Here is a 57,671-nt window from a genome sequence, read left to right on the forward strand (position 1 = left end):
AGGTGGCTTTCCACTTACTGCCCCTGCGCCAAGGAATTCTTCCGGGGTCAATTTTACAATTCCTTTTCCCGGATCTGCCAAAATAATTTGCTTGGATGTAATCTTATGTATTACTACATAATGGAGCAAGGCTCCATCCACCACCACATGGGCGATACAGGGCAGCGGAAACTTAGAGAAAAGTGCGTTCTTATCGCCTTTTACTCCTTTTGCGCTGAATCCGAGCTGTTCCGCTGCTTTGATAACGCCATAGGCATTGGTTCCCTGCCTGTCCGTTCCTGCCACTTCTCTTATTTTCGTAATAGATGTTTTAAATCCATACTGCTTTGAAATGGTTGCCAGGCATGCCGCACCACAGTCCGTCATATCATGTTGTTTAATGCAATAGTATTTGCGAAACATATATTCCTCTTTTGTTTATCGTTTAGATTCCTCGTCAAGTCGTTGTAATTGGTGCATGGCACCTTTAGTGTCATATGGCTCGAAGTGCATTCCATTCCTATAGTTCTTTAAGGGCGCTTTAGTATCTCTTTCATTTCTTGGCACACTACGGAAACAATATTTCTAAATATAGAGTCCCCTCCAACTGTTTTTTCTAATTCATTATCGTCCATGTCTTTCCATTGCTTTTCTGATAAAATATCCGTATTTTTATTTTTCATAATTCGCCTCCTTTTGATGAGTTGAATTTATCATTTTTTGGCACATAAAACAATAGCGATGTGCTATTTGGTAAAATAACGGTGCTATTTGGTATATATCTATGTTATTTTACGGCTAACCTTACTCAAATTTATTATAATTTTTATCGATTTGTGGTAATATAAGGATGTACATATCTTTTTAAATAATACAAATTCATATAAGAGGGGCCTTTATGAACAACCACTTTATCTCATTATGTATAGACATCACTTATAATTTATTAACTTTTCTTGTTTTTAATAAATACTGTGACTTTTTTCTAATACATAAAAATCAAGATAAGCTTTATGCGAAAAGATTATACTTTTATGTACCAATACAAATTCTTTTCAGTACACTATCAATGGATGCAACGATTTTTTTTATTATACTGGCATTAAGCTACCTTACCTATGTTAAAATATTTTATATCATCGCTATTAAGAAATGTTTTATCTTTACCTTTAAGTTTTTTATTCTCTTTTATGGTTTAATGTGGATAGCATTTATTATAATTACGGTAATTATGGATTTCCTGTCCGGTGCATTAAATTTACTCGATAATAATTTTTATCAGAATTTGAAAGGAATCTTGCTAAATTCAATCACTTACATAATATTTTGCTTCTTTCTTCACTACAAAAAGTTAAAAAAACAGCCCATTAATAATCCATACAAAGTATATGTCTACCTTATACTGGGACTTATTATCCTTGCATTAAGTGCTTTTATTATATATGTCTATACGCTGAATTCATCCCAAGAAACCCTTGAGAATATGGTCATGATTATCTTTTTGATTAATATTCTCTTAATTGTTTTAATTCTTTCCATTTATGAAAAAATCGTAGACTCTCTCCAGGAAGCTGCGCTTAAGCAATTGCAACAGCAAAAATATGAGCTTACTCAGAGCTATTATGATGAGCTGTCCGAAAAGTCAACGCAACTCATGTCCCTCCGCCATGACTTTAAGAATCATCTTGGTATAATTGCAGGCCGCTTAGAACAAAAAGACTACTCAGAGGCCCTTACTTATTTAGAGAAAATTACGGACGCAACGAAATCCGCCGGAGACCTTGTAATTACCAATAATGCAACCATTTCTGCTATCTTGCAGTCAAAAAAAGTGGAATGTGAAAGAAAAGGCATTCGCTTTACCTATACTGCTGCCTTTGAGAAGATTTATAAATTAACGGATATGGATTTTACGATTATGCTTGGCAATATACTGGATAATGCCATAGAAGCCCTGGAAGCCAAGATTGCAGACAAATACCTGACTGTTTCTATTGCACAAGCAGGTACCTATCTTGTTATACAATGTGAAAATCCCTATCTGGCAAAACCCTTAAAGAAAAACGGATATCTCGTTACATCAAAAAAGGATAAGGAATTTCACGGAATCGGACTTTTGAATGTTTCCGAAGTCTGTGAGAAGTATAACGGAGAATTTCATTATACTTACGATAATTCTATTTTTAAGGTTAAGATACTGCTGCCGAATTATTAAAGGGTTTACTGCTTCGTTTCAGCTCCAAACAAAACTATTTATCTTGTTTGTTATTTTTATTATTAAAATATCCTAATAAAAACAGGAATAATAAATTCAATCCGACGCCTGAAAAGATTGCTATTGCCTTTACCTGCTCTTTAAAAAGGGCAGACAAATTCACGGAATCGGGCTTATTAATATCTCCCCTCTGTGTTCACGGTAAAATTCTGCTGCTCAATTATTAAGAGGTCTGTTGCTGCAATTTTACATATATCCGGTTCATGAAACGTTCCTTTATACTCTTATAATATTTTCTGCTGATCGGTACTTCTATATAGTCTGCCAGCACTATCATGGTCTTTCCAACCTCCTGTATCATATCCAGATTCACGATATAACCCTGATGTACATAACAGAATTTATTCACATCAAGCCTGTCATGGAGCTGTGCTAAAGGTTCATAACAGGCGTATTCGTTATCCGAAGTATGTATAACACTGGCATTACGCTTCTTTTCTATATACTTTATTTTTGCTATCTCAACATGCACATCCGTATTCTTAACACGGACCTCCAGATACCTTTTCCTGGCACTGATTTGATCTCTTTTAAAGTCTACCGCGGCAGTGGCTATGGACATTACTTTTTTTAACTTCACATAATCTACCGGCTTTACAAGATAATTCAGGGCATTCACTTCAAAAGCCCCCAGCGCATAGTTATCAAAGCTGGTGGCAAATATGATGATAACATCTTCATCTATCTTTCGTATTTCCTTCGCTGTCTCCATACCAGACAGCCCTCCCATTTCAATATCCAGAATAAGAATATGGAAAATGGCTTCTTCATACTGCTCTAATAGTTTTTCTCCGCTGCTGAACCTGCATATGTCCAGTTTGTTTCCGCTTTCATTCTCGTAGGTCTTCAACAGGTTGCACAGCTCGTCCTGATAATAGATTTCATCATCACATGTGGCAATTCGGTAATGATTCAGCATATCTCTCTTCCTCTTTTAATTTTATTGGGATTTCTTTTATGCTCTAATTCTAATGGGAAACTTATTCCAAATCAATCCCTATGTGCTATTTGGTATAAAAACGGTGATATTTGGTATCGTTAAAAACATTTTGCAAAATTTAATTTTGTGCTATTGACATTATTACTAATTAGTAGTATATTAGAGCCATGGAAAACAAAACACTATTTGACACACAAACAGAAGTTAACATTCATACCCTTCGTGCACTGAACCGATGCAGCCAGCACGTCCATAGGAAGGAGCTAAGTATAATAAAGGACAGCGGCCTTACCGCCTCTCAATTTGAAGTTTTAGAAGTCCTCTATGACCTTGGTGATTTAAGAATCTGTGATATCATAGAGAAAATACTGGCTACCGGCGGTAACATGACCGTAGTAATCGACAATCTGGCAAAAGACGGACTGATCCAGCAATGCACGGACCCACAGGATAAGAGAGTGAAGCTTATTCGGATAACCGATAAAGGAAAATCTTTAATGGATGACCTGATTCCCCGCTATCTGGATAATATCAACTCCATTTTTAAAGAATTATCCGAATCAGAAAAACAGAGTCTAAGAGAAATACTAGTTAAACTTTCCGGTGTATCTTAATACACCTTCCTATTACCGTATATAGTACTAGTTAGTATTATTAGTGCCGGTATGAAAGGACATATTTTTAACCAAAATAATATTAAATCAAATTCAGGAGGATTTTACTATGAAGAGTTTTTTTGAAGCAATTAAAGACAGACGCACGGTATATGCTATCAGCAAAGAATCACCAGTATCCGATGAAAGAATTAAAGAAATCGTAGAAGAGGCCGTTAAGTATTCTCCCTCTGCTTTCAACTCCCAAAGCGGCAAGGTTGTATTATTATTTGGAAAGGAACACGATAAGCTATGGGATATCGCTCTGGAATCCTTAAGAAAAATCGTACCTGCAGAAAGCTTTGCTTCTACACAGGAAAAAATAGATTCCTTTAAAGCAGGTCACGGAACCGTACTTTTCTTTGATGACAACGGCATCGTAGAATATTTACAAAAAGAATATTCCCTGTATAAGGATAACTTCCCCGTATGGGCACAGCAATCAAATGGTATGTTACAGCTTGTAGTTTGGGCCGGACTGGAAACAGAAGGCCTTGGAGCCTCTCTCCAGCATTACAACGAGCTAATCGAAGAAGCCGTAAAGAAAGAGTGGGATATTCCCGCCTCCTATAAATTAATCGGCCAGATGCCTTTTGGAAAACCCACAGCCGCACCGGGCGAGAAATCTTTCGTACCTTTGGAAGAACGTCTTAAAGTATACGGAGCTTAAAGCTCAACCTCTATAACTCCCCTAAGAAAAAGGAGGCAGGGATGAAATCCTGCCTCCTTTTTCATTTATTTTGTTTGCTGTCAGTGCCGTTCTTTCTTTATTAATAAGCCTTGCCCCAGTAAACCATAGACTTTGCTTTCTTTCCGCAGCATATGCAGGTATCTGCTATTTCCTCCTGCTTAAAGGGCATACATCTGGAGGTAGCACCTGTCTCTTCCTTGATTTTATCCTCACAAGCCTGATCTCCGCACCACATGGCCTTTACAAAGCCGGGCTTTGTTGCAACAGCTTCCTTAAACTCCTCGAAATTCGTTGCCTGATAGGTATGGGCATCCCTGTGGATTCTTGCTCTTTCAAGCATTTCCCTTTGCATGGTATCGAGGATTTCTCCTACTTTCTCTGCCAGATTATCCAGGGATACTATAAGCTTTTCTCTGGTATCACGGCGTACAATGACTGCCTGGTTTTCTTCAATATCCTTCGGCCCAATCTCAATGCGGACAGGAATTCCTCTCATTTCCTGCTCGCTGAATTTCCAGCCGGGGCTCTTATCCGTATCATCTACCTTCACACGGAAGGCTCCCAGACGCTCTCTTAATTCTGCTGCCTTTTCAAGCACTCCCTCTTTATGCTGTGCAATAGGAACAATCATCACCTGGGTAGGTGCAATTCTCGGAGGAAGTACAAGCCCGCTGTTATCTCCATGTACCATAATGATAGCACCGATAAGTCTGGTGGTCATTCCCCAGGAAGTCTGATGTACATATTGGAGTTTGTTATCCTTATCCGTATACTGGATATCAAAGGCATGGGCGAAACCGTCGCCAAAATTATGGCTGGTGCCTGACTGAAGTGCCTTTCCGTCATGCATGAGTGCTTCTATGGTATAGGTGTCCTTTGCTCCTGCAAATTTCTCTTTATCCGTCTTCTTACCCCTTATCATAGGGATGGCAAGAACCTCTTCACAAAAATCCGCATAGAGATTTAACATCTGAATAGTCCTCTCTTCTGCTTCCTCTGCTGTTGCATGTGCCGTATGCCCCTCCTGCCACAAAAACTCTACGGAACGTAAGAAAGGTCTTGTGGTCTTCTCCCAGCGCACAACTGAGCACCACTGGTTATATACCTTGGGCAAATCTCTGTAGGACTGTATAATATTAGCGTAGTGGTCGCAGAAAAGGGTCTCGGAAGTAGGCCTTACGCACATTCTTTCCTGTAAAGGTTCCAGACCTCCGTGGGTTACCCAGGCAACCTCCGGCGCAAAGCCTTCTACATGGTCCTTTTCCTTCTGCAATAAGCTTTCCGGTATAAACATGGGCATATACACGTTCTCTACCCCTGTTTCCTTAAATCTTCTGTCTAATTCCTTCTGGATGTTTTCCCAGATGGAATATCCACCGGGCCTTAGGATCATACATCCTCTTACGCTGGAATAATCAATTAATTCCGCTTTTTTTACAACATCTGTGTACCATTGGGCAAAATCCTCTTCCATAGAGGTTATTGCTTCCACCAGTTTCTTTTCTTTTGCCATAGTGACTCTCCTTTCAGGACAATTATTTATAAACCTTACGTTTATACAGAGAAAGGCAATAAAAAAAGCCCTTCCTCCACAAGGGACCGAAAGACCTCGGCGGTACCACCCTAATTAACTGTCGCCAGTTCACTTTAACACCGTTAACGCCGGCTTTACGCTGCATTTTCATACAGTGCTCCAAGGCAGGTTCTATAAGGTCATCCTAAGAATCTCACACCAATCTATTCTCTCTCTGGGAGGATAACGTTTATATACTATTCCTTTTCTTCGCTTTGTATATTGATTTTATGCTACCTAAAAGGCTTTGTCAACCACTTTTTCTCATAAGATACCCGGCTTAAGCATCTCCTAACCGGCTTCTGGCTTCCTTTATAATCGTAACAATCAAAACCAGTCCTACCGGTCCGAGAAGGAAACCAAAAAAACCGAATAACTTAACTCCCACGTACATGGCCATCATGGTATAGACCGGCTTGATGCCTATACGGTTTCCAAAAAGCTTCGGCTCCACAGTCTGGCGTAAAAGCTGGCATCCGACATATGCCGTAAAAAGTATGGCAGCAGAATAAATATCCTTCTGGAACAGATTGATAACTGCCCAGGGAATCAAAATCATACCGCTCCCCAGTATCGGGAAAGCATCCACCACTCCAATTCCAATTCCCACCAGAAGGGCATATTTGTTGTGGATTAAAAACATTGATACGGTACATATGAGTGAAATCAGCAGCAGCATAATTCCCTGGGTCTTTAAATAAGCAATACCCATACCGGACAGCTTCGAAGTAACAAGATGGATATCTTTATAAAAAACCGAATTTCTTACTCCCTCCCTATACTGTTCATCATCCTTAATCAGCAGCAGGATACTTACCAGCATAATTAAAAGTATTCCGATAAAACCTAACATTCCAATCAGCAGATTGATGCTTCTTGTAGTAATAACAGGCATTATCTTATTCTTAATAATCACCAGCACTCCGTCAAAGTTCGTATAAATAAAATTCTGTACGGTACCAAGCTTAATCCCAAGACATTTGTCACACCCTTCGCAAAGCTTATCAATATATCCTGTCAGAACAGATAAGTAAATAGGGAAATTCTTAAGCAGCGCTACCACCTGATTTAACAACATATCACCTAGGTTATATAAAATAAAGCCAATTACTGCAATTAGTAAACTTAAAGATATAATCGCTCCTAAAAGCTTTGGGAGCCTTGTCGTACGGTTTAAGAACTTGACTACCGGTGATAAAGCCGCTGCTATTAAATAGGCTATAATAAAAGGAGCAAAAAGAGGCAGCATATATTCCAATCCAATATACACTCCAAATACTGTAAGCATGACGACACCCAACATCTTAACCTTATTATTATCCTTAAAAGTCATAGCTTCCTCCCTTCCGCTCCTGATGAAATCCCAAGAAAATCTTTAGATAAAAGTACCAGATATGAATCCTATAAAAAGAGAAAAACAGAGAGTATTTATTTAATAAATACTCTCTGTTTTTATTATCTTCCAAAAGGCCATTTGTATGTTAGGTGATTATTTCATCAATTTCAAAAGAATGGTTTTATTGAATATTTAAGGCTGTCAAAAGAAAGGGAACACCTGCTTCTTTTGCCGCTTTTACTTCCTCTAATGCGCTTAATACCTGATAACTGTCACCATCTTTCCAGGCTGCAATCTGAACATTCGGAAGCTCTTTTATTTTTTCGTATTCAGAAATCCTGCCTTTTAGAGCATTTCTTTCTTCTTTCGTGACTTCTTCCTTATACAGGGATTTGGGAGACAGTAATATTCTGGTCCTATCTACCATCTGTCCGTGGTTATCAGCTATCAAAGCATAATAATCCTTTGCTTCTTTCATAATAATAGAGGCAATAAGCTCCGGTGAGGAATAAGCACTTTCAATTACCAGGTTATAATTGGAAAAATTAAAATATTCCAAATTATAAATATCTTTATAACGCATATTTTCCGTCTGTGCTCTCTGGAATAATTTTTCCTTTGCTTCTTCGATAGAGGAATACTGCTCTTCCTTTCCCCTGTTATCCTTCATTACTCTTTCTGCTGCAATATCTAAGCCCACTGAAAGAAATACCTTAAAAGATTTCTCCACGAAATGCCAGGCCAATCTGGAATCAAAAATAATGTTCTTATCCGGATTCTCTCTGGATATCCTGGCTGTTGTGTCGTCTATCATGTTATCGTATTTATGGTCACTGCACATTAACTGGTTCATCTCAAGGGTCGTTATGTTCATCTGCCTCGCCAGTTCTCTCTGAACCTTCCCTGTAGAATAAATCTCAAAGCCGTACTTGTCCTCCAATATTTTGCAGATTGTAGATTTTCCGCTCCCTAGATTTCCTGTTATCGTGATATGCATAGTGTCCTCCTAATCGTTTACCAAAACTTTTCTTAAAGTTTAATGGTTAACATTATAACACGGTACATGGCACAAGTAAAGCCTGTCAGAGTAACGCATTACAATTTTAACTCTATTCCGCCTGGTTTGCTCCTGCTTTGGAATACACTGTCTTTACATTGATACCCTCCAGCATGCCAAGCTTCCCTGAAAGGGAGTTGATGGTGTTATTATCTGCTTCTACAACAATACTGATAATATTCATCTCCTGGTCTCTTATGGGAAGTCCCATTCTGCCTATAATAAACTGTCCGAAATCATGAAGGATATGATTAACCTCCTCCACCTTATCAAGATTTTCCACAATAATACCAACTAATGCAATTCTTGTCTCCATAACACTTCTTCTCCTTTTCTTATTTATACTTTAAAGTTTATACCTTAAAACGATAGCCCACTCCCCAGATTGTCTCAATATACTGGGGTTTTGAAGTATTAAATTCTATCTTTTCTCTGATTTTTTTGATATGCACCGTGACAGTAGCAATATCACCTATGGAATCCATGTCCCAGATTTTCTGGAAAAGTTCCTCCTTGGTATATACCCGGTTAGGGTTTTCTGCTAAGAAGGTAAGCAGGTCGAATTCCTTTGTGGTAAAGTTTCTCTCCTCATTATTAACGTATACTCTTCTGGCTGTCTTGTCAATCTTTAATCCTCTGATTTCTACGACTTCGTTTTCCTTTAGGCTGTCCCCGGTCAGGCGCTCATACCGGGCAAGGTGTGCCTTTACTCTTGCCACCAGCTCGCTTGGACTAAAGGGCTTTGTAATATAATCATCTGCTCCCATGCCAAGGCCTCTGATTTTATCAATATCCTCTTTTTTGGCGGATACCATGAGGATTGGAATGTTCTTCGCACTGCGGATACCCTTGCAGATTTCAAATCCGTCCATACCCGGAAGCATCAAATCCAATATTATCAAGTTAAACTCTTCCTTTAAGGCTCTCTCAAGGCCCTTATCTCCTGCGTTTTCTATCTCAACCTCAAAATCGCTAAGCTCAAGATAGTCCTTTTCCAATTCTGCGATTGCCATCTCATCTTCCACAATCAGTATCCTGCTCATTTTTGACATCCTCCTTACACTTTCTTAATGTAAAATATACCGTTGTCCCATTATCCTCTTCACTCTCCGCCCATATGGTCCCCATATGGTCTTCGATAATTTTCTTTACTATAGCAAGCCCAAGTCCAGTGCCTCCTCTGGTAGAATTTCTGGAGGCATCTGCCCTGTAAAACCTTTCAAATATAAAAGGAAGGTCTCTTGCAGAAATTCCAACACCGTTGTCCCCTATACTGACAACTACCTCCTCTGCCCTGTTAAATTCTGCACCATCCATAATACGGATATCAATATGCCCCTGCCTGTTTCCCATATATTTAACGGAATTCCCAACAATATTACTGATAACACGCTTTAGCTGCTCCGCATCTACATTCACTTTTGTATCGTTATCCGTATCGTTATGATATTCTACCTCAATATTCTTTACTTCCAGGTCAAGGGTAATCTCTCCCAAGCAGTCTTCAAAATAATCTCCCAAATTGATGCAGGAAAAGGTATAAGGCATGGTGTCACAGTCAATCTTTGAATAAAAGGACAGCTCATCCACCAGAACCGATAAGTCGTTTGCCTTGGTGTATATGGTCTTTATATATTTCTCCTGCTTCTCCTTTGTATCTGCCACACCGTCCATAATTCCCTCTGCATAGCCCTTAATTGCTGTTATGGGAGTCCTTAGGTCATGGGAGATATTACTGATTAATTCCTTCATCTCCTGCTCATAACGGAGCCTGACATCAATTAACTCCTTTAGCTGAATTCTCATTTCCTCAAAGTCCACACAGAGCTGCCCAATCTCATCCTCCGGATCTCCTTCAATTGAATAATCCAGATTTCCCTCTTTCATGGCATTGGTTGCAGCATGAAGAGTGTTTATTGGAATAATAATACTTCGGTAAATCCATATAATAAGTACCGAGGCCGTAAGAATAATAATAGATATCAGTGATAAAAGGAGCTGGATGGCAGATGCCTTTATCTGCGGAATCAATGTATCCAGTTCGGTTATAATAAATATGCTTCCCTCGGTCCCGTCACTGTAGTAAAAATCCTGCTGCTTTAACAAAAATGGGGAACTTCCGTCTACGTATAATCCACCCTCTGCATTTCCGGTGTGTTCACCAAAGGCTGGGATGTTTTCCTTTATTTCACTAAATCTTTTATCATTACCGGTATATATATAATCATTTCCTTTTCTTATAACAAGATAAGAATATTTCCCCTTCAACTCCTTCTCAAGATAGGCGATATACTCTTCCTCTTCGAATTTTGCCGGGGCCTTTGCTGCTGTTAAAACAATTTCATTATATACTCCTCTTGTAAGCCTGCTTAAAAGCTGTACAGGATTCGAAATTGCCGTAATAGAATTGGTTTTTACATCGTAGGTTTGCTTTATCTCATTGTTCTGATACCCAATAATAAGGCTCAAGGAAAGGCAGACCAGTAAAAGAGGTATCGTCGTTATAATAAGAAAGGCTGTCAGAAGCCTGCCTTTTAATTTCAAGGTTAATCCTCCTATCAGATTATTCCATAGTTTCTACCCGTATTATACCATAAGCCTGCCGGTTCTACACGGAAAATAACTATGAACTTTCCAAATATTTTATGAACTCCTCGTCAGCCGTATTATCGTTAAAAGCTGGTATACCCCCTGTTTCACAAAATAATCCATGTAAAGAATAATAAAAGAACAGGAGGTATCTGCCGGATATGGCAGAATACCTCCTGTTCTTATTTCATGTATTATTTCTTATACTTCTTAAGCAATTCTGCCTTATCTGTTTTCTCCCAGGGCAGATTAAGATCATTTCTGCCGAAATGTCCGTAAGCTGCTGTCTGTTTGTAGATAGGGCGTCTTAAATCCAGCATCTTGATAATTCCTGCCGGACGAAGGTCAAAATTCTCTCTGATAATCTCAACTAATTCCTCAGAGCTTAAACTGCTTGTCCCAAAAGTATCAACCATAATTGAGGTAGGCTGTGCAACGCCGATAGCATAGGAAAGCTGGATTTCACATTTATCTGCAAGCCCTGCCGCTACAACATTCTTTGCAACATAACGGGCAGCATAAGAAGCAGAACGGTCAACCTTGGTGCAGTCCTTACCGGAAAAGGCTCCGCCGCCGTGACGGGCATATCCGCCGTAGGTGTCAACGATAATCTTACGTCCGGTTAAACCGCTGTCTCCGTTAGGTCCGCCAATTACAAAGCGGCCCGTAGGATTGATAAAGAACTTTGTCTTCTCATCCACCAATTCCTTCGGAAGCACTTCATCAAATACATACTTCTTAATGTCTTTATGTATCTGTTCCTGGGTAACCTCCGGATTATGCTGGGTAGAAAGCACTACAGCATTCAAATGTACAGGTTTGCCTTCTTCATTGTATTCAACTGTTACCTGTGATTTTCCGTCCGGTCTTAGATAAGCAAGGGTACCGTCCTTACGAACCTTTGTCAGCTGCTTTGTCAGCTTATGGGCCAGGGAGATAGGATAAGGAAGATACTCCTCTGTTTCATTGCTGGCAAAGCCAAACATCATACCCTGATCGCCTGCTCCGATTGCTTCCAGTTCATCCTCTGACATGGTATGTTCCTTTGCTTCCAGTGCCTTATTAACTCCCATGGCAATATCCGGAGACTGCTCATCAAGTGCTACGATAACTCCGCAGGTATCAGCGTCAAATCCATAGTCGGATCTGTCATAGCCTATCTCACGGATTGTATCGCGTACTATCTTCTGAATATCCACATAACCCTTTGTTGTGATTTCTCCCATTACCAGTACTAAGCCTGTTGTAATGGCTGTTTCGCAGGCAACACGGCTCATAGGATCCTGTTCCAGCATAGCGTCTAATACCGCATCTGATACCTGGTCACAGATTTTATCGGGATGCCCCTCTGTTACTGATTCTGATGTAAATAATAATTTGTTCATTTTTCTCCTTTCGTAAATAGCAAACTTTGGTTTGTTATTCCTATAAACTAAAAAAAGCCCTGCTATAAGCGGACTTGAAAAAAAATCAAACCCTCTTATTGTTCGATTACTCGCTCAGGTTGGCACCTTCCGCAAAGGGGGTTGCCGTGACTTCATAGAGCCTTTACTCTCCGTCACTCTGAATAAGAGAAATATGTTATATAATATTATACTTGTAAGTGTAGAATATAGCATCCCCCCGCCTTTGTCAAGCATTTTTTTATTGACAATTCTCGCGCTTTTTTCTATACTAAGGCTATATATTGGAAATTGCAGATGGATTAAAAATCTGTAACCATATGCGCCAGATAAGACGCGGATAGGAGCGGAATAGAAGTGAGTAAACAAAGAATTTCCATAAGGCAGGCCCGGCCCGGTCTAATTGTGGCAGATGACATATACAACGCATCCAACCAGTTAGTAATATCCAAGGGAGTGGTTCTTACTGACAGAATTATCACACGTTTGAAATTTAATTCTATCACTGAATTTAATATTATTTTAGAAAGAAAAGAAACTCCAAAGCTAGCCCAAGATATGAGTTATTCCCAGAAAGTGCGCGAAAGCGCCGAGTTCAAGGAATTCCAATCTGCCTTCACCGAAAAAGTAACTGCTTTTAAGGGCGAATTAAACAAGCTGACAGATAAAAATGAGTCTATTAATATCAATGAATTGCTGGAGCACACCACCGACTTACTTCAAAAAACCCGCAATGGAATACATGTTTTTGACATGCTTCACTGTATGAGAGAATACGATGACATTACCTATGTACATTGCATGAATGTATCTCTTCTTAGCAATGTGTTTGGCCAATGGATGAAGCTTCCGGAAAAAGAGCTTGAGCTCCTTACTCTGGCCGGTCTTCTCCATGACATAGGAAAGCTCTCCCTGCCTAACGAATTAGTCAATAAGCAGGAGAAACTGACTCCTTCCGATTATGTAACTATTAAAACCCATACCATACAGGGATACAACATTTTAAGAAACAAGGGCCTTGATCCCAGAATTGCCGATGCTGCCCTGATGCATCATGAACGCTGTGATGGCAGCGGCTACCCATACAGGCTTAAGGGAGATAAGATTGAACCCTTTGCAAAAATTATCGGTATTCTTGATGTTTATGACGCCATGACTTCGGCAAGAGTATACCGTCCGGCCTTAAGTCCTTTTGAAGCTATCTCCGTCTTTGAATCAGAAGGTCTTCAAAAATATGATCCGGCTTACATACTGCTCTTTTTAGAAAAGATTGTACAGGCTTATGTCGGCAACCGCGTCCGCTTAAGCAATGGTGCGGAAGGAGAAATCCGCCTTATCAATCAGCATGCTTTATCAAAGCCAATAATCCAGCTTGGATCCTCTTTTATTGATTTATCAAAAGAAAGAGAATTATCCGTAGCAGCCATTCTGTAATTTGAATTTATTAAATAAAGAGAAGGGGCTGTCGCAAAATACGAAATATAAATTCTATTTTGCGACGGCCCCTTTTAAATTAGTTTTTTATCACGCCTACCGCTAAATCTGTCAATTGTTTTAAGTCTTTTTCCTTTAACTGATAGCTGGATGTGTCTTTGCGGGCAGGTTTTTGAGAGGATGATAATAAGTCGGCAATGTGCAGATCCAACAAGGCAATGGGTTCTGCTCCGGTTCTCTTTTTTAAATCGTCTTTTAATTTTGGATTGGTCCCGTCTGCGCCTCCGCTGATGGAAATAAAACCATACCTGTTCGGATGTTTTTTTAAATAGTGAAGGTACGGGCGAAGCGGCGATGCAATATGTCCCATCCAGACAGGAGCAAAAAACAAGACTCTGTCATAGGTTGTTATAATATCCGGGGAAGGCTCCACCTTTGGCATCCTGCCAAAGATCATATCCCAAATAATTGACTGCATCGTCCTTGCTTTACTCACAGAAATTTCAATGTGATCTGCTGATAATTCTTTGGCAACACTGCATGCCAAGGCTTTATTGTTGCCTGTGTACGAATACGATATTACAGCTGTTCTCATAGGTCATCCTCCTCTTCATTCAAGGTTCTGGCAGGGCAATCCAGAAGTCCCTTCATTGTGAACTCAGCCAGGTATTCTATCAGATGGGGAAAATACTGAATTCCAATCTCGTCCTTGTGTGTTTCGGCAACAATCAAGGCAGTAAACATCGCCATAATCAACTCCGCATCAATATCACTTCTCATCCTGCCAGCTGCTTGCCATTCCCTTACGATTTCGATAAAATTGCTGTAAAGAAAGTCTACATTCTTAAGTCCTTTTTCTTCACAAAAGCTCTTTTCTATTTTGTTAAATACATCTCTGTTGTACCATTCCCGCAATATTGGATTTGAGTTCATACCCTGATAATTTAAAAGCATCATTTGCTGCATGGTATGCATGGGGTCGGCATTTACATCTAAGGATTCCATGATGCTCTTTTTTAAAATAACGTTTTCTTCGTTGTAAATATCCAAAAACAGCGTTTCTTTTGATGGGTAGTAATTATAGAACGTACCTGCGGCCATTCCCGCCATTTTCATAATTTCAGCAACATTTGTATCCTTAAAACCTTTTAAACTAAACAAGTGCTTTCCACAACGGTATATTTCTGCTTTTTTATCCATTATTTCATATCTCCCTGCTTTCATGTATGTCCTTTTAGGCGGACATTTTTCTTCCTAAAAAATCAAAGAAGTGCCCAACAGCCTTTTTTACAGGCCCTAATGAAGTTTCATAATAATAATCAGACTTAAACCATCCCTTTTCCTGATAATAACGGAAATCCCGGTATGCTTCATCTATCATAACGCTCATACTTGTTCGTGAAAGCCGGAATAGCATCAGCCTGAAAATGGAAGGCGAAGGCGTTGTGCGCATCAGTTCTTTGTAAAAGGCTGATGCTGCCTTTTTTATTCTTCTGTCATTTTTCCTGCGCATGGCTTCCGTACCAGGCTCCAGTGTTGCTAAAACGCATCCTTTTGCCGCATGAAAACCGAGATTTTCCCCCATGGCATTCAGATACTTTACAATTTTGTTTCCGCCATAAATGCCCTGGGTGACAATAGCTGTACAAGCTTTCCCAAAAAAACGCGGTCTATGAAAGATAAAGGCCAGTCTGTCAAACATGTTTTTCATTCGCGCAGAAATATGAAACGAGTAATTGGGAGATGCAAATATGACGCCGTCCGAATGACTTATCTTATCAATCAGAATATCCCTGTCATCCTTTAAAGGACAATATTCTTCTCCTTTATCAAAGCACAACTTGCATCCTCTGCAATATTCAAGGTTGTAATCATGTAAAAAGATATATTCAAATTCAATTTCACCATAGGACTTTAAGTAATTCCCGAATTTAAGAACTGCATCATATGTCCCTCGCTTCTGCTGACTTCCTATTAACGCGATAACCTTTTTCATGATTGACCTCCAAAGATATAAGTTGACCCGATTTATGAATGAATACTTTTCTATTCATTCATAAATTTAATATTAGCATATTAAATTTGAGATGTCAATATTGAGTCATTTTATAGTTTGATAGCCAAAAGAGCGCGTAGCAAATGCGACGCGCTCTTTTTATCATAAAAATATTCTAGCTGACTTTCAGCTTAAACTTCTGAATGGCTTTTTCATCTTCTGCATCCAGTTTCGCCATAATAGCTCCAAGTCCCTGCATCTTTCTTTCAAAATTCTCATAGCCTCTTTCGATATATTCAACCTGCTCTACAAGAGTAAAGCCTGTTGCTGCAAGACCGGCTATTACAAGCGCTGCCCCGGCTCTTAAATCAGGAGCACTTACAATAGCTCCCGTAAGATTTTTAACACCTACAATAACAGCTGTGTTTCCCTCTACTTTAATGTTAGCCCCCATCCTGGAAAGCTCATCCACATAACGGAGCCTGTTCTCAAACAACGTCTCCGTTACAATACTTGTCCCTTCGGAGGTGACTAAAACAGCTGAAATCTGCGGCTGCATATCTGTTGGAAAGCCAGGATAAGGCAATGTCTTAACATGAGTATGTCCAAGAATACCCGTTGCACTTACTCTGATAGCATCATCATACTCCTCGACATGTGTTCCAATCTCAATCAGCTTAGCCGTTATTGCTTCCAAATGCTTTGGTATAACATTTTTAATCAGTACATCACCCTTTGTAGCTGCCGCAGCAAACATAAACGTTCCTGCTTCAATCTGGTCAGGGATAATGGTATATTCACTTCCATTTAACTTCTCTACACCCTTAATACGGATAACATCCGTTCCGGTGCCCTTGATATTCGCTCCCATGCTGTTTAAGAAGTTTGCGACATCAACTACATGAGGCTCCTTGGCAGAGTTCTCAATAATGGTGACTCCCTCTGAAAGACAGGCAGCAAGCATAATATTAATGGTGGCTCCCACGCTGGCACAATCCAGATAAATATGGTTTCCTTGCAGCTTATCGGCCTTGGCTTTTATCATTCCATGCTCAATTTTAACAACAGCACCTAATGCCTCCAGCCCTTTGATATGCTGGTCAATGGGACGGCTTCCGATATTACAGCCTCCCGGCAGTGCCACCTGAGCTTTTTTATACTTTCCTAAAAGTGCTCCCAGCAGATAGTAGGAAGCTCTGATTTTCCTGATAAAGTCATAATCAATTCCAATATCAGAATCAATGCTCTTCCCGTTAACCCTTACGGTATGCTCATCTATTCTCTCAACTTTGGCACCTATTTCTTCAATGGCCTGTAAAAGCACATGAATATCCCCGATATCCGGTAAGTTTCCTATCACGACCGGTTCATCTGTCATTATTGCCGCACATATAATACCAAGTGCAGCATTTTTAGCGCCACCGATAGTGACCTCTCCTTGCAAGGCCTTACCACCTTTTATAATATATTGCTCCATCGCACACCTCTTTACCAGCTTACTTAATAAATATTACATATGGCTTTTACGCAAAATTAAAACCTCTTTCGCTTATGCTTCATGCAAAGAGGCCGCCATATCATATTCTCTATATTCAGAATGTCTTTTGTATTCGCTTCATAAATCACCTTGATTATATCATAAAACTGCAGGTTGTAAATAATTTTTCTCTGATTTATGCTTTCTGTTATTCCTCTTTGTATAAATCAATCTCTTCTATAATCTTTTCCATAAGTTCTTCTGTGTTTAATTGTTCCCCACTCACTGTAATGTGAGCATATTTCTCATAAAGAGGGCATCTCTCGTCATAAAGCATCTTAAGATCCTGCCCCGTTCTTAGTACAACTCCTCTTTGCTTCATATTTCCCAGGCGTTCGGTTATTGTCTGAAGCGACAGCTTGATATAGACAATAATCCCATTCTCCCGCAGATGTTCCATCGCTTCCTTTCCGTAAATTACGCTTCCCCCTGTGGCAATTACTGTATTTACGGCATCTATTTCACTATTAATCTGATTTTCAATAGCCAGAAAACCATCTATTCCTCTTTTGTCAATGATATCCTTTAATAACTCTTTTTCCTGCTCCTGAATCAATAGGTCGGAATCAAGAAACTGATATCCTAAAACCTTAGCAAGGATGATTCCAATGGTACTCTTACCGGCTGAAGGCATTCCAACTAAAATAATATTTTTCATGGGCATGTCCTTTCGCACATAATGTAGTGATTATAACATCTTTATCACTCTTCGCCAAGTACTTTTTATTTTTTCCGGCAGAACGCCTTTTCATGCTATTTATTTTTTGACACTATAGCCAAATGTTCCCAGCAGCTCTCCCAGTCCATAATATTCGCCATGGGAATAAACAATCGGCTTCGCTTTATTCAAATCAAATTTTCCTTTTTCGTTCATATACTTACTGGCTGCATGGACTCCGAGCACTTCTGAAAGAAACATGTCATGAGAACCCAATGGGATAATTTCCTTTAACTTACATTCTATGTTAACAGGTGCTTCTGCAATACACGGAGCATCCACATTAATTCCTTTTACAGGCGTTAATTTCATTTCCTTGAATTTATCCACATTTCTTCCGGATTTGACCCCGCAGTAATCTGCCGCTCTTACAAGGTTTTCATCCGTGAGATTTATGGTAAATTCTCCTGTCTCTTTAATAATATCATAGGAATACCGCTCTTTTCTAAGAGAAATATATACCATTGGCGGATTGGTACAGACCGTCCCCGTCCATGCAACTGTGATGATATTATTTCTCCCTGCCTTATCCCTGCAGCCTACCATTACAGCAGGAAGAGGGTAGAGCATATTGCCGGGTTTCCAAAATTCTTTTTCCATTTTTACCTCTTTTCTAGCACTATCATTTTTCTTCATTTTATTGTATAATATAACTTATTAGAAATTGCTTTTCAAATTTCTGATAAAAGGCGGTTCTTTTGCCGCCGTGCATCCGATTATAGGAACATATTTTCGTTCCTATAATAGACTTAAGAAAAACAATATCCTACAATAAACTTCAATTAAGGAGGCATTAAATATGGCTGATAATCTGATTTTAATAGAATCTGTAACACAAAATGTTCAGGACAAAGTGAAACAGTCCCTTAAATTCCGCACCGGTAAATTCGTTTGGCGTGTCAAATTTACTGCCCCTCTTGATCCTGCAACTGTCAATAATAAGAATCTTTATGTGACTACGGTAAACCAAATGCCCTTAAAGACCTATATCCGTTATGATACCATCAACCAATACATAGAGATTGAGCCTCTTGAGGCTTATTCCCAAAACGAATCCTATATTTTAACCATAACAAGAAATGTGAAATCAAAAGGCGGCAAGAATCTAAAAACACCTGTAACCCTTCAATTTAAGATACAGGATTAGTTTTCCTGCAACGCCAGCATTAATGCGGGTATTACCTGTTTCTTCCTGGATACAACATTCTCAAGGTAAAATACTTTGTCATTTTTGTCAAAGTGGAAGGTATTAATTAGCATCTCCTTGGCTCCCGCACCCTGATATAGGAACTCTGTAGAACTGTCCATAATGCTGGTGAGCATAAAGAACAGCATTTCCACTCCATGCTCATGATAAGCTTTCTGCATATAGGGAACCAGGGATTCTTTTATTTTATCAAGCTCTTCCCTGCTCATGGAACTAATCTGCCCTACTCCAAAGGTAACCTCTCCGGCAGTAAATTTTTTGAAATCCTGATAAAAGATTTCTTCCGGACTCTTATTCGTTAAATCACTGCCTGCTGCAAACATTCTTCCGGCAAATTCCTCTGTCTGTATTCCTGCAATCAAAGCCAATGCCTGTGCAGCCTGTTTATCTGCTTCCGTACAGGTCGGTGAACGGTATACCAGCGTATCCGACAGTATAGCAGCACAAAGAAGCCCTGCTATCTTAGGCTCAATTTCTATCTGGTGCTCCTGATACATCTGATAGATAATGGTCGCCGTACATCCTAAAGGCTGGTTCCTGAAAAATACGGGATTGATAGTTTCCAGACTGCCAAGCCTGTGATGGTCTATGATTTCTAATATTTCTGCATCTTCTAGCCCGTCAACTGCCTGGGATTTCTCATTATGGTCTACCAGAATAATCTGCTTTCTTTTTGCTCCTAACAGATTTCTTCTTGATATCATTCCAAAATAATGTCCGTCTTTATCCAATATGGGAAAGTCTCTGTGCCGCTTTTGCGCCATGATGCCTTTAATATCTTCAATGTAATCCTCCTTGGTAAAAAAGAGGATATCCTTATCTGTCATAAAAAACTGAATCGGTATGCTTTGGTTAATAAGTCTGGCCGCAGTAAAGGTATCATAAGGTGTCTTTATAATAATACAGTTGTTGTTCTGTGCCATCCTGGTAATAGTCTTGGATACGCTTGCTCCGTCACATACAATGATACAGCCTGCATTCATCTCGATAGCACATAGCTGGGACTCATAGCGGTTTCCCAATATCACAACATCATCTTTTTCAATATAATTTTCCATAAGGTCAGGGTTGGCTGCTGCAATTAATACCTTGCCTTCACGGAACATTTCCTCTCCGCTTCCTACGAGTAATTCCCCTTCCAGGGTCTCCACCAGATTTCTGCAGGGCGTATGGGCTTTTGTGAGAATTCTGTTATCATAGACATCCATATAGGATTTCGTGATATCACCTACCGTTATAAGTCCTTCCAGATGATTTTCGGTATCCACTATAGGGAGGGTCACCACATTGTTTTTTCTCATATAGGACCACGCTTCTTTTAAAGAGATATTTTTTTCTACTCCTTTTGTCCTGCGGACTTCAATGTCTTTGACCTGCGTGCGGACATCCGGCAGATACGCCGGTGCACTTGCTTTAAAGGCTTCCAGAACAAATTTTGTCTCTGAATTGATATGTCCTGCCCTTTTCGGCACATAGTCTTCCCCTGTCAGCTTACTTTTCAAATTCGCATATGCGATAGCTGAACATATAGAATCCGTATCCGGATTGACATGCCCTATTACAAATATCTGGTTTCCCATCCTATTATATTTCCTCCGTTATAAGATCTTCTTTTATTATATATAATAAATCCTCTTCTGTCAGTTTCCCGCTGTTTAATATATCCCCTAACAGTGATTTATATCTTTTGTCGGCGGCTTTCTTTGCTTTTACAGCTAGTCTCATTGTCTCTCCATAGGCTTCCCTATCGCTGCACGCAGCCTGTGCTTCTTTTAAGATCTTTACAAATTCTTCTTTTGTCTCATCCTTTAGCTTATAATTGTTATTCTCAAGATATTGTTTTGCAAAGAAAACAAGCTGCTTTAGACTATATGGAGCAAGTGAGATTTCATAAGCAAAATATTCTTTTAAATACGGATAGTTGTCTAAAAAATCAGTAATCTCGTCTTTTGTCCCTTCCATTACCGCGAAAATATTATCCTGCGTTTCCTGAAAGAAAGCATAGAGCCTCTGTGCCGTTTCTGCCTGAATTTCTCCGGGATTTTCTATAATCAGGGAGCTTCCGTAGAGTTTCTCCTTTTGCTTTAGAATGTCAATTTTATTAAGCTTCTCCCCTGTTATTTTGGCAATCCTGTCTGTTTTTATCCAATTAAGGCAATACAGCACCTTACAGATCTTTAGAGCCAGAGAAGTCTTACCGCTTTCTTTTTCTCCGCTAATACATAAGAATTTCGTATTTGCAGAATCGGAAAGTATATTTTCAAGGCAATAACGAAACTGCTCTTTTATTTCCTCCGATTGCAGGAAGCCGCCCAATTCCCTCTGGTAATCAAAGGAAGCCTTCTCAAATAAAGAAAAGATGCTCTCTGCCGTTAGCGCATCGGGTTCTGTTCTATCCAGTTCTGTGCTTTGGGGTTCCATGTCATCCTGTTCTATCCTATCCGGTTCTGCACTTTGGGCTTCTATGCTGCTATGCTCTGTACTTTCAGGTTCTACAGCATCCTGTTCTATCCTTTCGGGTTCCGGATTTTCAAGTCCTGCGTTTTCTGTCTTTGCACTTTCCGGTTCTTCTTCCCCCTGCTTTTCTTCCGTGACAGGTTCCTCTTTTTTATCTGCTTTTATTATTACCGTTTCTTCCTCTTCACCTGTCTGGGTATCTTCAGGCTCCGCATAGCTGTCTTCGGTATCTTCCTCTTTTTCTTCTTCTGCAAGATACTCGTTTATCTGTTCTCTGATATTTCGATAATCCTTGGTCTTATCAAGTCCCAGCCTCTGCCTTGTTTCATTTTTATCCTTCGCCTTTAAAATGTGCACCGGATCAATCTCTCCGACATAATAGGCTTTTAAGAGCTTGGCCTTTTCTACATAGATACCGTCTCCAAACCAAAGGATAATATCGGAACATTCCCTGACACACTTGTCCTTCATCCCTGCCTTATGGTAAAGCTTGGCAAGTTCATAAGCCCAAACTTCAATATATTCGTATTCCTTTAGCTGCTCTAAAGAATCTATCAGAACATCTGCCGGCTCTCCCTTTAATTTATCTATATAATAGCGGAATATAAAACAATAGGAATCATCAGAGGCCGACCTTTTGTATTTCAGAAAGCACTCCTCTGCCTGATCCACATCTCCCCTTTTTATCGAAAGCTCTACCATCTGATAGAGAACACGCCTTGTTTTCGATTTCTCATAAATCCTGTAAAGGAGCTCCATGGCCTCATCATACCGCTCGGTTTCCGTTAACACATCGGCTAAAATGCTTAAATCGGTCAAAGACTTTATTCTGCGTAAATCCATGGTGTCAAGGATCTTGACAGCTTTCTGGTATTGTCCTTCATCTGTTAACTTGCGGATTTCTTCTATTTTTACAATGTTATCATACCGTTCCATCGCAGCCTCCTTTTCGCCACCAATACCTCAAATAGTTCTTTTATGGAATCTATCTTACCATTTTCACTGTATTTATACAAGTTCTTTCCCGCCCTTTGGAGGCGCAATTACCAATCCCTGATTTACATCTGCCGCAAAAAAGGGTGCCGCAATCCATAATTTAATTGCAGCACCCGCTTCGTTTGCACTTAGGCCTATTCATCATGTTTATCCTTTTCGTTCGCTCTTTTTATTACTGCAACAATCAGGGAAATGAATAACCCTGTTGCGGATACAATAAATAGTATTAATGCAGAATTATCATTTGAAGCTTCTGGAGCAGAAGAACCCGATAGGCTTTTGAATAACCAAAAAGCAGCTACCACCAGAACAACGGAAAAGATAACTGCTATAACAGAGGATATTACCGTCTTTTTGCTGTCAGTTCTTGGAGGCAGATAAGCATTTGCCCCTATTATTCTGATAAGATATATCCCCATACACGCCATGATAATCACCATAATATTGGAAGGATAGGGAAGCCAGCGGATTCCTCCCCCATAGAGTCCCGAATCCAGTAAAAGGGCGTAAAACATTAGCATAAACATCTGATTTCCAATGCTGTTACGTTTTTCTTTCTGCATTTCATCCAAGCGGTTTTCATTGATTTTCATATTCATCATCCTCCCAAAAAAGTTGGTCAAGAGTTTTTCCAAGGACCTTGCAAATTGCTATGCACAGATTTATTGAAGGGTTATAATCTCCTTTTTCGATAGCGTTCATTGTCTGGCGTGCAACTCCAACGGCATCTGCAAGGTCTTTTTGTGTCATGTCTTTTGCCGCTCTGGCAGCTTTTATTCTTAAATTTTTACCCATTGTTGCTACCTCCACCGTCATTGTATCATTAATACATCATTATGTCAAATATATATTACATTTATTTGTATATATATGACTCAATCCAAAATCGGGAAGGTCGCATGGTGGGTTGAAACACGACTTTCCCAGCCAGGGTATCATTTTTCTAAAATAATTGAGGCTCTAATTATAAAAATAAAATACCTCTTTCTATTCAAGATACAGCAAAGAAGGATTCAAAAAATAGCAGGCCGGCTTGAATCAGCCGGTCTGCCATTAGAAAGTATGATATGTATAAGAAAAAAACTATAGACTCTTATAGAAATCCAGGGTGTCCTTAAGCTCTTTGATTACTTCTCCCCCGTCTTTTTCCAGGGCACGGTATCTAAGTTCTGTATCCTTAATTTTCTTTATTGTGTTTCTTGCATGCCGCTCCATTGCTTCGGCAAACAAAGGCATCCCTTTTAGATGCTCACGGATTTCCTTTTTAAAAGGGCAGTAGGTAGCAAGAATTTCACGGGCTATCCTGTTTAATTTGACAGCTCCGGTAGCCTCTCCCTTTACCCAGCCTTCATAGTCAATTACAAAAATCTCTCTGTAATTATTTCTGCCCTTTTGTATCTGAGCCTTAATCTTTTCCCTCATTTCTTCTGAAATGTCTCTATTCTTACGGTAAAACTGTATGTAGTCGGCATATTCAGAGGTCAGGGACTTTTCCTTGATATTATTCCAGGCATTTCCCTGGATACTTCTGCAAAGCTCCCAGCGGAACTTTCCGCATACCTTAATCAGCATATCATTAAAATTGGCATCCGCAAACATAGGGAATATGAAACGCCCTTCTCTGCTCTTTTTCTTTCCTGTAATCTCCTGCCACATAACCCCATGGTAACCCATGACCGGCATCAGAATAATGTCAGGATAAACCGGCTGCATAAGGTATTCTTTTGCAATGCCCTTTGCCTGGTTTACATATAATATTTCCCTGTGAAAGATGGAGTAGTCAACCTCCAGCAAATTATTCACAGCGGAATTTATACGCTCAGGCGTTAACAGCATATTCTGAAAACTTTTTACGATACTCTCACCCCAGAGGAAAGGTACGAATGTGCTGAACTGTCCATTTACAACCTTGCTGTTATAGCGGAACATATTCTGCATTTCATATTTAACTTTTAAAATAGGATTTGTTAATGCTTCTTTTTCCCCTTCTTCTGTAATTTCCCCTCTCTTACGGTTGTTTCTTAACCAATCTACATATTCCTGGTCAAATTCGTTTTTGGAGGGTTCCTTTTCTCCTTTATAAATGCAGGTAAGCCAGGTCTTTATATCATAAACCTTGCAATGTCCTGTCTGCTTAAGCATCTCATCATCAAGAAAATACAATTCCCTTATCTGGTCAGTAGTTAAGAGCCTTTCGTCCAGAAAGCCGTACTTTAAGAATAAATCAATTATTTTGGGTGCATTTCCATCTCTGCATGCTTTTAGAAATACGCTCTCGTAAAGCTCGTAAAAATGCTGTGTCAGCTTTCTTCTAAGAATTCTTATTCTGTCATCTGTTGAGAACTTATCTCTCAAATTAATAAAATCCAACATTCCCTGTGCCATTTCATCCGCCTTTTCGGTATCATACAAGGCGTAAACACATATCTGCTGTAACGCTCCCTGAAGAGTCTCGGTAACTTCCTTTGCTTCATCTTCGGTATACTGAAAATTGTTCTCTACCTGTTCCTTGCGATTAGAGGATTTGGAGATAAGCATATAGTAGATTTCCTCCATACGCTTTCTGTCAACCTTGCATTTCCTCCCAAGCTTTTCCTCAAAGGTCTTTTCCAGATAGTTAATACGTTCGACGATAGCGTCTACCACCCTGATTAACTCTCTGTTGTCTCCTCCTGTTTCTTCGATGTTTATCGCAAGAGAAGCATAACTTTTATACAGGCAGTTATCCGAATTACTGATAAGACCAAGTAAAAGGCTTTCAAGATAATCTGACATTCTGCTGCATTCGGACAGCATCTGGCTTATAATCTCCTGAGTATCTTCCAGTGTATACAGTGCTACAATTTCCCCGTAAGAGCAAAAGCTCTTCCAGGTATCCACGGATATCCTGGCACTTTCTTTGTAATATTCCAGTTTTTTATCATCCAGCAGGGTTTCTTCGTTATAAGGCTCAAGTTCCTTTAATGCCGTTATTGGATTGACGGAATATCCCAGCTTGCTGCCAAGCTCCATATATTTCCCATGGTACTTATCGGCAAATTCATAGATATCCTCTGCCGCATTACGAAGTTGTGAATAAATCTTTTCAATTTCAGCCACATATCTGGACAAGGATGCAGACATTAACCCTTTATAATCTTTATTTATTGTAAAAATATCTGCTACTTCTTCCATTCGCTGTACCGGAAAGCTATAGAACAGCACTTCATCAAAAGCTTCGTAAGAGCACAGATATCTGCCAAAGCTCAAATCACTTGCCCCGATAAAATTACCGGTACCAAGCACTACTCTGGTTCCCTTGCTTTTGGCAAGCACTCTTCCCTTTAGAATAATTGCTACCCCTTTAACATGCTCCCCTTCCAGATATATTGTTGTATTCTTATCTACCTGATTTACTGCATTATGATTAATTACTATTCCCATGACTCACCTCAGCAATCTTTTGCGTATAATCTATTATAATCCATAAACCGACAATTCGGAAGATGAATTTTGCATATTTATCGGTTCCAGGTATAGTAAAAAAGCACCAATATGGGTAAACTTACCGCATCTTTTTGGAAATAGGCCTTTGAAAGCTTCTATCAAGGGCGGAAGGATGGATATAAAACAACCCGTGGGCATCCTTAACGAAGCATTTTTGATATATAAACTTGGAGAATTCTATAGAAACCAGAAAATGCCGTCCACATTTTATGTGACGACATCTTTACCAGATGATAAAATCTATTATATTAATCCGTGCGTCTTGCTTTGAATGTATACCATAAGCGTTACCCATACAGTTAACTCGGCTCAGGCACCCTCACGGCACACAGGAGCTTTCGCTTAGTGCTGCTTCATTCCTGACCTGACACGATTCACGAATTCCTGTTGCGTAAGACCCAAACGTCAACATCACTTATAAGGGGCTGCCCTACAGTATAACACCCTGGGCAAGACATCACCCCTGCTGTAGCGGATTGCAGGTACAGGGCACCGCTATCTCCCCGGCTGCACGGAAATTTTATGACATTGTAATTGCTAAGTTAGTATACTTTATTTCAGCCGCAAAGTCAAGTAACTCCTTCCCTCTCCATCTCTTTTCTTTTTTCCTCTTTTTCTTTTCTGTTGCGGATTCTAAGGTCAACAAAGAAATCCTGCAATACCTTTTTGCATTCTTCTTCCATGATACCGGTAGTCAGTTCCACCCGATGATTAAATTCCTCCATCTGAAGGATATTTAGAATTGAACCTGCACATCCTGCTTTTGGATTCATGGCTCCTACGATCACCTCTTTTATTCTGGCCTGAACAATGGCACCCGCACACATCTGACAGGGTTCCAGGGTCACATAGAGGGTACAGTCCTCCAGCCGCCAATCCCCCATAGCTTTACTGGCTTTTTGTATGGCAGTAATTTCTGCATGGGCAAGAGTGGTTTTTTGGGTGTTTCTCCTATTATAACCTCTCCCGATAATTTTATCCTTATATACAATAACGCAGCCTATGGGTACTTCACCGATTTTCGCTGCTTTTTTTGCTTCCTTTAAAGCTTCTTTCATATATCTTAAATCCATGTTGTTTCCTTCCAGACATATCTTGTTCTTACCTGTTCAGTTATTTAGGCAGTATCGCAAGCAAACTTGTGATATGCATAGGGCTTAGTGGGATTTAACTGGACGAACAGGAATATATTTGCTATTATTAATATACCACGGGTATATTCCCGGAGCAAGCAATTACTTTCATATAACCCGCTGTCTGTACATATATTTAAAAGAGGATGTTATGAGAATACATGGTTTTCAAAAAACTACATTACTTGATTATCCCGGACATCTTGCGGCAACAATTTTCCTTGGCGGCTGCAATTTCTTATGTCCCTTTTGTCACAACGCTTCTCTCGTATTATCTCCGGACAGCCTTCCTGCTATACCGGAAGAAGAGGTCTTAAGTACATTAAAAAAAAGAAAAGGAATCTTAGAAGGCGTGTGTATTACCGGCGGTGAGCCTACTTTAGAAGCTGATCTCGCTGATTTTATAAAGAAAATTAAAGACTTGGGGTTTTTGGTAAAGCTGGATACCAACGGAAGCAACCCCATCCTTCTGGAAAAATTGCTATCCCAAAAACTTCTGGATTATGTAGCAATGGACATCAAGAGCAGCCCTCTGAAATATCCTGCTGCCATTGGAAAAAGCAATTTTCCCTTAAAGAACATATCCGAAAGCATCAAACTTTTGCTTATGGATAAAGTTGATTATGAATTCCGGACAACAATTATAAAAGAGCTTCATAGTCCTTCGGATCTTATTTTAATCGGGGAATGGATTAAGGGTGCAAAAGCCTATTACCTTCAATCCTATAAAGAATCGGAAGATGTGATATCTCCCGGATTTCACAGTTATTCCAAAGAAGAACTTCTTAATATGCTTCCTATGCTTCTTCCCTATGCTTTAAAGGTGGAACTTAGGGGAGTTGATTAAGAGACCAGCAGTCTTTCACAACTATAATTTGGCATAGGAGAGTTCATATGCAGATGAACATTCAAACCGACAGGTTGCAGCTTAGGGTACTGCACCCTAACGAAGCAGATAAAGTTCTAAATTTTTATGCGCAGAACAAAGAGAATTTTGAACCGTGGGAGCCGGAAAGAGATATAAATTTCTATACTCTTTCTTACCAAAGGCTTTCCTTATCAATCGAATACAATCTGATGCAGCAGTCAAAGCTTCTTCGCTATTGGGCCTTTTTAAGAAATGATCCTCATACCATTATAGGTTCGGTTAATTTTTATAACATTGTAAAAGGCTCCTATTATACTTGTCAGATAGGATACAAATTCGACCACCGCTATTTGGGTCAGGGTTATGCCATTGAAGGTATAAGAGAAGCTCTGAAATCCCTTTTCACCGATTATGAAATCCATCGGATTGAAGCCAATATTATGCCCTCCAACCTCCGCTCCATCCACCTGGCCAGGAAGCTTGGTTTTCAATATGAAGGACTTGCCATATCCAGTATAAAAATCAACCACAAGTGGGAAGACCACGCAAGATATGCTTATATAAATCATGAAATGCAGTAAAATACCATGATAAAAGCTGCCTGAAACAGCCCTTAGACTGTTTTGGCAGCTTTTATCATATCTTCTTTTATATCTTCCTATGCCTGGCTGTTCAGCAAAACCGGTATATACCAGTAGCCGAACTCTCCCGTTCTCTGTGGTTTTCTCTTTGCACATTTAAAGTTCTCAAAACCAAACATTTTAGCCATAAACTTTTCCCGGTTATGATAGATACCCGGCACTCCAAGGATATAATTCTGCCCGGTCCTGTCATTTACCCTGGCAAAAATCAAATGACGGTAGCTGTAAAATCCGTGAAGGAGAAAGCTGTTATTTCCCAGTCCCCAAAGCTCCATGGGAAGCATACCAATGTCCTTCGGCTCAATTCTTGCACACCAGGCTATTTCATTGTCTTCGAAAGGATACATTTTAGGAAAATTATGGTATATCTGCTTTGCCAGCGGATGATCCTCAAATATGGGCTTGCCGCCTAATTCCAAGGCCCCTTCCGCTTCTTTTGCTTCTTGTTCTATACTTTCTGCATTTTCTATGCTTTCTTCTTGTTCTATGTTTTCTTTATTTTCTATATTCTCTATACTTTCCTTGCGTTCTGTTTCTTCCTGTATATTCTTTGCGTCTTCTTCCCCATTTTCTGCTTCTTCCCCGGTTATGCCATCCAAAGCTTCTGTCAAATCTTCCCGGACTGTAACTGGTTCCTTCTCTGTGTGAAGAAGGCTTTCAGAGGCTTCTTCCTCACTTTTATCTGAATCAGTATCTTCCTCCAGCAAAATATTGATATTTGGTGTCAGCAGGTCTTTTAAGGACTTGTCACTCTCGCTTTGCTCTTTCTTTACGGCAGGCACTTCTTCTTCCTCTTTTGAGGTCTTGGCATATTCAAAAAGCACTTCTGCAAGATTAGCTGCCTTCATTTCTTTTGGTTCTTCTTCCACCGGGCTGCTTACCTTCTCCGTTTCTCTTACAGATTTTCTTTCTTCCTTTCTGTCTATGCCTGATACCATGCCCATAGTTATGGGTTTACCATCCCATTCCGTTGCAAAGAATTTCCGGTCAGAAAACACAAGAACAATCCCTCCCATATCTTCCATCCCGTAGGATGAATTCATAATATGGGCTGAATCTGTCATTACTCTAAAATCACCTGTATTATTTTTTACCAGAAGGGTTCCAAGAAGTACTCCCTCTATCCCCGTGTCTTTTCTTCGAAATACATAGGCCTTTAACTGCTTCTCATTCAGACCAAGGGCGGTTATATGAATGGTATACTTGCACTGCCCGTTTCTCGTCTCAACCCTGGCATAGCCTATGTTATTCCTCTTTTTACCCTCCTCATATAAATACATGTATGAAACCAGTCTTTTATAATCAGCCATAATAGACTCCCTTTTCCTGTGCCAGAGTAACTGCAGGGTTCTGGTACAATCTTAGTACTGTTATTTACAACCATTATATTGTACCGGAAGTCTTTTTATGACTTATAAAAGAATCGTTATTCTGTAAAAATAGCGGCTACCAGGTCATTTACCAGCTTGCCGTCCGCTTTTCCCTTTACCCTTGGCATTAATTCCTTCATAATCTTTCCCTTATCCTTTGCGGTAGGGGATGTAATTCCAAGCCCTGAAAGAACCTCCTGTATCACCTGCTTGATTTCTTCTTCACTTAAGAATGCAGGCGCAAATTCACCTAAAACAGCAAGTCTTAAATTACACTCGTCAATAATGTCCGTTCTGTCGGAAGGAGCAGCCTCCAAGGTTTCTTTTAACTGCTTCATCTCCTTTAAGACTACTGTATTTTCCTCCTCTTCAGTCAAATCAGCTCTCTTATCGATTGCCACATTTTTTAGAGCGGTAAGAAGTGCGGACAGAGAATCCTTTCTTCCCTTATCTCCTGCCTTCATAGCCTTTACCATTTCTGCTCTTACCAGTTCAATCTTTGTCATTCTATAATTCCTCCTTTAATTGATTCCTTTTGTTCCTGTATCGCACCTGCAAGCTCGCTTAAATACATCCATCTCTCCATCTTTTCCTCTAAGGCCTTCTCATGCTCTTCTTTTTCCGCCATCAGAGTATTCAGCTTTGTATAGTCAGAAGAAGCTTTTTCTATCTCACCCTCCAGGTCTGCAAGGCGTTCCTCCAAGGCTGCGATGTCACCTTCTATGGTGTCATATTCCCTCTGCTCTTTATAGGAGAATTTTAATTTTGCTTCTCTGGGTCTTGCCTTATAGCTTTCCCCTACCTCCGTCTTCTTATCGGAAGCTTTATTTTCTGCTAAGGTTTTATCCTCCGCTTCTCTTTCCGCTAAAATCTTCTCTTTATAGTCGGTAAAGCCGCCTTCATACTGTCTGATTACACCGTCCGGTTCAAAAGCTAAGATTCTCTCCGCCATTCTGTCTAAGAAATACCTGTCATGGGATACTGCCAGTACAATACCGTCATAAGTGTCCAGATAATCCTCCAAAATTGTAAGAGTGGTAATGTCTAAGTCATTGGTAGGCTCGTCTAATATCAAAACATTGGGGGCTTCCATCAGCACCTTAAGCAGGTAAAGCCTTCTTCTCTCCCCTCCTGAAAGCTTGGAGATAAGGGAATACTGTAAGCTTCCCGCAAATAAAAACCTCTCAAGCATCTGGGAAGCCGTGGCTGTTCCGTCTGCTGTCTCTATATATTCTGCCACATTCCGGATATAATCAATCACCTTAAGGCTTTGATCCATGTATTCATTTTCCTGTGAAAAGTAGCCAATCTTAACAGTTTCTCCAGTAATTACAGAGCCTTCGTCGGGCGTCAGAACTCCTGTGATGATTTTAAGCAATGTAGATTTTCCGCTTCCGTTAGGCCCCACGATTCCAAGCCTGTCACCCCGCAGCATAATATAGCTGAAGTCTCTAAAAAGTACCTTCTCTCCATAGGCCTTTGAGATTCCGTTGATTTCAATGGTTTTCTTCCCAAGCCTTGAAGAAAGCGCATTTATCTCAACAGACTTGTCCTCTTCTATCCCCTTTCGGTTCTTAAGCTCCTCAAAGCGCATAATATGAGCCTTTTGCTTGGTGGAACGGGCTCTTGCTCCCCGCATCATCCACTCTAAATCCATGCGGTATAAGCTCTTTTTCTTTCTTTCGGTGGCGGCTTCCATGTCCTCTCTGGCTGCCTTGAGCTCTAAGAACTTGGTATAATTGGCAGTATAGGTATAAAGAGCGCCCTTATCAATCTCCACAATCTTATTGGTTACCTTATCAAGGAAGTACCTGTCATGGGTTACCATCAAAAAGGCTCCCTGGTATTTCCTTAAATAATCCTCCAGCCATTCTGCCATGGTATCATCCAGGTGGTTGGTAGGCTCATCCAATACCAGAATATCTGCCGGTGTAAGAAGGGTTCTTACCAATGCCACTCTCTTTTTCTGGCCTCCCGACAAGGCAGCGGTACTTTCCGTAACATCAGGAATCGAAAGCTTTAGAAGCATGGCTTTTGCTTCTCCCTCTAAATCCCTGTATTCCTCTTTTGCCTTCTTATCCTTAACCACATTTTCCAATATATTTAAACTCTCATCAAATTCAGGAATCTGGGGAAGATATTCAATCCTGATATTCTTTCCCTTCACAACGCCTCCTTCATCTGTCTCCTCAAGACCTGCAATTATCTTTAGAAGGGTTGACTTTCCTGTACCGTTGATGCCGATAACGCCGATTTTATCCCCCTCGTTAATGCCCAAGGATACTTTGTCAAACAGTATTTTATCTGTAAAGCTTTTGCTCATCTTTTCTATATTCAGCAGATTCATTCTTTATTGCTCCTTCTATTCCTGCCTGTGTTTGCTTTATATTTTCTCAAACTCTTTGCTATACAAGGATATCATAAACAGGCTCAATTGGAAAGTACTAATTAACACGGCAAATTAAGGACACGATATCCCTGAAAGATTTCTTTTTGAATTACCGCTTGAAAAAATTTTCGAATTTTTTTATTTTCTATCTACAATATCTTGTGTGGATGTGTTATAATGCTACATGATATAGGTTAGCCCCTAAGTAAATACATAGCAAAGAAAATACATTTTTCAAGTAAGCAGACTTGCAATATGCATGGAGGATTAGTGTCAGATGATAAGAATAGTGAAAAAGGATAATACCAAAGAAGAATTTAACGTACAAAAGGTGCTGCAGGCAGTCGACAAGTCCGCACAGCGCGCTCTGATTCAATTTACAGATGAGGAGCACGATTTTATCTGTACGTTTGTGGAAGAAAAGGTTCTTTCCATGAACAGGGAGGAAATCTATATCCGGGAGATGCACAATATTGTAGAAGGCGCCTTAGAGAAAACCAATCCCCTTGTCGCAAAGAGCTACCGCGATTACCGCAATTACAAGCAGGATTTTGTACATATGTTAGATGAGGTATATAAGAAGAGCCAGTCCATCATGTATATCGGTGATAAAGAGAACAGCAACACCGACAGCGCCCTGGTATCCACCAAAAGAAGCCTTATCTTTAACCAGTTAAATAAAGAGCTTTACCAGAAATTTTTCCTTACCACCGAGGAATTACAGGCCGCCAGAGACGGTTATATCTATATCCACGACATGTCTGCCAGAAGAGACACCATGAACTGCTGCCTCTTTGATGTAAAGAGCGTACTAAAAGGCGGTTTTGAGATGGGAAACCTCTGGTATAATGAGCCTAAGACTTTAAATGTGGCCTTTGATGTAATCGGTGATATTGTACTTAGTGCCGCCAGCCAGCAGTACGGCGGCTTTACCGTTCCCAGCGTGGATTTGCTGTTAGAGCCTTATGCAGAGAAATCCTATAAGCTCTTATATGATAAATACCTCTCTCTTGGAATTTCTTCCGAAAAAGCGGAAGAAGAAGCTCTTAAAGATGTAAAGATAGACTTTGAGCAGGGTTTTCAGGGCTGGGAATACAAATTTAATACCGTTGCTTCCAGCCGCGGGGATTATCCCTTCATCACCGTTACTGCCGGAACCGGAAAGGGCCGTTTTGCCAAGATGGCTTCCATTGCGCTCCTTGATGTCCGAAGAAAAGGACAGGGTAAGAAGGAATGCAAGAAGCCGGTACTCTTTCCCAAGATTGTATTTCTTTATGATAAAAACCTTCACGGAGAGGGCTGCGAGCTGGAAGAAGTATTTGAAGCCGGAATCCGCTGCTCCAGTAAGACCATGTATCCCGATTGGTTAAGCCTTACCGGAGAAGGTTATGTCCCCAGCATCTACAAGAAATACGGGCAAATTATAAGCCCTATGGGCTGCAGGGCTTTCCTTTCCCCCTGGTATAAGGAGGGAGGTATGTATCCGGCAAATGAAGAGGATACCCCTATCTTTACCGGACGCTTTAATATTGGCGCCGTAAGCCTTCACCTTCCTATGATCCTTGCAAAAGCCAGACAGGAAGGAAAGGATTTTTATGAGGTGTTAGACTATTACCTTAACCTAATCCGTAAGCTTCACCTTCGCACCTATGATTATTTAAGCGAGCTTCGTGCTTCTACCAATCCCCTTGCCTATTGCGAAGGAGGCTTCTACGGCGGGCATTTAGGAATTCATGATAAGATTAAGCCATTACTGGAATCTGCAACTGCCTCCTTTGGTATTACTGCCCTGAACGAATTGCAGCAGCTTTACAATAAAAAGTCCCTGGCAGAGGACGGTGCCTTTGCCATTGAAGCATTAGCTCATATCAATGAAAAGATTAATAAATTCAAAGAAGAAGACCACCGCCTGTACGCCATCTACGGCACACCTGCAGAGAGCCTGTGCGGACTTCAGGTGCAGCAGTTCCGTAAGAAATACGGGATTATTGAGAATGTGTCCGACAGGGAGTATGTAAGCAACAGCTTCCACTGCCACGTAACAGAAGAAATTACACCGACAAAGAAGCAGGATTTGGAATACCGCTTCTGGAACCTGTCAAACGGCGGAAAAATTCAGTATGTAAAGTATCCTATTGATTACAATATCAACGCTATAAAGGCTTTGCTAAGACGGGCCATGGAGATGGGCTTTTATGAAGGTGTCAATCTTTCCTTAGCTTACTGTGATGACTGCGGGCATCAGGAGCTTGAAATGGATATTTGCCCGAAATGCGGCAGCTCCAACCTTACAAAAATTGACCGTATGAACGGATACCTTTCCTATTCAAGAGTAAAGGGAGATACCCGTCTGAATGCGGCAAAAATGGCAGAAATCAAGGAAAGGAAAAGTATGTAATGCGCTATCACAATATAACCAAAGACGATATGCTTAACGGTACCGGCCTTCGGGTGGTATTATGGGTAGCCGGCTGTAATCATGGCTGCAAGGGCTGCCACAACCCTGTAACCTGGAATATAAACGGAGGTTTGCCCTTTGATGAGGCTGCCAAAGAAGAAATCTTTGAAGAGCTGAGAAAGCCTTACATAGAAGGCATCACCTTTTCCGGCGGAGACCCTTTGCATCCTGTAAACCGAAAGGATGTAGAGGACTTGATAACTGAAATAAGAATTAAATTCCCGGATAAGAATATCTGGCTGTATACGGGCTTTTCCTGGGAGGAAGTAAAATACCTCCCCCTTGTTGAGAAGCTGGATGTTCTTGTGGACGGAAGATTTATAGAGGCTCTTAAGGACACGAAGCTTTACTGGAGGGGCAGCAGCAACCAGAAAGTTATTAATGTAAAGGAATCACTGATAAGGAACGCAATCGTTTCTATCATTCAGTAAGATAGCAGCAAAAATCATTTACAGGCTCCCCTTTATTTGTTATTATTTGGATATACAGCAATAAAGGGGGAAACTGTAGAAAAAGCTCTCTGTTCCAATACTCTACAGTAATAAAATAACAAACAAAATAGCTGCAGCCACAATAAGCTGTATTCTGGTCCCCCAGACCATTTTCCGAATTGCAGTCTTGGGATTATCATATTTTGATATGTAGTAGCAGCCTTCTTTTCTGGTGTATAATATCACACCGCCCATTCTATAATACTGTCCCACCCTACCTTTCCTATACTCAATTAAATTAACTGCCAGCATCCCGTGGTATTGATGATCTTCCGTTTCCACATAAAACATGGGAACCGGTTCATATTCGGAATCAGCCGTAGGCATTGCTTTCTGCAAAATCTTCAGCTGATACGGTCCCCGGTATTCTAAATGTTTCTTTCTGCAGGTACGAACCAGTTTCATCATTACATACTTCCAGTTATAATGAATAATCTTTTTCACCTCCTTTTTCCTGTTATCAAGCTGAATTTATGTTGTTTCCTTTTATCTGTAAAATTGTCGTTTTTCGAAACCAGCCTTCATTGTTCGGATGCACAGTGGGTCAAAGCCACTTATGCGAATGACTCCAGGAACCGCTTTTTATGTAATCATCCAATCTTTTATTTGCCCGTTCGATAATGTTGTCTGCATATCCCATCATTTTTAGAAGTTTAATTGCATTTCTGGTGGTTGATATTCCTTTATGAAGCTGATAATCAAAGGTAATTTCATCCTCTGTAACTTTTTCTCTGAAATGATAATTGGAATATAGTCCTTCCAATATAGAAGCCAGCTCAATATCATGTGTCGCAGCTATGCATATTGCATTATCACTGCCAAGCTCGGTTAATATTTCCGAAGATGCTGCAATCCTCTCCAGGGTATTGGTACCGCGGAGCACTTCATCAATACAGCATAATACAGGCCTTTGCCTGTCCCCCCTTTCCAGGATGCGCTTTATTGATTTAATTTCAACTATAAAATAACTTTCCTGATTCACAAGGTTATCCGTTAATGCCATGGATGTAAACACTTGAAAGTAGTTTGCGTGATAATATCTGGCGGTTGAAATAAATATCGTCTGAGATAATATGGCATTTATTGCTACCGTCTTTAAAAATGTGGACTTGCCGGAAGCATTGGAACCGGTCAGGATAATGCTCTTATCTTCTCTGATGGAATTCGTTACCGGCTGTTCAATCAGTGGATGATACAACCCCTCTGCCTCCAGTATCTTCTTATCCTCCTTACAGAAATCCGGGCTTGAAAAATACGGCAGCTGTCTTTTATAAGAAGCCACACAAATCATGGAATCCAGAAAGCCAATTATTTCATACAGCTGTTCTACCTTATCAAAATGGGCAGTTATGGTTCTTGACAGGCTATGCAGGATGATAATATCCGCATGGGTCAGAATACGGATATAGTCTAATATCAGGTCAGCCGCATCCGTGACAATTCCTGTACCATGATTTGTTAAAAAAATCGATTTTATTTGTATCCATTTAAAATATTTTCTGATATCTTTTAGTTTGGCAGCGTAGCTTTCCATCTCCTCATCCCTTTGCATTTCTAAATGACCGGCGGCCTTTAGCATCTTTGCAAAGCACTTTAAGTACCACTGATGAAAATCCGGGATTCTTTTCATTGTTTTATAGTAAGATATCCTGGACAGAATAATACAGCCTGTTAAAGCCAAACCTCCGGCCCATAAATTGTAAAACAGCAAAAGGCATGATAAAACAAAGCTAAAGAGCACCAGTAAATGAGGATAGATGGAGCCTATCCTTATTTCTCTGCATTTATCTAAGGTTTCATAGACGGAATGGTTATAGCTTCTTCCGATCTTCCATAAAATCATTTGCAGCCGTATTCTTAGCTCATCCTTTTCATCGATGGCTTTTGTGATTCTATCTCTTTCTTTTAATACTTCTTCTCTGTTTTCTGTCTTATGAAGCAAAGCATATAAATACTCTGTTCCTATATTGGTAATGGAGGTATTCATCTCATTAAATATCCGGTTCATATCCAGATCATTCCATGTGATATCGTCCACATCCGTACAGGATTTTTTGCAATTATAATAGTACCTTATGCTGTCTATTTCAGCTTCACAGTGAAGATTTCCTTTTTCTTTTCCAAAATCTTTTATCACAACATCTTTTAGTAACCTATTTTTTCTTATATCTAAAGCCGTTAAGATTACAAGTGTCGCTAAAACCAATCCGATTAATTGCATCTGCTGCCTCCAGTCATGATTTTTTGCCAGGTCTTCACAAGTAAATATTTTACTGAATAATATAATAAATTCTGAAAAATAGCAATATTCGATTCCTCTGCCAAATACTTTTTCTCTTATTCCAACATAATAAATGTATAATTAATACTATTTTAGGTGTTTAATAAAAAAGAAGGCATCCTGCATTCAGTTTCGTTTCTGAATACAACATGCCTTCTCTCCTTTAATACAACTATATGGGTTTCCTTTATCTTCCGCCTACATATTCCAGATGCATGGGCAGTCCGTTTACCATAATCGGCATTACTTCTCCCATAATCAACGGTTTGGCATACCGGATGAACTCTTCACTCATTCCGTCATCCCCTTGGTTAATCCAGCTTAGGGGAACATTTTTCTCCATATTGGCTATCTGTTTGATGTTATGTGTCTCATAAGTACAATGGTAAGGGGAATCGGATACCCTCTTAATAACTGCCATCTCACCGGTCACTCCGTCAGCCGCAGCCATAACACCCCTTCTTCCTACTTCAAAGGCCTCTTCAATGTCAGAAAGAGACGCTATGTGGGAGGCACATCTTTGCAGGGTATTAAGCTCAATGGCTCTTGTCTTGCAGCCAAGCTCCTTCTTCACCAGCGCTGATAAATAGGCACCGGCACCGGTTAACATGGTATGTCCGAATTCGTCTACATAAAACTCCTTATCAGAAAGCTCACAGACGAATCTTCCGTCTGCCAGGTGGATTCCTTCAGAGACTGCTATTACCAGCGATTGCTTTTCTTTTTGTAAGGAATTAATATCCTTTAAAAAAGTCTCTTTATCAAAATCTTTCTCCGGAAGATAGATGCGGTCTGCTCCTTCACAATCCTGCCCCTTTGAAAGGGCCGCGGCAGCCGTAAGCCACCCTGCATGCCTTCCCATAATTTCTATAATCGTCAGATTCTTCTGGTTATACACCAGACTGTCTCTGATAATTTCCTTGGTAGCCGCGGCTATAAACTTGGCTGCACTTCCATAACCCGGTGTATGATCCGTTATCTCAAGGTCATTATCTATGGTCTTTGGAATTCCAATAAAGCGAATAGGACTGCTTATAAGTTCGCCGTATTCTGAAAGCTTTCGTATAGAATCCATGGAGTCATTGCCTCCGATATAGAAAAATGCCGATATATCCTGTTCCTTTAATATCCGGAATAACTTCTCGTAATCCTTTGCATCCTTGTTATAATCCGGGAGCTTATACCGGCAGGACCCAAGATATGCGGCAGGTGTTCTCTTTAGCAGTTCCAGTTCCAAATCACAGGTTATCTTTTCTGACAAATCAATCAGCTTTCCTGCTAAAAGTCCCTGGATTCCATGCAGCATTCCAAATACCTTTTCTGCACCCAGTTCCTTTCCTGCCTTGTAAACACCTGCAAGGCTGGAATTGATTGCCGCAGTTGGTCCTCCTGATTGTCCTACTATGATATTACCTGTTATCTTGCCTAAGTACATTCTAATGTCTCCTTCTAAATACGGGGTTATCTGTTCTCGTCTGACTTTGCCAGTAAAAGATATCATTCTGCAAGGAATATGTCAATATAAAAGCTACATTTTTTCGACATAATTCATTAACTCCTGCTTTTCGTAAATCAGATTACTTAAGGCAGCAAAGTCAGATAAGGTAAGCGCCTCTCCCCTGATACTTGGAGACAGATTAAGCTCTGTGATTGCCTCTGTGATAAGTTCTTTGGAAAGCTTGATTTCCTCATTGTTATTAAGACCGTTGGCAAGGGTCTTCCTCCTTTGATTAAAAGAAGCACGGATTAGTTTAAACAAAAGGTTCTCATCCTTAATGACCACCGGCTTTTCATCATGAAGCGTAAGCCTGATTACTGCCGAACCCACATTAGGTCTTGGCATAAAGCAGTTGGGAGGAACATTAGCAGCAATATAGGGTTTTGCATAGTACTGAACGGCCAGGGACAGGGCACCGTAATCCTTGCCTCCGGGACCTGCCTGCATCCTGTCGGCAACCTCTTTTTGTACCATGACGGTTATATTCTCCACCGGAACATGGGCCTCGAACAATCCCATAATAATAGGAGTTGTGATATAATAGGGAAGGTTTGCCACTACCTTAACGGGCTTTCCTGCATTTCTTTCCTGTACCAGCCTGTTTAAATCCACTTTTAAGATATCTTCATTTAAGATGGTGACATTATCATAGGCGGAAAGAGTATCCTCTAATATCGGTATCAGGTTTTTGTCAATTTCAACTGCGACCACTTCTCGTGCCGCTTCACAGAGGTACTGGGTAAGGGTACCGATTCCCGGTCCGATTTCCACTACCAGGTCGTCCTTCGTTACCTCCGCTGCCTTTACGATCTTATCCAGAACGCGAGTATCGATTAAAAAATTCTGTCCGTACTTTTTCTGAAAATTAAAATGATATTTATTTAATACCTCTATTGTTTCCTTGGGATTTCCCAGAGTTGCCATCCATACGTCCTTTCTGTGCTGCCGAAAGAAAGTATCTGCTCTTTCTTCTTGCAACTTTTATTAATTCATATTTTTCAGTCAGTTTAAACGGTATACCTTCCTTGCATTCTGCTCTGTTACAGCAATCACTGTTTCATAGTCTAATCCCTTGATTTCGGCTATCTTTTGTGCCACATAGGTTAGATTTAGCGAGGAATTTCTCTTTCCTCTGTTCGGCTCCGGAGCCAGGTACGGTGAGTCTGTTTCCAACACCAGACTTTCTATGGGTGCGTATTCTACCACTTCCTTGAGCTTTTTCGCATTTTTAAAGGTCAGCACCCCTCCGATTCCCAGATAAAAGCCCATGTCAATATAGGCCTTTGCCATTTCTTTCGCATAGGAAAAGCAATGTATGATGCCGCCTACGGATTTCAAGTTGCTGCTTTGTATCATCTTAAGGGTGTCCTCTGCCGCATCTCTGCTATGGATAACCGCCGGAAGCTTAACTTCTTTGGCAAGCTCCATCTGTCTTAGGAACCATTCTTTCTGGATTTCTCTCTCCGGTGTATCCCAGTAATAATCAAGTCCTATTTCTCCAACGGCAACCACTTTCTGGTTCTTGCAGGCTTCTCTTAACCGGCCAAAATTCTCCTCTGTCAGCTCTCCTGTTTCGCTTGGATGCACTCCTACCGCTGCATAAAAAAACGGGTATTTTTCTGCCAGCTTAAGAGAAGCCCCGGAGCTTTCAAGACTTGCTCCGATATTAACTACATAGCCGATTCCGGCGTCCTTTAAGCTTTCTATTAATTCACTTCTGTCTTCATTAAATGCTTCATCATCATAATGCGCATGCGTCTCAAAAATCATAATAACCCCCATGCATTTCGCAAGTTTACTTGCGAAACTGCCCAAATAAAAAGTGAGAATTGTTTTTTTAATTTTCACACTAACCTCTTTTGTGAATATCAACTCTTTGATTTGATATTCCTGAATACGCAGTTAAAAATTTTAAAATTTATATTTACAAGTTAATGACGTAATTCCATTAAGACATTATACGTGATTACCTATCTGTTTGTCCATGATTTCTTCCATATTCACTAGTCTTTTCCTTTCTTCTCTCCATTTCCCTGAATCTTATCTTTTAGAGATGAGACACTATGAATGAAGAACATTTTGTTCTTTTTTATTGCATCTGTCAACGCCTTATAAAATAATAAAAGCAAGAATTAGTATATGCATTTTTATTATTTTTAGAAAGGAACCTACTATGAACATCACACAGGCTAATTACACGTTTATGCCAAAAGATACTCCTAACGAGGGTATTCCCACACTGCCCTGTGACAATCAGGAAGAAAATGCTCCCATTATGATGCCTCTTGCTATGGTGACAATTAAGAAGCAATGCTTTAAAGGTTTGTATGAACCGGAACAGGGCTTTCAGGCCGGTACTATTTTCCAGGAATTCGATTTGCCCTTTTACGGAACAGGAGGTGCCTTGCTATGACGGAAGGAAAATGTGAAGCAATGAAAAAACTTCAGGAAGTCAGCTTTGCTCTGGACGAGGTGCGTTTATTCCTGGATACCCATCCTTTTGACAAGGAAGCTCTTGCCTATTATGAAAATTTTAGGAGCGAAAGAGAAAAAGCTTTGTCAGAATACGAGACTGCCTATGGTCCCATTGAGCAGTACCGGGTAAAAGAAAATACGATGTGGTACTGGGTTCATTGCCCATGGCCATGGGAAGGAGCAATGTAAGATGTGGACTTATGAAAGAAGATTACAGTTTCCAGTAAAAATCTCGACTCCAAATCCGAAAATGGCGCAGCTTATTATAAGCCAGTTCGGAGGACCTGATGGAGAATTAGCCGCTTCCATGCGTTATCTGTCCCAGCGTTATTCCATGCCTTACAAAGAAATAACCGGCCTGCTGACCGATATCGGTACAGAAGAACTTGCACACATGGAGATTATCAGCGCTATTGTATATCAGCTGACAAAGAATCTGACAGCGGAAGATTTAAAAACCAGTGGCTTTGATGCTTATTATATCGACCATACAACCGGTCTATGGCCCCAGGCTGCCGGCGGAATTCCTTTTAACTCCTGCTTTTTCCAGTCAAAAGGAGATGCTTTGACAGACCTGACAGAAGATCTGGCAGCTGAACAGAAGGCCAGGACCACCTATGACAATATCCTCCGTTTGGTTACAGATCCTGAAATCGTAGAGCCTATCCGTTTCCTAAGAGAGAGGGAAGTTATCCACTTCCAGCGTTTCGGTGAAGCTTTGGTACGAGTTCAGGAGCATATGGATGCTAAGAATTTCTATGCAATGAATCCGGAACTGGATAAAATTATGTCATAAACCAGCTATACCCATTTTCAAAAGATCCATTTACCCTAAAAGCGGCTTTTGATATGTCATCCTGCATAATATATCTCAAAGCCGCTTATTTAAAAGCTCATTAAATCAGATATATCCTTAATTTATTAGTTTTTGTCGCTTTCTGCTTTGTTATGATTTTTTAAAGCTTTGAATTTTATATTTTTACTCTATTCCGGTAATCAATTGTAACATTAATATCCTGATCGTAATTTCCGAAATTTTTTCCGAAAATGGTAATACCCCCTACATTTCTGGCTGTCTCCGTATTTGCAATCCTAAGCACAATATCTTGTCCATAGCTGATACCAAGCTCACCTATTGTCACGTTTGAAATACTTATACCGTCCATATAGCTTCCTTCCGTACTGACCAGCAATGTTTTCAATAAGCCATGCTGGGTTCCGTGGTTCCACCAATCAGGTGTGAACACGCCTTTACTGTCCCCAAAATCTCCGGGAGAAGTCCACATTCCAACTTCAATCCCATTGATAAAAAAGCTGATGTCAGATGGCCAGTTTTCATTATAGCCCGGAGCTTCCGAACAAATTTCCATGGAAATTTCTATGTACCGGGCCTCCTGGTTTCCGAGCAGATAATTTGGAATACGATATTCAACCCAACCGCTGCCAAACCACAAAATGTTTGCCTTCGTATGATCAGGATCCGCAAAATATCTGGGATCATCAAGCAGGCCGATTATCCTGGAATCTGAAGACAGCCCGCAGGTAGGGGTAATGCTGTAAGCGTGATACTGTCCAACAGGAATAGAATGCTTGATGGTACTGCTTTGTTTTCCTCTCGGCCGAAAAAATAACACTGCCTGGTCCAGATCAAGATTACATATTTTTTGAATACCTCGGATGCCGGAAGAGTTCTCACATTTAATAATTCCTGCCTCTTCCAATTGCTGAATGTGCCTGGTTACTATAGCAGAGGACATCTCCAGGGCTTCGGCTATCTCTTTCACATTCATCGGTCCGCAGGATAGCATCTCCAAAATACGAATGCGGGTTGCCGAAGAAAGCGCTTCAAAAAATTTGATATTGTCTGTGCTCACATCTATTTTCATAAAAATAACCATACCCTTTCCTTTACCTGCAAACTTTGGCCCGCAGGCATGAATTTGCATGTGAAAAATGCTTTTTATTTTTGTATTTTATTGTATAACCAAATAGTTAACAAGTCAAGAAATCTTCTAAAAGCCCTGTTGTGAATATTTATTTTCCATTCACTCTCTGATTATTTCATATAAGGCATATATGCATGTTAAATTGAAAGTTCCTATTGACAATTGAAAATGTGCTTTTTATAATTAAGTTACATTTTAGTTATATTATTAACTTTCAAGTTACATAAAGGAGGACATTATGAATACTCAATTCAGAGCACCTGCCATTCCATTGGTTACGGTGGACCCCTATTTTAACGTATGGTCGATGACCGACCGGCTAAACGGAGACTATACCCGTCACTGGACAGGAGCAAAAAACTCCATGACCGGACTTATCCTGGTAGACGGCAATCCATTCTTATTTGCCGGAAAGCTTCCTCCCAGTGCGGGACAATCCGATTATCCTGATTGTCCTGACATGAAGCAAAATAATCTGGAAATCAAGCCGCTTTCCAGCATATACACATTTTCAGACGGAGGTATCGAACTGACTGTTGATTTTACAACGCCCCTTTTGATGGAGGATCTTGACCTTCTGGCAAGACCTGCATCTTATATCACTTTCAAAGCCTCATCAATTGACGGAAAAAATCATAGGGTAAGTATCTATTTCGATATAACAGCTGAGTGGTGCGTGAATAACACCAGGCAGGAGGTATTATTAGGCCGTAAAAGTCTTAGTGATGATATCGCTTGTGTATACGCCAGGGCAGCAGAGCAGAATGTCTTAAACCGTACCGGAGATGACTTGCGTATAGACTGGGGTTCAGTGAATCTGGCTGCTATAAAGACCCCGGGTTCGATGGTTCGTACCGGTGATTCTGGTTTAAGGAAAACTTTTATACTTACCGGTAACATTGCAGAAGAAGACCTGCCTGCAGAGGAGGCTGCCCCCGTAATGGAAGCATGGCCTGTTCTGGCCAGTGTGGCCGATTTTGGGATGGTCACCCCGGAAAAATATGCCTCTGCCTGTCTGGTACTGGCTTATGATGATATTTATTCCGTAGAATATTTTAATCAGAAGCTTCCCGGATACTGGACACGTACTTTCTCCTCTTTTGACGAAATGCTAAAGTGCAGTATCTTAAGTTACCGGGATGTTATGGAAAAGTGTTCCCATTTCAATAATACACTAAAAGCGGATGCTCTCGCAGCCGGCGGAGAAAAATATTATGATTTACTGTCGTTGGCTTACAGGCAGGCAATCGCAGCCCATAAGATTGCAGCAGACCCGGACGGTAATATTTTATTCTTTTCCAAAGAAAATTTCAGTAATGGCTGTATGGCTACCGTAGATGTCAGTTACCCTTCTATCCCGTTATTTCTGCTGTACAATACCGAACTGGTGAAGGGTATGATGCGGCCGATTTTCAAATACGCTGCATCGGAAGCCTGGCCTTACGAATTTGCCCCTCACGATGCAGGATGTTATCCAAAAGCCAACGGCCAGGTATACGGTCTGGAAAATGGAAAGCTGCTTCTTAAATATCAGATGCCAGTTGAAGAATGCGGCAATATGCTGATAATGTCTGCCGCTGTCAGTATCCGGGATGAAAATGCAGACTTTGCTTCTAAAAATTGGGACCTTTTGTGCAAGTGGGCCGGTTATCTCAAAGAAAACGGGCTGGATCCTGAAAACCAGCTATGCACGGATGACTTTGCCGGGCATCTTGCGCATAATGCAAACCTTTCTATTAAGGCCATTGTTGCTCTTGCTGCCTTCTCCAAGATGAGCAGAATGCTTGGAAAATTGGATCTGGCGGACGAATACAAGCACCTGTCCGAAGAAATGGCCGCGGAGTGGAAACAGCGGAGTGCAGAAGAGGATCATTATAAGCTGGCTTTTGGCACCACAGGAACCTGGAGTATGAAATACAATATGGTATGGGACGAATTGCTTGGGTTAAATGTCTTTCCAAAAGATATTATCCAAAAAGAAGCCGGTTATTACTTAAAACAGATGAACCAATACGGACTTCCGCTGGACTCTCGGAATACCTATACAAAGTCGGACTGGATGGTATGGGTGGCTACCCTGTGCAATTCAAGAGAACTATTTGACACAATTATTCATTCGCTTTGGTGCTCCCTTTGTGAAACCACCAGCCGCGTTCCCTTTACCGACTGGTATGATACGGTGACCGGCCGCCAAATAGGATTTCAGAACCGTTCAGTGCTTGGCGGCATATTCATCAAACTCCTTCACGATAAGACAGTATGATTTCATTGCAGATGCTACCGCTTCCAGGTTAATTTTTGTTATAGGGGTTATATTTTGGAAAGTCAATGGATGAATTTAAAAGCTGCTACAGTATGTGTAACTTCCGCAACACACTGTAACAGCTTTTCCAGTCTTTCATATAGGCCTAAGGTTTTTAGCAGATTTCCGCTCCGGGTGTCATATCCTTTTCCGGTACCATGAGTGCAAGGCCGCCATTCTCATCCTCTGCACATAATAACATTCCTTCTGATAGAATTCCGGCAAGTTTCGCGGGCTTTAGATTAACTAATACCATGACCTTCTTTCCTACCATCTGCTCCGGTGTGTAATATGCCTTAATACCGGATACAATCTGCTTTACCTGGCTTCCGATCTTTACCTGGGAGCAAAGGAGCTTCTTGGACTTTGGAACTTCCTCACAGGCGATAATCTCACCGACCTGAAACTGCATTTTAGCAAAATCCTCATAGGTAATTTCTTCTTTGGCAGGAAGGTCAATCACTGTTTCCTGTCCTTTATCATCTGCCTGCTCTCCGCCATCTTCCTCTTTCACTTCGGCGGCTTTCTGCGCTTCCACTTTCTCAAGGACTTCTTTGATGTCAAGTCTTGCAAATAAGATCTCCGGTGTCTTTGTAACCTGATTTCCGTCAGGATACAAACCGAACTCCTTAAGATTATCTATATTTCTTAAGCCTGCATTTAACTGGCTAAGAATCTTATCGGCGGTTTCAGGCATAAAAGCTTTTAACAGGCTGGCACCGATTGTAATACTTTCTACCAGGTTATAAAGGACGGTCTCAAGCCTTTCCTTCTTATCCTCTTCCTTTGCCAGGGCCCAGGGCATTGTCTCATCAATGTATTTATTGCATCTCTTAAACAGGGTAAAGATTTCCGTAAGAGCATCTGCCACTCTTAACTGCTCCATCTTTGCCACTACCTTATCACCGGTCCTAACAGCCAGTTCCTTTAATTCCTCGTCTACCGGCTCTTTAACACCTGCATTTCGAACGGTACCGTCAAAATATTTATTGGACATGGAAATCGTTCTGTTTACCAGATTTCCAAGGGTGTTGGCAAGATCAGAATTCATTCTCTCAACCATTAGTTCCCATGTTATTACTCCGTCATTGTCAAAGGGCATCTCATGAAGTACAAAGTATCTGACTGCATCCACGCCAAAATAGGACACCAACTCATCCGCATAAAGCACATTTCCCTTGGACTTACTCATCTTGCCCTCTCCCTGCAATAACCAGGGATGACCAAATACCTGCTTCGGAAGCGGCACATCAAGTGCCATTAGCATAATGGGCCAGTAAATGGTATGGAATCTTAAGATATCCTTTCCAATCAGGTGAAGGTCTGCCGGCCAGTACTTTTTATACAGCTCGCCATGATTGCCGTCGGCATCAAAGCCCAAACCGGTAATATAGTTGCTTAATGCATCCAGCCATACATAAACCACGTGGCTTTTATCAAAGCTTACGGGTATTCCCCATTTAAAGGAAGTTCTGGATACGCAAAGATCCTGGAGTCCGGGCAGAAGGAAATTATTCATCATCTCGTTCTTTCTGCTCTCCGGCTGGATAAATTCAGGATGCGTCTTAATATGATCAATAAGCCTGTCGGTATAATTGCTTAACTTTAAGAAGTAAGCCTCCTCCTTAGCAGGCTGTACCTCTGCTCCGCAGTCGGGACATTTGCCGTCTACCACCTGGGACGGGGTAAAGAAAGATTCGCAGGGAGTACAATAAAGTCCCTCATAATATCCCTTATAGATATCTCCCTTCTCATAAAGCTTCTGAAAGATTTTCTGAACCTGTTCCTCATGGTAAGTATCTGTCGTACGGATAAATTTATCATAGGAGGTATTCATCAGGTCCCATATATCTTTAATCTGTCCGGCAACTCCGTCTACAAATTCTTTCGGGGTAATCCCTGCAGCCTCTGCCTTATTCTCAATCTTCTGTCCATGTTCATCGGTTCCTGTCTGAAAAAACACGTCAAATCCCTGCTGCCTTTTAAATCTTGCAATACTGTCTGCCAGTACAATCTCATAGGTATTGCCGATATGAGGCTTCCCTGAGGTATAAGCAATGGCAGTTGTGATATAATAAGGTTTTTTACAATTACACATAAATAATGCCTCCCGTTACAATTAGAATTTCCTATCATATAAAAAAAGCCCCCGTCTTATTTAAAGACGAGAACATATTCCCGCGGTACCACTTTAATTCAGCCCTGATAGGGCCCTCTTTCCTGCTGATCCAACTTGCCCTTTCAGACCGTCTATATTGGACTTATTACAGGTTATCATGATAACGGGTGTTCCCGTCGCAGCCTAAAGGTCTCCCATTCGGTGCGAAGCTCCAAGACCATCTTCGATAATTTTCCGTGACCCTCTTTCAGCAATAAAAGGGCTCTCTGTCCACGTAAAAATAAATCTACTCTTCTTTTCACAGCCTTTGATTATTATATATAGTATTGTCAACTTTAATCGACATCATACATCAATTGAATTTTAGCATAACACCCGGCTCAATTTTTGTCAACTCTGATTTTCCAGTGCCTTGCAGAAAATCCATAAGGATTTCACAAAAAAACTGCTGCAAAATTCTAAGCACAGCTTCAATAATTAAGAATTTTGCAACAGTCATATTTATCTTATACTACCTTGTAATTTTCTTTTTCTGTGAAAGGACTACCGCACCGCCAAGCAATACAGCAACTCCGACGATACCTGCTATTGGTAAGATATTATTGGCTTTCTTTGCTGCCGGAGCCTTATCCACTGCACTGACAGCCTTAACACTATCTTCCTGCGCTATTTCCTTCCCGTCATTTACTGCTGTGTCGGTCATTACATCATCTGTTGCAAGACCGGTAGTTGCCATTAATTCAGGTTCTTTACCCTCAACGACTTTTACTTTATCTTCCCCTGTTAAATCATAAATGAACTTAGCATTGTCTTCATTATACGGACGAATACCAACTTCAATATAACCGTCAAGGGGAGTCGTATACATAATAGAGATACCCTTGGCTTCCAACTTAGATGCCTTATCCTCAAACAGTGCTTTATTTACTTCATCCTGTCTGGTTACAAGGTCATTATCAATCATTTCGGAAGATACTGCTGTGTCCGGAGCTACCGCCTCATTGGTTTTATATAATACCGCTTCCTCTCCTTTCACAACCTTAACTTTGTCCTTACCAAATATATCATACAAATAATTTGCATTATCATCACTGAATGGAGTAATACCAATTTCAACATAATTATCAGCCTGGCTGGTTTGGGTTACGGTAAAGCCCTTCTTTTCAATCTCATTAAAATGATCAGCAAACACATACTGGTCAATTTCACTTTGCAATTTTAATAAATCACTTTCTGCCCCTGTATCCTGTGTGGTTACTTCTGCCGATTTACTATCAATTGTATCTGCAAATGCCACTCCGGTGTAAAAGGTGGATACACATAAACCTAACATAATCGCTTTCAGAAACTTTGTTTTTATCATAAATAATACCTCGTTTTTCTCAGTGCAAGTTTTATAGTAACTTCTATCCGGATATGTTTTTAACTTTGTTTTATCTGGTAATCTCATTTGTACCGAAAAAATTATTTAAGTATCTCCTTTCTTTAGCCTTTACACTGATTAGACGAGAGTATTTATTTAGAGGTTCCATATTATTGTTAATGTAATAAATTCCATATTGTTTTCTTCTGATTTGTGGGTCAGCCGGCTGATACAGTTGGAAAGAGCCTTTGGTGTTCTGAAAAAAGAAAGGCTTTAAGTCATAGTTAAAGATTAACAGAATACCTGTATTTATCCCCGGGATAATAGCAAACGGAATATTCAACCTCATTATCATGCTGGTCATATGATATTCTTGTCCTTTTAAAGGCCGGGAATCCCAAAGCAACCTCCAGATATTTTGCAACTGAGCCTTCTGCCAGTGTTGCTTCCAGTTGATCTCCCGCCCTTGCAATATTTATATTGTATTTATCACTTAGAAATTTATACAAAGAATCACTGTATAAGCCTGCATCTAATGGCAGGTTCGGTATTTTAAGATAAGTTATGGAGTATACCAGCGGCCGGTTATTGACGCATCTGACACGGGTCAGCTCATATACCGTGGAACTGACTTTTACATTGAGGCTGCCGGCTACCTTTTCACTGGCGGCAACCACTTTAATCTCACAACAGCTTGTCTGCATAGTAATTCCATGAAGCTGCATTTCCTCCGAAAAGCTGATAACCCGCTTGAGATTTTCCTCGATCTTTCCATAGGTGACAACCGTTCCTATCCCTCTCATGCGTTCCACATATCCTTTGTTTACCAGCTCTCCGATTGCAAGCCGGACTGTCATCCTGCTCACACCAAATTGCTCCTGAAATTGCTTTTCACTCGGGATAATCTGTCCCGGTGCATAATCTCCCTTTTCGATTGCCTCGGCAATCTGTTTAGACATTTGCAGATATAAAGCTACTGCGGCTTTACCCCTATCCAGTGTCATTGCTTTTCCCTCCATATCTTCCATTGGTCCGTAAACTCTGCCAATCCCATCATAACCATCGATTTCCTTAAATATAAAATCCCAGAATACCTTCATTGACTGCCTTACAGTATTCCATGGCCTGCCTGGGTGACTCCTGCTTACCTGTGATTACCGTATAGGTAAATTCATAGAACCCGCCAAGATCCGCCTTAAAATTCGTCTCCCAAAAGTTATTCATAATCCAGGAGTAGGGAGTGGACCTATTAAGTTCCGTGTTTTTTCCATCACACAAGCGAATCGGAGCTGCTTCCCTTTTTCCGAAAGAAATCAGGGGTGCATCCTTTGTGCTTATAATAACATCCGTATCCCTTCCTGTCCGCACAAGGCCATTCTGAATCAGGTAAAAGTTTTGGCAGGTACCAGGGAGCTGGTCGATACCGGGACGCAGGATACAGCCAGTCTTATCTACATAGGTTTCTGCACTTTGGTCAGTGATAAAGGGCAGGGCCACATACAGGTTTTCCGGATCCCAAACACTGTCCTTGTGCAGGCAGACTCTGGCTTCCAACATGGGAAACCCTTTATAGATTTTTAAAAGTACGCTGTAATACCTGATGCCGGGAAGCTCATAGGAAAGTCTTGCTGTAACAAATACCTCCCCGCTCTCTATAATCACAATATCAGTAAGCTTTGCAACGCTTCTTTGAGTAGCGATACTGCAGCGGTTCCTTCCCATCTGCCTTCTTACCTCGCAGGGATTGTTATCCTTAATGGGAGTAAGTTCATAAATACCGGAAAAGGCGCCTTCTGCCAGTGTATTATCTGTGATGAATTGACCGGTCTCCTTATTGAGAATAGAGGCAATACCCTTCTCTTTTGAAAACTCTACCTTAAAGTAATCTGTCTCAATCAAAAATGGAGTCTCTAAATATTCCTTTCCGGTTTCAAGGTCCCCGATTCCTTCTGATCCGATATGGGCATGGTTTTTGATGGTACCCGTATTTTCAAAGTTCTGCTTTAATTTGATTATCTTCTCTTCTTTTGGAGCTAAATCCACCATGACCTCCACCTCATAGGCTCTGGCTGTTCTATGCCCCTGGCATATCAGTTTTTCTCCTGTCTTTTCATCATAAGCTTCCGGTACAGCCCTGGTATTTAAGGTATTGCCCTCAAGGTATTCCCAATACTCAATATAGAGCTTTACAGTTCCCCGGTACCGGAAAGGGTGGGGATTTATTGCCTTATACCTCTGCTGCTTGTCAGCATCGATGGAGACCTCGCCTAATCCGGAAAGGATTAAGTCAAGATTTCTTGAAACATCGGTATTAGCATTGATGGCATAGGCATCCTTTTTCTTTTCCAGGCAGGCAACCAGCGAATCCCAGGGCTCTGAAACAGAAGAAGAATAGCCCCAGGTATGCTCTGCATAAAGCATGATATTTTCAGCTGCATTTTCCAGAAGTTTTGCATCCCCCAGCTTATTTTCCGGATCGAGCTTTTTACACAGGTCATATTTTCTCTGGGCTTCCCTGCATATTTTTACAGTGTTGGCAGTAGAGCCGACCCCGTCTGCCCACCAGTCCGTGAAATCCCCCTCATAGGCAGGAATTATTTCTTTGCTGCTTCTGACTTTCTCAAAGAATTCATCCAGCGTAACCATTTTAATCGTAATCTTACCTTCAAACAGTTTATTAAGGTCATTCACTCTCTTTGCCACATAGGCATTAGGCGGGGCATTATCCGTGATTGCCCCGGAAACCATCAGCGGGAAGAAATCATAAGCGTAGCCCTCCTGTTCCAGGTTGGCACTATATCTTAAAATTCTTGTCTGGGCTATCGCAAGCTCTTTTTCTTCTGTCTCCTCTTCCCTTAAGGTATGAATTCCCCCTGCCAGTTCTTCCCGGATATCGTCAAACAGCATGTAAGAGGAACCTCCATGAGGGCATAAGAACATCTCATTTCCCATATGGTAGTGCTCGCCTCCCCAGACCAGAATCTTGTTCTTCTTCGGTCCCTGCCAATAAAAGGGCTGCTGCTTCCGGTACAGAGGGAACATACCATGATGGGGATGAAGCGCACACAAAAGGTTTTCCACTCCACATTCACTAAGAATATCGGGATATCCCCATGCATAGCCGTTAATATCGGCAGACATTCCGCTCTTAACCGGTACCCCGATGCGTTCTCCATAACTCTTTGCTTTTCCTGTTCTTGAAAACAAAACCTCTCTGTCAACTAACTCTGTCATATTCAGATAATTTCCGGAAAGTCCAATCTCACCGGTCTTAACATAATATTCAAATTTCTTTGTCTGCTCTTTCGTTGCATTGGCATAGAAATTCTCTATCTGCCACTGATTCTCGCACTGCCATTTGAAGCCTTCACAGCCAGGCAGTTTACCGGAATGAAGGTCATCCAGAATTTTTATGACCTGCAGAATAAAGTCTCTGTGATAGTTCATCAGCTTTTCCTGCCGTTCGGTGTACCCGATATCCGTATGGGAATGGTGGATTAAATATATTGTCCAATTTTTCATAGTTACTATTCCTTTCTATTTCTGCTTCTTTTAACTCATTCATTATATTGTTATAACGTTATAACCTTTGTTTTTACATCGTAACACCCGTCAGCCTCTCTGTCAACAAGATTTATACCCTTTTATTTCATGAATGGTTTTCATTTTATTATCATAAGTTATACTAAAAGAGGCATTAAAATGTGCCCTTTATGCTTGACAAACTGTTAGAAAACCTATATGTTTCATATAGGTATCGCTAACGGTTCCTATTTGCTCAAAGGAAGGTATGAATTTATGAAAAAATGCAGAAAACTATTTTTGGTTTTCTTTTCCCTGCTTCTGATTATATTGTCGGCAGCAGGCTGCGAGAAGAAAGTAAATACGGAATCTACGCAGAAGGATTTTGACAGCTTTACCAACGAGGTCTTTAAAAATGAGGTGACCCGGGACACTCTGACTCTTAACTTTTCTCTGGCTAATCCCAGGAATTACGGTATTACAAATCCCCCTGTTACCTTCGGACATTATTCCTTAGGCGAAATGAAAAAATCCCTCCTGGCAACAGAAAATTATCTTGCTGCCTTAAAGGATTTTTCTTACAGCGGCTTAAGTGACAACCAAAAGCTGACTTATGACATATTAAAAAACACTTGGAACCTTGAGCTAAAAAGCGGTAATTTCCCTTTGTACAGTGAAGTTCTGGGGCCCACCACCGGTCTTCAGGCACAACTTCCCGTGCTGCTTGCGGAGTACAATTTTTATACCAAGGAAGATATTGATACCTACGTGAAGCTTCTTCCTAACACTTACGATTATTTCAAAGAAATCTGTGAATATGAAAAACAAAAGTCCAAAGCAGGACTTTTTATGAATGATACCGTTGTGGACAGTATTTTAGCCCAATGCGAATCCTTTATATCCGATAAAGATAACAATTATCTCATCGAAGTATTTAACGACAGGGTATCTTCCTATAAGGGGCTTTCAAAAAAGGAAATCAAGGCTTATAAAAAGGCCAACAAAGATGCTGTTTTAAATAGTGTGATACCTGCCTACCAGCTCTTGATCGATACCCTAAAAAGTCTTAAGGGAACAGGAACAAATGACGGCGGGCTTGCAGGCTTCCCTAAGGGTAAGGAATACTACAGCTATCTCTTAGCCTCCAATACCGGCACCAGCCGCTCCCCGGAAGAGCTTATTACTATGCTTAATGACTCCATAAGCAATAATCTGAAGGCCTTAAATGCACTGGTAACAAAGGATTCCAATATCTATCAGGAAGCTGCAAATGTTTCCTATCCCCTCTCTAAACCAAAGGAAATCCTGGAGTATTTAAGAGGTGCCATAAAGGAAGATTTTCCTCCCTGCCCAAACGTGGATTTTACTGTAAAGTATGTACATAAATCCCTTCAGGATTATTTAAGTCCTGCCATGTATTTAGTACCTGCTATAGATAACTTTAAAAATAATGTTATCTATATTAATCAAAATTCTGACTATGACAAACAGCCGATATTTAATACCCTGGCCCATGAAGGTTATCCGGGCCACCTCTACCAGTCGGTATACTTTCGGAGTACGAATCCGGCACCCATAAGAAACCTTTTAAACTTTAGCGGTTATGCCGAAGGCTGGGCTACTTATGTGGAATTCTACTCCTACCATATGGCTGGTTTTTCGGAAGCAGAAGCCTCCTTTCTTGATCACAGCATGGCAGCCAATATGGCTCTGTACTGCCGTCTGGATCTGGGCATCAACTATGAAGGCTGGACTTTAGCACAGACTGCTTCCTATCTGAAACAGTTTGGTATCACAGATAAATCTACAGCCAGGGTCTTATTCTCAACCATGGTGGAAGAACCGGCTCTTTATCCGGAGTACGGCATCGGCTATCTGGAATTTACGAATTTACGGAACAAGGCCGAAAAGTATTTGGGATATGACTTTAACCTGAAAAATTTCCACAAATTCTTACTGGACACCGGCCCTGCTCCCTTTGAGATTATCGAAGGTCATATGAAGAGCTGGCTAAAGACGCAGAAATAACCTTACGACCCTGTTGATTTATAGTGTCTTATGCCAAACTTCCATAGATGGAAGCAGGGAATCAGAAATAAACAGGCAATAAGCGGAAGGACCAAATAAAAGCTCTTATCACTCTTTCCCAGTATATATAACAGCGGATAGTACTGTATTAATGCATAGGGTACCAAAAAAGTGCAAAATAGCAGTACCTTATTCCCATAAATACTAATAGGATACTTGCCGAATTCTCTGGCCCCGTCTGTAAGCACATTCATAAATTCCAGCCCTTCCAGGGTAAAAAAGCAAAGGGCTGCATAGATTAAAAACAAACCAAAAAATACTGCCGTACCTCCAAGTATCATAAAGATAACTGCAAGTATCCTGGGCACATTCCAGGATACTTGTGATTTTGCTATGCCATACACAAACATAAAAATGGCCTGTACCATACGCCCCAGCCTGGTAAGCTCTATCCTTGTACCCAGAACCTGCAGTATTACATTCCTGGGCCTTACCATAATCCTGTCAAAACTGCCATTTGAAAGAAGAGAGGCAAATCCGTCAAATCCCCTGGCAAAGCATTCTGCCAGTGAAAACTGCATCAGTACAATGGAAAAGCATAATAAAATCTCGCTGAATCGAAAACCCTTTATCTCGTGAAACCTTTGAAACATAAAAAGAATTCCTAAGAATCCGTTAAAGGATACCAGAAACTGTCCTATGGTGGTCAGGATAAAGGAGGTTTTATATTCCATGGCACTTTTTAACTGTATGGTAAAGTACTTTAAATACAATCTCATAGGCGCTCCTTTCTTAAAAACACATTGTTTCCATCTGCCTCATAATTACACTTAACCTCCCTGAACAGTGACCTTATGCAAAGCATGGCTTAACATCCATTTACCGGTTAAGACCAATGCAGCACACCAGAATACCTGTAACAAAATGCCTTTATAAATCTCTGAACCCAAAATATCTCCGCCATAAATTCGAAGAGGGAGATTCTGCATGGAAGCAAAAGGAAGGTAAGAAACCACTTTCCCAAGCTTTTCCGGAAAAAAGGGCAGAGGTATTACTGCGCCTGTTAAAAGCTCCGATATCGCCGATGTCAGAAGCCGTACACCAAGGGAAGAAATGGTATAAAAACAGATAATATAAACAATCATGCAAAAAGCTATCACCACAAGAAAGGCTAACATTAAGGATATTAAAAACCAAAAAGCTGCCTTTGTATCCTTTGGAAGGGATAAGCCGTAGGGTTCAGGCAAAAGAACTGCCACGATCAGTATGGGAAAAGCCCTAAGTACCGCCTTCGACAGCCTGGTAGCCATATTTCTTGTAAACCACATGTTATATAAGGATATGGGCCTGCATAATTCATAAGCTACATTTCCGCTTACAATCAAATCAAAAAGTTCCAGCTCAAAAAACCATACCATGTATAAGGCCAAAAGCGCCTGCTGCAGCCAGATGTAAGAAGTCAGGGCAGAAAAATCCATTGGAAAGGAAGCCCTGTTATAATCATAAAAGGCCTTAAACATCAGGATTTCTAAAGCTCCCCAGGCAAACTGCGTCACAATTCCTGCCAGGGCCGCTGCCCGGTAGGTAAGTCCATAGGTAAATCTGATACGAAAAAAAGAGAGGTATTTTTTCATCAAAAGCCACCTCCTATATTTCGTATTGCTTATACAAGCCTACGACAACATCATCTAAGGAAGCTCCGGCTACAGAGATATCTGTTATCTCTGTCTGGGAAGACAGATAAGAGATTGCCTCTGATACCTTAAGCACATCGGTATCCACCTGTATAGTAAGGATTCCCTGGCCCGATAAGCTTTGCTCCCTGACCTCCTGTTCTTTTACTGAAAGCCTCATGCCTTCCGCCATCTTAGGTACTGCGCCGCTGTACTGAACCGTAAGCTGCTTCACCTTTGAGAATGTCCCCTTTACTTCCTCCAGATTTCCGTCGAGAAGTATCTTCCCCTTACCGATAAGGAGAATCCTTTTGGTAAGCGCTTCAATGTCCTGCATGTCGTGAGTAGTTAATATAACAGTTGTTCCATGCTGTCTGTTCCGTTCCAGGATAAAATTCCTCACCGCTATTTTTGAAACCGCATCCAAACCAATGGTGGGCTCATCCAGGAACAGGATTTTAGGGCTATGCAAAAGGGAAGCTCCAATCTCACACCGCATCCTCTGCCCTAAGGAAAGCTGTCTGGCAGGAGTCCTTAAGATCTCTCCCAAATCCAAAAGCTCTGTCAACTCCGAAAGGTTTTTTCTATACTCGGCTTCCTTTACACGGTAGATATCCCGTATCAGCTCATAGGAATCCAGTATCGGAACATCCCACCAAAGCTGGGAACGCTGCCCAAATACTACTCCGATGTCCTTTACATGCTCCACTCTTTCTTTCCAGGGTACTTTGCCATTAACCAGGCAGTTTCCCCCATCGGGTGTCAAAATCCCGCTTAGTATCTTAAT

Annotated in this window: 52 protein-coding genes, 1 other RNA gene, 1 riboswitch and 2 other annotated features (2 of these 56 running past the window's edge); of the genes, 14 read left to right on the plus strand and 39 right to left on the minus strand. The window is 40.7% G+C overall.

Going from position 1 to position 57,671, the window contains the following annotated elements:
• Positions 1–402, minus strand: partial view of a peptidase domain-containing ABC transporter gene (locus BUF11_RS19490; protein ID WP_073590536.1) — the 5' portion only. It extends 1,788 nt beyond the left edge of the window; 402 of the gene's 2,190 nt are visible here — the first part of the coding sequence; the start codon lies at positions 400–402; the stop codon falls past the left edge of the window.
• 107 nt (positions 403–509) lie between these two features.
• A complete protein-coding gene (locus tag BUF11_RS24500) occupies positions 510–662 on the minus strand; it encodes a hypothetical protein (RefSeq protein WP_175562111.1) in 153 nt (50 codons plus the stop codon).
• Positions 663–1,048: 386 nt separating this feature from the next.
• On the opposite strand from BUF11_RS24500, the gene BUF11_RS19495 reads away from it, so the two are divergent.
• Positions 1,049–2,194: a sensor histidine kinase gene (locus BUF11_RS19495; protein WP_175562112.1), complete on the plus strand. Its 1,146-nt coding sequence runs from the start codon at positions 1,049–1,051 to the stop codon at positions 2,192–2,194.
• Between the two features lie 223 nt (positions 2,195–2,417).
• On the opposite strand, the gene BUF11_RS19500 is transcribed toward BUF11_RS19495, so the two are convergent.
• Positions 2,418–3,173 carry a LytR/AlgR family response regulator transcription factor gene (locus tag BUF11_RS19500; RefSeq protein ID WP_073590538.1) on the minus strand — a complete coding sequence of 252 codons (756 nt, stop codon included), beginning with the start codon at positions 3,171–3,173 and terminating at the stop codon, positions 2,418–2,420.
• A gap of 188 nt (positions 3,174–3,361) precedes the next feature.
• Between BUF11_RS19500 and BUF11_RS19505 the strand changes: the two genes are divergently transcribed.
• Positions 3,362–3,808, plus strand: a complete 447-nt coding sequence (locus BUF11_RS19505; protein WP_073590539.1) for a MarR family winged helix-turn-helix transcriptional regulator — start codon at positions 3,362–3,364, stop codon at positions 3,806–3,808.
• Positions 3,809–3,917: 109 nt separating this feature from the next.
• Entirely contained in the window at positions 3,918–4,517 is a 600-nt protein-coding gene (locus BUF11_RS19510; RefSeq protein WP_073590540.1) for a nitroreductase family protein, read from the plus strand.
• Positions 4,518–4,617: 100 nt separating this feature from the next.
• Here the strand turns inward: BUF11_RS19510 and proS are convergent, their stop codons facing one another.
• From proS to metK, 7 genes are all read right to left on the minus strand, one after another.
• Complete coding sequence (gene proS / locus BUF11_RS19515) at positions 4,618–6,051, minus strand: proline--tRNA ligase (RefSeq protein ID WP_073590541.1); 1,434 nt, start codon at positions 6,049–6,051, stop codon at positions 4,618–4,620.
• Positions 6,052–6,129: 78 nt separating this feature from the next.
• Positions 6,130–6,331: a binding site (T-box leader), on the minus strand.
• A gap of 60 nt (positions 6,332–6,391) precedes the next feature.
• Positions 6,392–7,444, minus strand: coding sequence for an AI-2E family transporter (locus BUF11_RS19520; protein WP_073590542.1), 1,053 nt, complete (start codon positions 7,442–7,444; stop codon positions 6,392–6,394).
• A gap of 184 nt (positions 7,445–7,628) precedes the next feature.
• The gene (locus BUF11_RS19525; RefSeq protein WP_073590543.1) at positions 7,629–8,444 is read right to left on the minus strand and encodes a cytidylate kinase family protein; all 816 of its coding nucleotides are present in this window, start codon (positions 8,442–8,444) and stop codon (positions 7,629–7,631) included.
• 112 nt (positions 8,445–8,556) lie between these two features.
• Positions 8,557–8,820, minus strand: coding sequence for a TM1266 family iron-only hydrogenase system putative regulator (locus BUF11_RS19530; RefSeq protein ID WP_073590544.1), 264 nt, complete (start codon positions 8,818–8,820; stop codon positions 8,557–8,559).
• Between the two features lie 37 nt (positions 8,821–8,857).
• Positions 8,858–9,547, minus strand: a complete 690-nt coding sequence (locus tag BUF11_RS19535) for a response regulator transcription factor (protein ID WP_073590545.1) — start codon at positions 9,545–9,547, stop codon at positions 8,858–8,860.
• Positions 9,519–11,048 (minus strand): sensor histidine kinase, encoded by a 1,530-nt coding sequence (locus tag BUF11_RS19540; RefSeq protein ID WP_073590546.1) that lies wholly within the window; start codon positions 11,046–11,048, stop codon positions 9,519–9,521. Before BUF11_RS19540 ends, BUF11_RS19535 begins: the two co-directional genes overlap by 29 nt.
• Positions 11,049–11,287: 239 nt before the next feature.
• Positions 11,288–12,478: a methionine adenosyltransferase gene (gene metK, locus BUF11_RS19545; protein WP_073590547.1), complete on the minus strand. Its 1,191-nt coding sequence runs from the start codon at positions 12,476–12,478 to the stop codon at positions 11,288–11,290.
• Positions 12,479–12,570: 92 nt separating this feature from the next.
• Positions 12,571–12,667, minus strand: a riboswitch (SAM riboswitch).
• Between the two features lie 186 nt (positions 12,668–12,853).
• Here metK and BUF11_RS19550 point away from each other — a divergent pair.
• The gene (locus BUF11_RS19550) at positions 12,854–13,930 is read left to right on the plus strand and encodes an HD-GYP domain-containing protein (protein WP_084558778.1); all 1,077 of its coding nucleotides are present in this window, start codon (positions 12,854–12,856) and stop codon (positions 13,928–13,930) included.
• A 79-nt stretch (positions 13,931–14,009) separates the two neighbouring features.
• On the opposite strand, the gene BUF11_RS19555 is transcribed toward BUF11_RS19550, so the two are convergent.
• From BUF11_RS19555 to BUF11_RS19580, 6 genes are all read right to left on the minus strand, one after another.
• Complete coding sequence (locus BUF11_RS19555) at positions 14,010–14,525, minus strand: flavodoxin family protein (protein WP_073590549.1); 516 nt, start codon at positions 14,523–14,525, stop codon at positions 14,010–14,012.
• Positions 14,522–15,130, minus strand: a complete 609-nt coding sequence (locus BUF11_RS19560; RefSeq protein WP_242952423.1) for a TetR/AcrR family transcriptional regulator — start codon at positions 15,128–15,130, stop codon at positions 14,522–14,524. The genes BUF11_RS19555 and BUF11_RS19560 overlap by 4 nt, the downstream gene beginning before the upstream one ends.
• 34 nt (positions 15,131–15,164) lie before the next feature.
• Entirely contained in the window at positions 15,165–15,926 is a 762-nt protein-coding gene (locus tag BUF11_RS19565) for a flavodoxin family protein (RefSeq protein ID WP_073590550.1), read from the minus strand.
• 175 nt (positions 15,927–16,101) lie between these two features.
• Positions 16,102–17,403: a UDP-N-acetylglucosamine 1-carboxyvinyltransferase gene (locus tag BUF11_RS19570; RefSeq protein WP_073590551.1), complete on the minus strand. Its 1,302-nt coding sequence runs from the start codon at positions 17,401–17,403 to the stop codon at positions 16,102–16,104.
• A 208-nt stretch (positions 17,404–17,611) separates the two neighbouring features.
• Positions 17,612–18,127 (minus strand): shikimate kinase, encoded by a 516-nt coding sequence (locus BUF11_RS19575; protein WP_073590552.1) that lies wholly within the window; start codon positions 18,125–18,127, stop codon positions 17,612–17,614.
• Positions 18,128–18,220: 93 nt separating this feature from the next.
• Positions 18,221–18,781: a flavin reductase family protein gene (locus BUF11_RS19580; protein WP_073590553.1), complete on the minus strand. Its 561-nt coding sequence runs from the start codon at positions 18,779–18,781 to the stop codon at positions 18,221–18,223.
• Between the two features lie 199 nt (positions 18,782–18,980).
• Here BUF11_RS19580 and BUF11_RS19585 point away from each other — a divergent pair, with 199 nt between their 5' ends.
• Positions 18,981–19,328, plus strand: coding sequence for an Ig-like domain-containing protein (locus tag BUF11_RS19585; RefSeq protein WP_073590554.1), 348 nt, complete (start codon positions 18,981–18,983; stop codon positions 19,326–19,328).
• On the opposite strand, the gene BUF11_RS19590 is transcribed toward BUF11_RS19585, so the two are convergent.
• The 7 genes from BUF11_RS19590 to tadA form a co-directional block, all read right to left on the minus strand.
• Positions 19,325–20,968, minus strand: a complete 1,644-nt coding sequence (locus BUF11_RS19590; RefSeq protein ID WP_073590555.1) for a putative manganese-dependent inorganic diphosphatase — start codon at positions 20,966–20,968, stop codon at positions 19,325–19,327. The two genes, BUF11_RS19585 and BUF11_RS19590, sit on opposite strands and share 4 nt — an antisense overlap.
• A gap of 4 nt (positions 20,969–20,972) precedes the next feature.
• Entirely contained in the window at positions 20,973–22,781 is a 1,809-nt protein-coding gene (locus BUF11_RS19595) for a P-loop NTPase family protein (RefSeq protein WP_073590556.1), read from the minus strand.
• Between the two features lie 194 nt (positions 22,782–22,975).
• Entirely contained in the window at positions 22,976–23,434 is a 459-nt protein-coding gene (locus tag BUF11_RS19600) for a hypothetical protein (protein WP_073590557.1), read from the minus strand.
• Positions 23,421–23,636 (minus strand): helix-turn-helix transcriptional regulator, encoded by a 216-nt coding sequence (locus BUF11_RS19605; protein ID WP_073590558.1) that lies wholly within the window; start codon positions 23,634–23,636, stop codon positions 23,421–23,423. The genes BUF11_RS19600 and BUF11_RS19605 overlap by 14 nt, the downstream gene beginning before the upstream one ends.
• Before the next feature lie 288 nt (positions 23,637–23,924).
• Entirely contained in the window at positions 23,925–26,264 is a 2,340-nt protein-coding gene (locus tag BUF11_RS19610; protein WP_073590559.1) for a cyclic nucleotide-binding domain-containing protein, read from the minus strand.
• 316 nt (positions 26,265–26,580) lie between these two features.
• Positions 26,581–26,842, minus strand: an RNA gene (gene ffs / locus BUF11_RS19615) — signal recognition particle sRNA large type.
• A 54-nt stretch (positions 26,843–26,896) separates the two neighbouring features.
• On the minus strand, positions 26,897–27,400 hold the full coding sequence (gene tadA, locus BUF11_RS19620) for a tRNA adenosine(34) deaminase TadA (RefSeq protein WP_073590560.1): 504 nt from the start codon (positions 27,398–27,400) through the stop codon (positions 26,897–26,899).
• Between the two features lie 211 nt (positions 27,401–27,611).
• Here tadA and BUF11_RS19625 point away from each other — a divergent pair, with 211 nt between their 5' ends.
• Positions 27,612–28,307, plus strand: a complete 696-nt coding sequence (locus tag BUF11_RS19625; RefSeq protein WP_073590561.1) for an anaerobic ribonucleoside-triphosphate reductase activating protein — start codon at positions 27,612–27,614, stop codon at positions 28,305–28,307.
• Positions 28,308–28,354: 47 nt separating this feature from the next.
• A complete protein-coding gene (locus tag BUF11_RS19630; RefSeq protein WP_073590562.1) occupies positions 28,355–28,909 on the plus strand; it encodes a GNAT family N-acetyltransferase in 555 nt (184 codons plus the stop codon).
• Positions 28,910–28,986: 77 nt separating this feature from the next.
• Here the strand turns inward: BUF11_RS19630 and BUF11_RS19635 are convergent, their stop codons facing one another.
• The 3 genes from BUF11_RS19635 to BUF11_RS19645 all read right to left on the minus strand — a co-directional run bounded on the left by BUF11_RS19635 (position 28,987) and on the right by BUF11_RS19645 (position 32,686).
• Positions 28,987–30,279, minus strand: a complete 1,293-nt coding sequence (locus tag BUF11_RS19635; protein WP_073590563.1) for a DUF6128 domain-containing protein — start codon at positions 30,277–30,279, stop codon at positions 28,987–28,989.
• A 116-nt stretch (positions 30,280–30,395) separates the two neighbouring features.
• Entirely contained in the window at positions 30,396–30,845 is a 450-nt protein-coding gene (locus BUF11_RS19640) for a GatB/YqeY domain-containing protein (protein ID WP_073590564.1), read from the minus strand.
• Complete coding sequence (locus tag BUF11_RS19645) at positions 30,842–32,686, minus strand: ABC-F family ATP-binding cassette domain-containing protein (protein WP_073590565.1); 1,845 nt, start codon at positions 32,684–32,686, stop codon at positions 30,842–30,844. The genes BUF11_RS19640 and BUF11_RS19645 overlap by 4 nt, the downstream gene beginning before the upstream one ends.
• A gap of 319 nt (positions 32,687–33,005) precedes the next feature.
• On the opposite strand from BUF11_RS19645, the gene nrdD reads away from it, so the two are divergent.
• Positions 33,006–35,126, plus strand: a complete 2,121-nt coding sequence (nrdD, locus tag BUF11_RS19650) for an anaerobic ribonucleoside-triphosphate reductase (protein WP_073590566.1) — start codon at positions 33,006–33,008, stop codon at positions 35,124–35,126.
• Entirely contained in the window at positions 35,126–35,617 is a 492-nt protein-coding gene (gene nrdG / locus BUF11_RS19655) for an anaerobic ribonucleoside-triphosphate reductase activating protein (RefSeq protein WP_073590567.1), read from the plus strand. Before nrdD ends, nrdG begins: the two co-directional genes overlap by 1 nt.
• Positions 35,618–35,719: 102 nt before the next feature.
• On the opposite strand, the gene BUF11_RS19660 is transcribed toward nrdG, so the two are convergent.
• From BUF11_RS19660 to BUF11_RS19680, 5 genes are all read right to left on the minus strand, one after another.
• Complete coding sequence (locus BUF11_RS19660; RefSeq protein ID WP_073590568.1) at positions 35,720–36,121, minus strand: hypothetical protein; 402 nt, start codon at positions 36,119–36,121, stop codon at positions 35,720–35,722.
• A gap of 100 nt (positions 36,122–36,221) precedes the next feature.
• On the minus strand, positions 36,222–37,898 hold the full coding sequence (locus BUF11_RS19665; RefSeq protein WP_073590569.1) for a MutS-related protein: 1,677 nt from the start codon (positions 37,896–37,898) through the stop codon (positions 36,222–36,224).
• A 247-nt stretch (positions 37,899–38,145) separates the two neighbouring features.
• Positions 38,146–39,393 (minus strand): 6-phosphofructokinase, encoded by a 1,248-nt coding sequence (locus tag BUF11_RS19670; protein ID WP_073590570.1) that lies wholly within the window; start codon positions 39,391–39,393, stop codon positions 38,146–38,148.
• Between the two features lie 93 nt (positions 39,394–39,486).
• Positions 39,487–40,380, minus strand: a complete 894-nt coding sequence (gene rsmA / locus BUF11_RS19675; protein ID WP_073590571.1) for a 16S rRNA (adenine(1518)-N(6)/adenine(1519)-N(6))-dimethyltransferase RsmA — start codon at positions 40,378–40,380, stop codon at positions 39,487–39,489.
• Positions 40,381–40,458: 78 nt separating this feature from the next.
• Entirely contained in the window at positions 40,459–41,226 is a 768-nt protein-coding gene (locus tag BUF11_RS19680; RefSeq protein ID WP_073590622.1) for a TatD family hydrolase, read from the minus strand.
• A 403-nt stretch (positions 41,227–41,629) separates the two neighbouring features.
• Between BUF11_RS19680 and BUF11_RS24840 the strand changes: the two genes are divergently transcribed.
• The 3 genes from BUF11_RS24840 to BUF11_RS19695 are packed head-to-tail and all read left to right on the plus strand — an operon-like array spanning position 41,630 to position 42,727.
• Entirely contained in the window at positions 41,630–41,869 is a 240-nt protein-coding gene (locus tag BUF11_RS24840) for a spore coat associated protein CotJA (RefSeq protein ID WP_073590572.1), read from the plus strand.
• The gene (locus tag BUF11_RS19690) at positions 41,866–42,120 is read left to right on the plus strand and encodes a spore coat protein CotJB (protein ID WP_073590573.1); all 255 of its coding nucleotides are present in this window, start codon (positions 41,866–41,868) and stop codon (positions 42,118–42,120) included. Before BUF11_RS24840 ends, BUF11_RS19690 begins: the two co-directional genes overlap by 4 nt.
• Position 42,121: 1 nt before the next feature.
• On the plus strand, positions 42,122–42,727 hold the full coding sequence (locus tag BUF11_RS19695) for a manganese catalase family protein (protein WP_073590574.1): 606 nt from the start codon (positions 42,122–42,124) through the stop codon (positions 42,725–42,727).
• Between the two features lie 175 nt (positions 42,728–42,902).
• Here the strand turns inward: BUF11_RS19695 and BUF11_RS19700 are convergent, their stop codons facing one another.
• Complete coding sequence (locus BUF11_RS19700) at positions 42,903–43,829, minus strand: ArsR/SmtB family transcription factor (RefSeq protein ID WP_242952424.1); 927 nt, start codon at positions 43,827–43,829, stop codon at positions 42,903–42,905.
• Positions 43,830–44,115: 286 nt separating this feature from the next.
• Between BUF11_RS19700 and BUF11_RS19705 the strand changes: the two genes are divergently transcribed.
• A complete protein-coding gene (locus BUF11_RS19705; protein ID WP_073590575.1) occupies positions 44,116–46,140 on the plus strand; it encodes a glutaminase family protein in 2,025 nt (674 codons plus the stop codon).
• Between the two features lie 154 nt (positions 46,141–46,294).
• Here BUF11_RS19705 and metG read toward each other — a convergent pair whose 3' ends face one another.
• From metG to BUF11_RS19725, 4 genes are all read right to left on the minus strand, one after another.
• Positions 46,295–48,277, minus strand: a complete 1,983-nt coding sequence (gene metG, locus BUF11_RS19710) for a methionine--tRNA ligase (protein ID WP_073590576.1) — start codon at positions 48,275–48,277, stop codon at positions 46,295–46,297.
• 59 nt (positions 48,278–48,336) lie between these two features.
• Positions 48,337–48,609, minus strand: a binding site (T-box leader).
• A 200-nt stretch (positions 48,610–48,809) separates the two neighbouring features.
• Positions 48,810–49,661 carry a hypothetical protein gene (locus BUF11_RS19715; protein ID WP_139243467.1) on the minus strand — a complete coding sequence of 284 codons (852 nt, stop codon included), beginning with the start codon at positions 49,659–49,661 and terminating at the stop codon, positions 48,810–48,812.
• A gap of 284 nt (positions 49,662–49,945) precedes the next feature.
• Positions 49,946–50,761, minus strand: coding sequence for a GntR family transcriptional regulator (locus BUF11_RS19720; RefSeq protein ID WP_084558779.1), 816 nt, complete (start codon positions 50,759–50,761; stop codon positions 49,946–49,948).
• Positions 50,733–53,183: a glycoside hydrolase family 38 N-terminal domain-containing protein gene (locus tag BUF11_RS19725; RefSeq protein ID WP_073590578.1), complete on the minus strand. Its 2,451-nt coding sequence runs from the start codon at positions 53,181–53,183 to the stop codon at positions 50,733–50,735. The genes BUF11_RS19720 and BUF11_RS19725 overlap by 29 nt, the downstream gene beginning before the upstream one ends.
• Before the next feature lie 276 nt (positions 53,184–53,459).
• On the opposite strand from BUF11_RS19725, the gene BUF11_RS19730 reads away from it, so the two are divergent.
• The gene (locus BUF11_RS19730; RefSeq protein WP_073590579.1) at positions 53,460–55,211 is read left to right on the plus strand and encodes a DUF885 domain-containing protein; all 1,752 of its coding nucleotides are present in this window, start codon (positions 53,460–53,462) and stop codon (positions 55,209–55,211) included.
• A gap of 2 nt (positions 55,212–55,213) precedes the next feature.
• Here the strand turns inward: BUF11_RS19730 and BUF11_RS19735 are convergent, their stop codons facing one another.
• The 3 genes in view from BUF11_RS19735 to BUF11_RS19745 are tightly spaced (at most 51 nt apart) and all read right to left on the minus strand, a layout consistent with a single transcriptional unit that may run on beyond the window.
• On the minus strand, positions 55,214–55,990 hold the full coding sequence (locus tag BUF11_RS19735) for an ABC transporter permease (protein ID WP_073590580.1): 777 nt from the start codon (positions 55,988–55,990) through the stop codon (positions 55,214–55,216).
• 51 nt (positions 55,991–56,041) lie between these two features.
• Positions 56,042–56,845: an ABC transporter permease gene (locus tag BUF11_RS19740; RefSeq protein ID WP_073590581.1), complete on the minus strand. Its 804-nt coding sequence runs from the start codon at positions 56,843–56,845 to the stop codon at positions 56,042–56,044.
• Positions 56,846–56,858: 13 nt separating this feature from the next.
• A protein-coding gene (locus BUF11_RS19745; RefSeq protein WP_073590582.1) for an ABC transporter ATP-binding protein crosses the window boundary here: on the minus strand, positions 56,859–57,671 show its 3' portion. 192 nt of this gene lie beyond the right edge of the window; only the last 813 of its 1,005 coding nucleotides appear in the window; the start codon falls outside the window, past its right edge; the stop codon is at positions 56,859–56,861.

It is taken from the genome of Anaerocolumna xylanovorans DSM 12503, from assembly GCF_900143645.1.
GTDB lineage: Bacteria > Bacillota > Clostridia > Lachnospirales > Lachnospiraceae > Anaerocolumna > Anaerocolumna xylanovorans.

Excerpts from the sequence above, each read along its gene's own strand:
- BUF11_RS19695 (WP_073590574.1), top strand. The coding sequence starts at position 42,122 with ATGTGGACTTATGAAAGAAGATTACAGTTTCCAGTAAAAATCTCGACT.
- BUF11_RS19575 (WP_073590552.1), bottom strand. The coding sequence starts at position 18,127 with ATGCCCATGAAAAATATTATTTTAGTTGGAATGCCTTCAGCCGGTAAG.
- BUF11_RS19740 (WP_073590581.1), bottom strand. The coding sequence starts at position 56,845 with ATGAAAAAATACCTCTCTTTTTTTCGTATCAGATTTACCTATGGACTT.
- BUF11_RS19725 (WP_073590578.1), bottom strand. The coding sequence starts at position 53,183 with ATGAAAAATTGGACAATATATTTAATCCACCATTCCCATACGGATATC.
- BUF11_RS19560 (WP_242952423.1), bottom strand. The coding sequence starts at position 15,130 with ATGGATAAAAAAGCAGAAATATACCGTTGTGGAAAGCACTTGTTTAGT.
- BUF11_RS19635 (WP_073590563.1), bottom strand. The coding sequence starts at position 30,279 with ATGGCTGATTATAAAAGACTGGTTTCATACATGTATTTATATGAGGAG.
- BUF11_RS19520 (WP_073590542.1), bottom strand. The coding sequence starts at position 7,444 with ATGACTTTTAAGGATAATAATAAGGTTAAGATGTTGGGTGTCGTCATG.
- BUF11_RS19585 (WP_073590554.1), top strand. The coding sequence starts at position 18,981 with ATGGCTGATAATCTGATTTTAATAGAATCTGTAACACAAAATGTTCAG.
- BUF11_RS19735 (WP_073590580.1), bottom strand. The coding sequence starts at position 55,990 with ATGAGATTGTATTTAAAGTACTTTACCATACAGTTAAAAAGTGCCATG.
- BUF11_RS19525 (WP_073590543.1), bottom strand. The coding sequence starts at position 8,444 with ATGCATATCACGATAACAGGAAATCTAGGGAGCGGAAAATCTACAATC.
- BUF11_RS19645 (WP_073590565.1), bottom strand. The coding sequence starts at position 32,686 with ATGAATCTGCTGAATATAGAAAAGATGAGCAAAAGCTTTACAGATAAA.
- BUF11_RS19640 (WP_073590564.1), bottom strand. The coding sequence starts at position 30,845 with ATGACAAAGATTGAACTGGTAAGAGCAGAAATGGTAAAGGCTATGAAG.
- BUF11_RS19720 (WP_084558779.1), bottom strand. The coding sequence starts at position 50,761 with ATGAAGGTATTCTGGGATTTTATATTTAAGGAAATCGATGGTTATGAT.
- metG (WP_073590576.1), bottom strand. The coding sequence starts at position 48,277 with ATGTGTAATTGTAAAAAACCTTATTATATCACAACTGCCATTGCTTAT.
- BUF11_RS19590 (WP_073590555.1), bottom strand. The coding sequence starts at position 20,968 with ATGGGAAACCAGATATTTGTAATAGGGCATGTCAATCCGGATACGGAT.
- BUF11_RS19605 (WP_073590558.1), bottom strand. The coding sequence starts at position 23,636 with ATGGGTAAAAATTTAAGAATAAAAGCTGCCAGAGCGGCAAAAGACATG.
- BUF11_RS19595 (WP_073590556.1), bottom strand. The coding sequence starts at position 22,781 with ATGGAACGGTATGATAACATTGTAAAAATAGAAGAAATCCGCAAGTTA.
- metK (WP_073590547.1), bottom strand. The coding sequence starts at position 12,478 with ATGAACAAATTATTATTTACATCAGAATCAGTAACAGAGGGGCATCCC.
- BUF11_RS19700 (WP_242952424.1), bottom strand. The coding sequence starts at position 43,829 with ATGGTTATTTTTATGAAAATAGATGTGAGCACAGACAATATCAAATTT.
- nrdD (WP_073590566.1), top strand. The coding sequence starts at position 33,006 with ATGATAAGAATAGTGAAAAAGGATAATACCAAAGAAGAATTTAACGTA.
- BUF11_RS19705 (WP_073590575.1), top strand. The coding sequence starts at position 44,116 with ATGAATACTCAATTCAGAGCACCTGCCATTCCATTGGTTACGGTGGAC.
- BUF11_RS19580 (WP_073590553.1), bottom strand. The coding sequence starts at position 18,781 with ATGGAAAAAGAATTTTGGAAACCCGGCAATATGCTCTACCCTCTTCCT.
- BUF11_RS19535 (WP_073590545.1), bottom strand. The coding sequence starts at position 9,547 with ATGAGCAGGATACTGATTGTGGAAGATGAGATGGCAATCGCAGAATTG.
- BUF11_RS19690 (WP_073590573.1), top strand. The coding sequence starts at position 41,866 with ATGACGGAAGGAAAATGTGAAGCAATGAAAAAACTTCAGGAAGTCAGC.
- BUF11_RS19665 (WP_073590569.1), bottom strand. The coding sequence starts at position 37,898 with ATGCAATTAATCGGATTGGTTTTAGCGACACTTGTAATCTTAACGGCT.
- BUF11_RS19530 (WP_073590544.1), bottom strand. The coding sequence starts at position 8,820 with ATGGAGACAAGAATTGCATTAGTTGGTATTATTGTGGAAAATCTTGAT.
- BUF11_RS19670 (WP_073590570.1), bottom strand. The coding sequence starts at position 39,393 with ATGTACTTAGGCAAGATAACAGGTAATATCATAGTAGGACAATCAGGA.
- BUF11_RS19680 (WP_073590622.1), bottom strand. The coding sequence starts at position 41,226 with ATGATTTTTGAGACGCATGCGCATTATGATGATGAAGCATTTAATGAA.
- BUF11_RS24840 (WP_073590572.1), top strand. The coding sequence starts at position 41,630 with ATGAACATCACACAGGCTAATTACACGTTTATGCCAAAAGATACTCCT.
- BUF11_RS19730 (WP_073590579.1), top strand. The coding sequence starts at position 53,460 with ATGAAAAAATGCAGAAAACTATTTTTGGTTTTCTTTTCCCTGCTTCTG.
- tadA (WP_073590560.1), bottom strand. The coding sequence starts at position 27,400 with ATGGATTTAAGATATATGAAAGAAGCTTTAAAGGAAGCAAAAAAAGCA.
- BUF11_RS19600 (WP_073590557.1), bottom strand. The coding sequence starts at position 23,434 with ATGAAAATCAATGAAAACCGCTTGGATGAAATGCAGAAAGAAAAACGT.
- rsmA (WP_073590571.1), bottom strand. The coding sequence starts at position 40,380 with ATGGCAACTCTGGGAAATCCCAAGGAAACAATAGAGGTATTAAATAAA.
- BUF11_RS19565 (WP_073590550.1), bottom strand. The coding sequence starts at position 15,926 with ATGAAAAAGGTTATCGCGTTAATAGGAAGTCAGCAGAAGCGAGGGACA.
- BUF11_RS24500 (WP_175562111.1), bottom strand. The coding sequence starts at position 662 with ATGAAAAATAAAAATACGGATATTTTATCAGAAAAGCAATGGAAAGAC.
- nrdG (WP_073590567.1), top strand. The coding sequence starts at position 35,126 with ATGCGCTATCACAATATAACCAAAGACGATATGCTTAACGGTACCGGC.
- BUF11_RS19495 (WP_175562112.1), top strand. The coding sequence starts at position 1,049 with ATGGATGCAACGATTTTTTTTATTATACTGGCATTAAGCTACCTTACC.
- BUF11_RS19570 (WP_073590551.1), bottom strand. The coding sequence starts at position 17,403 with ATGGAGCAATATATTATAAAAGGTGGTAAGGCCTTGCAAGGAGAGGTC.
- BUF11_RS19555 (WP_073590549.1), bottom strand. The coding sequence starts at position 14,525 with ATGAGAACAGCTGTAATATCGTATTCGTACACAGGCAACAATAAAGCC.
- BUF11_RS19625 (WP_073590561.1), top strand. The coding sequence starts at position 27,612 with ATGAGAATACATGGTTTTCAAAAAACTACATTACTTGATTATCCCGGA.
- BUF11_RS19510 (WP_073590540.1), top strand. The coding sequence starts at position 3,918 with ATGAAGAGTTTTTTTGAAGCAATTAAAGACAGACGCACGGTATATGCT.
- proS (WP_073590541.1), bottom strand. The coding sequence starts at position 6,051 with ATGGCAAAAGAAAAGAAACTGGTGGAAGCAATAACCTCTATGGAAGAG.
- BUF11_RS19630 (WP_073590562.1), top strand. The coding sequence starts at position 28,355 with ATGCAGATGAACATTCAAACCGACAGGTTGCAGCTTAGGGTACTGCAC.
- BUF11_RS19610 (WP_073590559.1), bottom strand. The coding sequence starts at position 26,264 with ATGGGAATAGTAATTAATCATAATGCAGTAAATCAGGTAGATAAGAAT.
- BUF11_RS19505 (WP_073590539.1), top strand. The coding sequence starts at position 3,362 with ATGGAAAACAAAACACTATTTGACACACAAACAGAAGTTAACATTCAT.
- BUF11_RS19715 (WP_139243467.1), bottom strand. The coding sequence starts at position 49,661 with ATGATAAAAACAAAGTTTCTGAAAGCGATTATGTTAGGTTTATGTGTA.
- BUF11_RS19500 (WP_073590538.1), bottom strand. The coding sequence starts at position 3,173 with ATGCTGAATCATTACCGAATTGCCACATGTGATGATGAAATCTATTAT.